Source organism: Hathewaya proteolytica DSM 3090 (genome assembly GCF_900142225.1).
Classification (GTDB): Bacteria; Bacillota; Clostridia; order Clostridiales; family Clostridiaceae; genus Hathewaya; species Hathewaya proteolytica.
In genome coordinates, this window is the sequence record NZ_FRAD01000009.1 from 1 (window position 1) to 57,671 (window position 57,671).

Genomic DNA, 57,671 nt, shown 5'->3' on the forward strand with positions numbered 1-57,671 from the left:
TTTAACGGCGTCAGATGTAAATAAGAAGGTAAAGAAAAGTAAGTATTATCCTATACAACAAGCAAGAATACCATTTACAGGCTACGCCATAACTAATGGACGAAAAGCTATACAAGATTTTTTTAAGGAAAGAAGTTTTAGTGAGCTTATTTATAGATAGTATGAGAATTTTAGCTAAAAATTGACGGGATAAGTGTTCCCCTTTTAGACTTCAATCGAAACTCTTCGGGGGTAAAAATTTAACTGAACTTATAATGGGAAAATTAGGAATACAAAATTGCCCACTTTAACTTGACACAAACAACTTTGTTCATGGGTGTTGACTGTAGTATTTACTGCAGGGTATAATATAAAAGTAAGAGATGCGAATAGGATGAAATCTAACTATTTCACATCTGAGAAATTCGGCACACCTATGGTATATTATTAGGTTGGCGGTCGGACGGTGGTGGTTTCTTTAACGAGAGTTAAAGATTATAAATAATGATACTATAATTGGATATTGCCCTTAGGGGTTTATTGATGTGCCTTTACATTTTGTGCTGGCACATTTTTTTGTGCCTTGATATAGATAAAAAATTTTAGGAGGCATTTATTATGTTAAAGTATTTTCCAATTGATGATTTTGTAAAGCCCGTTTGTAGTACGGATTTGCAAAAGGTTATGAAAAAAAGTTGTATGAATTTATTTAGTTATGCTTTTGAGTTGTTCAAAGAAGTTGAGAAGGTTTGTGACAATAAAAGATTCACTATTCTTCAAGATGATTTTCGTAGAGGATTTATTTCTGTAGCTGATAATAGATTTGAAGCTCCATTTGTGATTTTTGTTAAACAGGCTGATGATTTAAGCTATAACACAATGATTTATGAAAGAAAGGCTAAAGGTTGTGGGAAAAGCAAAAAAGCCAAAGAGTTAGTTGAAAAAATAAATTTTGCTCTTATTGCCGGCGAGTGTAGTTTAAAAACAGATGGTATTTATTTCAGTTACACAAAACCCTGTGCCATTAATTTTGACCAACAAGACAAAATTAAAATTGTTTCAGCATTTTTTAGAAGTGTGATGGATAGTGAAAATAAAATATTAGATATTATTGATAAATAATAAGTGGGGGTATTTGATATGGTAAATAGCAATAGATTTAATAAAATTGTTAATAACAATATGGTAATTGGTGATTTGACTTGTAAGAGTGCAACAGCTCTTGTATATCTTCGTAAAGTTTTAGATGAAAAAAAGTTATTTAGTGGTTCTGATGCTGAAAAATTTTCTATTGATGTAAATAAAAATTCAGGATTTTGTGAGTTTTCAATTGTGGTTGATAAAGCTAAAAGAAAAATCATGCTTGAAGCAAACATTTTATCATTTAAAGATACTTATGTTGATGAGATTGTGGATATTGTAAATGAAGCTAATAATGAGTTAGAAAATGGTTTTTGCTCTGTGATAAATAACAATGTAATATATAATCTTCGTGACAGTTTTGGCTCATCAATTGATAACTCTGATATTGCAGAAACTGCTTATTGCTTTTTTGATGCATTTGAAAATGATTATATAATCTTGATGCAAGGGGCGTTTTGCGATATGGCAATGGTTGTTGAGAAGGAATTTTTGTTTCCTATATTTTAACTTTTTAAATATAAAGTAGTGGCTAAAAATAGCGTCAATTTTTAATCTGACTATTTTTAACCACTATGTTTTTGTCTGGTATAAATAATTACTATAAAAAGATTTGTAACGGGTTTTAATATAAAATGGCCAAAGTGTCGATTTTTTCAATGTACTTTAAATTGTGGAGTATAAAAGTCGTTAAATATTCCACAATTTATGTGATGAGATTACAAATACATGCTTTATAAAAACAAAATACAGTGTTTATAAAATATATGGACACAGGATATAAGAGAATTAGGGGTGATTAAGGTGCTATATGCTTATGTGCTTGAAAATAAAAGTCGTATTTATGAAGTGGATAATAAACCATTATTTAAACTAATTCGGGATTGTGATTTACCGGAAGATAATATTTTTATTGATGATATGGGTAGTATTGATAGAATTGAATTGTATTCACTTAAAAATAAGGCTGTTTCAGGTGATACCGTTATGGTCCGTAGTTTATTGGATATAGCAGATGCGCCTTCACTTCTTATTGATACACTAAAACACTTCGGAGATATTGGTGTTGATGTGGTATCTGTTAAAGAGCCGTACTATGATTATAAGCAAAATTTTAATATTATTGAGGATGTTTTGGTAATTAGCCTGGAACTTGCAGAGAAGAAAAGAAAGATGGGTATTGATAAAGCAAGAATTGATGGAAAGATGGGCAGAAAGGCTAATTTAGAGATAAAGAATAAGGTTTTGAAGCTGAAAAATGCGAGGTTTTCAATTTCTGAAATTATTGATATGTGCGATATTAGTCGTAGTACCTATTATCGCATCATAAAGAGTGAGAAAAATGCGTAGAAATCCTATCTTAATCTTTCTTGATGATTAAAGTGTGGTAGCGAAAATTTTAGATAAATAAAATATGAAAATATTTTATTATGATATGGTGAATATGTTGCAACTATAAGGCTTTTAAATTTAAAAATTAATAACCTATTTTAATGTTGATATAGCTGAAAATCGTAGAGTTTTACATAAATTTAGTTTTTAAAAGCAAGTTTAGGTATTCAAATATTTTAATTTATGAATACCAATTTGTAGATATGTAGTTAAAAGGGATAAGGAGTGTTCAAAATATTTATTCAAAAGTGGGTGATAAAATGATATATGGATATGCAAGAGTGAGTACAAAAATCCAAGCAAAAGATGGAAACTCACTTGAGGCTCAAATAAAGATGCTTGAAGAAAATGGAGCAGCAAAAATATTTAAAGATTCTATTACGGGTACAAGAATGCAAAGACCAGAATTTGATGAACTCTTAAAGGTGATTAGTCAAGGAGATACATTAATTGTTTGCAAACTTGATAGAGTTGCAAGGTCATTATCTCAGGGAAGTGAACTTATCAACGAACTTATTAAAAATGGTATTAAAGTAAATATTTTGAATATAGGGATAATGGATAATACTCCGTCATCTAAACTGACAAGAAATATATTCTTTGCTTTTGCAGAATATGAAAGGGATATGATAGTTGAAAGAACTTCTGAAGGCAGAGAAATAGCAAAACAAAAGGTCGGGTATCGGGAGGGCAGACCAAAAAAGTTTTCAAAAAGTCAAATTGACTTAGCAATGGAGCTTCTGTCTCATCATTCATATAAACAAGTTTCCGAGATGACTGGTTTATCAAAAAGTACACTCCAAAGAGAAAAAAGAAAATATAGTAATTAACATAAATCCAAACATCTACACAGTTGAGTGTGGTGGAGACATAAACAGGATAACGTGGACATAAATTGAAACTGTTTGCCCTATAAGAATTGAAGTTCAATTTTTATAAGAGGTTTTCGTAATGAAAAAAGATGTTAGTAATTTAAAAGTAGTTAGAGTATTTGAGGAGGATGCAGTATCTTTTGACAATATGTTTGAAAGTGTAATAGATGGCGTTGTTGAAGATGCTATTTATAATAGTCTTGTTGTGCCACACGATTTGGAGGTGGCATAATGAGAGCTGCTGTATATGTAAGGGTTTCTACTGATAAAGATGAGCAAAAGGATTCTTTAGTATACCAACAAGAGTTTTTTCAGAATTATATTAAGGATAATGGATTGGAATTATATAAATTTTATATTGATATAAAGTCTGGAACTACTGAAAAAAGGGTAGGTCTTCAAGAGATGATAAAAGATGCTCAAAACAATAAATTTGACATTATTTTGACTAAAGAATTAAGTAGGCTTGCAAGAAATCAAAAATTTGCAATGACTTTAAAGGAATTATTAGAAAATAAGAAGATAGATTTAATTACAATGGACGGAGCAATAGATACTACAAAAGGAAATACAAATATGTTTGGATTATATGCCTGGGTTTATGAACAAGAAGCTCAAACAACCTCAAGGCGAGTAAAAGATACTTTAAGTACTCGTGCAAAAGAAGGTAAGCACCATGCTCAAGCTCCATATGGATATAGAAAAGTTGAGGGTAAATTGATTGTAGCAGATGATGAAACTCCGGGTAATGTAAAGCGCATTTTTAGAGAATACATATCTGGCAAAGGGTTTGATGCTATTGCAAGGGGGTTATATGAAGAAGGTTATAGAACTCCATCACAAGTCATAGGCAAGAAAAATGCTAGTGAACTTTGGCATGGGTCATCGGTAAGGGGAATTTTAGAAAATCCTCATTATTTGGGTAAAATGGCACAAGGTAGAGAGGAAACAATCAGTGTAGTAAACAAGAGAAGGAAAGTTATAGATGTAGATAAGTATATTGTTGTTGAAAATACGCATGAACCATTAATTTCTGAAGAAGATTTTAAGACAGTTCAATCACTTTTAGAAAGTAGAAGACAAAAGGCCTTCAGCAGTAAGAATGGTGAAAATCAGCCGAGTAGACCACATCAAAATATACATCTTTTTACCGGGTTGATTTACTGTGCTGACTGTGGTAGCGGATTTCATTTTAAACGTAATAGAAAAGGTTATGTATGCGGAAGATATGATAAGCATGGACGCAAAGCATGTAGCGACCATATTGTTAGAGAAAAAGATTTGATAGATATAATACGGGAAGATTTAAAAACTCTATCTAAAAATGTTAGTTCTAAAAATAGATATGAAACAATTAAAAATAAATTGTCTAAGAATAAAATAAAAATAGAAAAAGAATTAAAAACTGTTGAGGGTAAAATTGCTGCTATAACTACATTTAAAACTAAGGCATTAGAAAAGTTAATTGCTGAAGAAATTACAAAACCCGATTATGATTTGATAACTAATTCAAAAAATCAAGAATTAGAAAAACTACTTGTTTTACAAAATACTTTGAAAAAAAGAGTAAATAATGAAGTAGATGAGGTATTATTTCAAAAGATAAAGCAAACGGTTGATGAGAAATTAGAACTAAATGAAATAACTCGTGAAATTTTAAATAGGTTTGTTGATAGAATTGTTGTGACTGAAGATAGTACAGTTACAATTTATTATAAATTTAATGGTTCTGACAAGATTATAAATGAATTGATGGAATGATACAATGAAAATAACTAGCCTTGAGAAATCGAGGCTTTTTTGATATAATAAGAAATATAAAAAGATAACGTTGAATGAAGTTTCCTGCACATAGCAACCAACACATATTGAGGCGGTTGTTCTGCTGACACGTTGTGGTCAAAACGATAAATAAGCCACTCTGACCACAAGATGTTGTGGTTTTTAAGTAAAAAATGGGCAAAAATTAGGCTAAAAAGTGCCCGATTTTTGCCCTGATTTTTAGAGGAAAATATAGATGACATAGGTGATTTTAACTGATGGCAGGTTAAAAAGTTGATGTTAGAAGCAGTTGGTTAAGAAAAAAAATCATACTATGCCGTATTGTTAAGGACTACAAACAATGATAAGAAAGAGAGGATAACCATGAATAAAAAAGAAATAGAACAAGCAATTTATGTGGAAATATCTGAGTGTCTTAAAAAAGTAGGTACGATGCCATTTGATAAAGCACTTCCATTGCTTCAAAAAGATGCGTGGAGACTTGCTGATAAATACAATACTGATGGTGGTAATGTTATTAACATATTGCTTACATACATGAATAAGGGGGATACTAAATGAACGTAAGCAGAGGGCTTGCTATTGTCATTGCAAATGAGCAATACCAAAATTGTAATCCCCTGCCGTCTTGTTCAAAGGATGGTGTTGATATGAGTACTATTCTCAAGAGGCTTGGATTTGATGTGCTTGAAGCATATGACTATTCTCGAAATGACTTATTTCAACAGATTAGCAATTTCTTAAATGTAGCGGAATCATATTCAACAGTACTCTTATATTATTCAGGTCACGGTGTTCAGATTGATGGAGAAAATTACTTGGTTCCTGTTGATTGCACTCCTATTGATAATAAAACAATTATGATAAGTACAGGATTAGTCCCTATTAGGGTTGTTACTGAATATATGAGTGCTCATCCGCAAAAAACCAACATTATGGTTCTAGATGCATGCAGAACATCGCCTGCTTTTACAAAAAACATTTTTTCTGGTGGATTAGCAGAAATGAAATCAGGTAGTGGTACATTTATAGCTTTTGCAACTTCACCTAATACTGTTGCTATCGGATCTTCATCGCCGACAAAGAATAGTATTTTTACGGAATGCCTTTTAGAGCATATTGAAAAGCCTAATATTAAAATAGAAGACTTATTTAAACTGGTTCGTAATGATGTTGATAAGCGAACAAATGGAACGCAAGTACCTTGGGAAAGCACATCATTAATGTCAGATTTTTGTTTCAATATTATGAATGAAGATGAGATTAATGAACGCATTTATCAATCATTAAGGAATTTATATATGGCTGAAACTCTGATTGGTCTTTCAAAATATTTTACAATGTCCATATCAGATATTATTCGTACCTACTTACATCAAAAAAGCGAAAAACCTGGGGGAATATATTTTAGCGATAAGGAAGAACTAGAAGAATATATATTGCATATACTTTTAGAGTTTGGGTTTGAATTTAACCATTATCGCTGGATGTATAAAGACAATCCAGTAATAATGGGAGAACTTTATCATAATCCTGCTCGGATAGCATTACAGCCAGTACGAGGGTGCGAAGTCCATGCTACCTTTAATTTATACCAACCAATTATCGATAATATAGGATGTGTCATTAGCGGCTCAACTTCACTTCCACAATATACCAACTTAATGATAAATTTAGTTAATACAGACCTACCATATTCAGCACAATCGAAGGCAAGTGTAAATGAGGATGGTGAGTTTTCCAGCCAGCCTTTTAGCAGAAAAGGACTCAATATTCCGAAGGGTGAATATACAGTAATAATTTCTATGCCGATTGCAAGTGTACAGCCTACAAGTGTTCAATTAAAAATTGGCGAACGTGGAAAAAACTTGGCGGGATTGTATGTGAAACTTGATGTTTTGAGTGGTAAAAGTATTGAATACAAACAAATGATAACAGTTCAATATTAGAATGTCAGTCTCACATCATGATTTACTTATTTCATCTTGATAGATTATTTTTATAATTTATACTTATATGTACGAAAATCCAGAGGCATTGAGAAGAAAATTCTTGATGTCTCTGTTTTCATATAAACCTAAAATACAATTTAATAAATCTGCCATCGGGCAAAACAACCATGAGGTTATGTTCTTCGTTACTGAAAAACATAGCCTCTTTTTTTATTTTCCGATTTGCAGAAAAGAAAGGACTGATTAAAGTGATTACAAAATTTATGAGAGATACGCCTCTTGCTGCTATAGAAATAGAAATGCAACTTATTCCTGGATTTACTCCTCGTGCTTGCGGAACATTCCGAAGCCAGCAAAGATATGTGAATCCAAACAATCCGAACCCTATTTTATATGAAGAATCGCTAGGGTTGTTTTTGAAAGAGATAGAGATTCAGGCATTTGCTCTGCGAGTGCAAAGAATCATAGAGGCTGCGAGCAACCTCGGAGAAAGCGAGGTGAACCAAATGCTTTTTAGAAATGCAGAGCATAAAAAAAGATTTCAAAGTATCTGTAAAAGCGGTCTGTTTCCGAAGTTAGAAGAAAGCTACGGATATGCAGCCGCTATTTTTTTACTCTCTGAAGATGCGTTTGTTTGGAGTAAGACAAAAAGTTGTTTAGACAGCCAACTTATTCATTTTGAAGCTATCTGCATTCATGGTGTGGATTTAGATGGATACGCCATCTTTCATATGGCAAAGGAGCTTTACTCTGGGAAGCCGCATATCACTGTTTCGGAATTAAGCGATCCGGAACTGATTAATGATAGGCTCCTGCGGCTTATCGTCAATGCCTTTTTAGTGAGGCGATATGGAATCAATGTAATCAAAGGAGGGCGATAGCAATGGAAAAACAAGAGCTTCAAACCTTGCGGCTGTGGAATCCCCTGTTCCCAAAGATTTATCGTAAAAACGAATGGGGTGACACCGAAAATGAACCAGAGGATATGGATGCTAATGAAATAGTGGAATATAAAGAAGAAGTCCTAGTTGCTATTGAACGAGAGAAACTCTCAAATGAAGGCGAGCGTGGTTTGGCTGTTTACCTTGATAACGATGTTCTAAGAGGAAAAGTGTACAGTATTAATCTGGCTGTTGAGGAATGGGATGGCAAACTGTGGGGTGTTACAGAAGTACAGTCGCATGGCGAACTGACACAGGCTGAACTTGACGATGTTATATCAGAGCTGACAGGGCAGTTTTCAGACGGTTGGGGTGAGGGCTTCGAGCAGCGACCAATTGATACTTCCGATGGAGAATTGTATCTCAGCTTTTTGGATGCAGGAAATGTATTTTTTATTAAACCAGAAGAACAATTGAAAACCAACAGTCACAAGGCTTTGGCATGATAATGACATAATTATTTGTTGCGTTTAAGGGAGGTGATGCAATATCAATAGTTTTATTAGTTGGGTGGGCGGTAAAAAAGCCCTCCGAAAAATCATTTACAAGCTGTTCCCAAAGGACTTCGGAAGATACATTGAAATCTTTGGCGGTGGAGGCTGGGTGTCGTTTGGCAGGCCGCCTGATCCAAAGGCAATGGAGGTATATAACGATTATAACGCTAACCTTGCCAACATGTTCTACTGTGTCAAGAACCGGACTTGGGAGTTTTTAAGACATCTTGGCTTTTTGCCTATTAACTCAAGGGATGAATTTATAGTCATCCGCAAATTCATGGAAAAGGAGGAATTCGACACCGAGTATTTGAAACAGGAACTGGAGCTTGCACAGCATAATCTGCCGCCTCCTGAGTTTGAGGACATCAAGGAGATTATGCAGGAGAATGCAAAAACCAGTGATGTACGCAGAGCAGCAGCTTTTTTCAAGCTCATTCGTTACAGCTATGGAAGCGGCTGTACTTCCTATGCTTGCCAGCCATTCGATGTGCGGAAAGCATTTTTTCTCATTTGGGAAGCATCGCGAAGGCTTGCAAATACAGTGGTGGAAAATAAAGATTTTGAGGCGTTGATCCGGCAGTACGACCGTGACAATGCCTTTTTTTATTGCGATCCGCCGTATTATGAAACCGAGGGTCACTACGCTGTGGTGTTCCGAAAGGAAGATCATGCACGGCTCCGGGATACTTTGGCATCCAGCAAAGGTAAATGGATGGTTTCTTACAATGACTGTGAATATATCCGGGAGTTGTACAAAGACTTCCACATTTTATCCTTTACCCGTATCAATAACCTAGCCCAGCGGTATGACGGAGGTTGCGAGTATCCGGAGGTTATTATAACCAACTATGATCCGAGAGAGCGTCAGCAGGCAGAATCAAGGCAGATGAATCTTTTTGATTATCAAAATGAAGGAGAGGAAGAAGATGAATTCTATCGAACAAATGAGATGGGCTAAAGACCTTATCTCAGAAAAGACAAACGGTTTTATGGAGCTTACAGTCGGAAATATGCATGATGATTGTGCGCCACGAAAGCGTATCTAAGTAGCCTGAAAAGGTTGCCTAGAAGATAGCTATGCTATACAAATGATGGTGGAGGGCCCACCCAAATCGCCGTACAGGCGGAGATTTTAAACTACCTTAAGGTGCTGTAGACAAAAGCTATGGTATTGAGCATTAAGTAAAAGGCAGTACTAAACTGTCATGTGTGTGCTAAAAAGATGAATGAACATATGAGCCACTTACGAAAGTGTCGAAAGCGTATAGATCCCATCAAAACTAGGGGGTAGTCATTAAACTAGGATAAGTCTAGAGGAAACCTGTTTACTGATTAGGCGGTGGGCGGCATAAAGGTGGCATGACTTTAGCATAGGCGTTTGTATGGAACGTGGGAACCCACGGCTTGATGTTAAGAGAGTATTTCAAGCGGAAGAAACGTAAGAAAAGAGTATCAATGCAAGCATGGGGGCAGAGTGAGTCATAGTAGTAATGAAGCTTCTGTAATGGAAGTGGAGCGAAGGACTTCAAGTTATTCAGTTTCAAGGATAAGTCAACTTTGAAAGGAGGAGGAACTTATGCAAGAAACAAAGCCGTTTAATATCTCTAAAATGGTTGTAGCTACAGCCTATGAGAAAGTGAAAGCAAACAAAGGAACATACGGAGTTGATAAGCAACCTATAGAAGATTTTGAAAAGAATCTAAAGAATAATCTATATAAAATATGGAACAGAATGTCATCAGGAAGCTATTTCCCTAAACCTGTGAAAGCTGTAGCAATTCCAAAGAAAAATGGAGGAATAAGAATACTTGGTATTCCTACTGTTGAGGATAGAATTGCACAGATGGTAGCTAAACTATATTTTGAACCACAAGTAGAGCCTATATTCTATGAAGATTCTTATGGATATAGACCAAACAAATCAGCAATACAGGCACTAGAGATAACTAGAAGAAGGTGCTGGAGAAAAGACTGGGTTCTCGAATTTGATATTAAAGGTCTATTTGATAACATCAGACATGACATATTATTAGAAATGGTAAAGAAGCACACTCAAGAAGAATGGATTATCTTATACATTCAGAGGTGGTTAACTACACCATTTCAGATGGAAGATGGAACGATAGTATCAAGAACCTCAGGTACACCGCAAGGTGGCGTTATAAGCCAAGTACTTGCAAATCTTTTCTTACACTATGTATTTGATGATTTTATGGTCAAAGAATTCAAAACCATTCCTTGGGCGAGATATGCAGATGATAGAATAGCACATTGCGTGTCTTTAAAACAAGCGAGGTATCTACAGAAAAGATTGCAAGAAAGATTTGAGCAATACGGATTGCAGCTAAACCTTGAGAAAACAAGAATTGTATATTGCAAAGATGATGATAGAAAAGGAAATTATCATAATATATCCTTTGATTTTCTTGGATATACGTTTAAACCGAGAGGTGCAAAGAGTAAGTATGGTAAGTACTTTACCAGCTTCCTCCCTGCGATAGCAGAAAAGGCTAAGAAGGCAATTCGTAAAGAAGTAAGAGGTTGGAAATTGCAACTTAAAGTAGATAAAGATTTGTGGGACATATCAAATATGTTTAATAAACAGATACAGGGATGGATTAACTATTATACTCACTTCTATAAGTCAGAGATGTATAAGGTACTTCGATATATCAACGGCTGTTTAATTAAATGGGTTCGCAGAAAATATAAGAAGCGAAAACATAGAAGAAGAGCAGAGTATTGGTTAGGAAGTGTTGCATTAAGGGATAGAAAATTGTTTGCTCAGTGGAAATTAGGGATACTACCAACGGCTGAATAATGGGAGCCGTATGAGCTGAGAGGTTCACGTACGGTTCTGAGAGAAACTAAGGGGGAAGTTCCCTTGGTTTACTTACTTTGTATGCTGTTTTAGATATGAAAGCGAAGCTAAAAAGTTTTTAGCAAAGCTAAAAGAAAGGTTATCAAAATTTGGGTTAGAAGTAGCAGAAGATAAAACCAAGATAATCAAGTTTGGAAGATTTCAAAAATCCAAAGAAACTTTTGACTTTCTAGGATTTACGCATATAAATGGTGTAAATAGAAGAGGTAACTATAAACTTGTTCATAATACATCAAGTAAAAAGCTTAAATCTAAAATGCAAGCGGCAAAGCAGTGGCTATATGAACATTTTCATGATAAACCTTCAGAGATAATTGAAAAGTTGAATGTGAAATTAGTTGGTCATTATAGATATTATGGAATTTCAGACAATCACAATAAGCTAAGGAGATTCCAAAATTACTGCCGAAGGCAATTGTATATAGCACTTAATAGAAGGAGTCAAAAGAAATTAACTTGGGAGAAATATCTAAATATATTAAAATACAACCCAATAGTAGAGCCTAAAATATATGTTTCTACCTGGCAATAAATGATTTTTATGAAGAGCCGTATGCGGGAAAACTGCACGTACGGTTCTGTGAGGGGCGGCAGTAATAGAAATATTATGGAAGCCGTCTACTCGACCTGTAGACTCCCTACAAAACATCAGAAAACTTAAGGAAAAGAATATCGGTGTTATTTTTGAGAAAGAGGGTGTCAATACACTGGATGGTACAGGCGAGCTGGTCATTGTACCAGAGGAAGCGGAACTGGTCAGACGAATTTTCAGGCTTTATTTAGATGGTAACAGCAGCATCAAGATTGCAAAAATATTGAAAGCGGAGGGTATCAAAACAGTAACCGGAATGGATACTTGGCAGCCTAGTGTACTAGATCAAATGCTACGAAATGAAAAATATATGGGCGATGCATTACTGCAAAAGACCTATACCGTAGATTTTCTTAGCAAGAAACGAGTGAAAAATCAAGGAATTGTTCCACAGTATTATATTGAGGATAACCATGAAGCAATTATCCCAAGAGAGCTTTTTTATAGGGCGCAGGAAGAAAAAGCAAGGCGGGCTGCCATATACAGGCCATCTGCCGAAAAGAAATCCAAGACAGAAAAAAGCAAATACAGTTTAAAATACTCTTTATCGGATATTATGGTATGCGGAGAATGCGGTCAGCCTTACAGCAGGCAGACCTGGTCAAAGTACGGACAGAAAAGCGCCGTGTGACGCTGTGACAACCGCTTAAAGAACGGAACAAAGAACTGCAGGCATCCCCCCACTTTAAAAGAACAGCCTCTTTATGAGGCAATTATGACCGACATAAACAGCGTGGTAGAAAACCAAGGTGAATTTGTAGGAGCCTTTCGAGAAAATGTAATAAGAGTCATCGGAAGTTACTTCACCAGACATATTCCCTCTGAATATGATGAACAAATAGAAAAACTGCAGGGTTAGATGCTTACCCTTATCGAAGAAAATGCAAAGCAGGGTTCTATCAATGAAAATTTTGACGAACAGTACCATAATATCGCCGAACGGATAAGAGGATTAAAACTAAAAAAGCTTAAGCTGACACAGGAAAATAGGCTGGCAGAAACCTTTAGTCAGAGGATTGATGATGTGGATCATTGCCTCAAGGATAGCACTTGTACGGTAGGAGGATATGACGATGAACTGGTCAGACGGCTGCTGCAAAGTGCTAAAGTAATCGGCAAAGATAAGATAGAAATACAATTCAAGTCTGGAATTGTAATGCAGCAAAGGGTAGCATATTATGAGTAAAGAATGAGCAGGAACAGGTAGTATTCCCAGTTTATGCTTATATGAAGCTGTTAAGACTAAAATCCTCAGTACGCTGAGGGTTTTAGTGTTGGCAGATTGGGACGCAAGACAAGTATTTATATATAATTAATTTACACTAAATGGTGTCAAAACATATACAAAGTTGCTCTAATATAGTATAATTACTAAAATGATTATGCATGGAGGTGCTTTGATGATAGAAAATAAATTTGTTTCAGAACCTTGTGTAGGAACTAAAGAGATTGCTGAACACTTAGGTGTTACTATAGAAACAGTTAGAAAATGGATCAAAGCTGAGACTATACCTTGCAGTCGGGTAGGTAAGTTATGGAAATTTAAAAAATCAGAAGTTGATATATGGATTAAAACTGGCGGAGCAAAAGATGAGAAATAAGTGAAGGTAGACCATACTTCAAATGATAAATCTAATAAGCAATTATACCGCGTCATCGCCGATGAGATTAAGGAATTAAAGAAGAAAAAAGCCAAGGCCATCCGGGAACGCCAGCTTGCAGAGTCCTATGACCAGCGGTTGCAGGATATGGAGGGCTATATGAAGAAAATCGGTTATCTAAAGCGGGAATTTGACGATGACCTTGTCCGCAGGCTGCTCCAGACAGTCAGAGTCATCAATGAAAGCAAAGTAGAAATCCAATTTAAGTCCGGCATCGTCATGAGCCAGCCGATTGACTTTGAGGATTGAATCAGCGGCGGGAGCCCAGAATGAGAGAAAACGCCTGCCACGTACATAAACACTGCTAAGAACAAAATTCTCAGATATAGGAGCTGAGAGTTTTGTTGTTGGCAGTGTTCGCAGAATGAACAAAGCAAACCAGAAATTACTTTGTTCATTAGTGCATCAGTGATATAATAATTTTATTAATGATTTTACAATAGCTTAGGTAGAGGTGGCGGGATGACAAGCAAAATATTAAATCAACAACAGTTGAAAGCTTTATGCGACATTCTCGGTCATACGAATGAGGGTTTTACAAAAACTGAGTTGAAACGGTTATTGCAACAAAGTCAAATTGTTTTAGTGGATGATGGAAATTCTAACAACGGTTACAGTTATACAATTGGGTTAAATAAGCGCGATTGGTTATACAACTGTTTAGCCAATGAAGTAAACACCAGTAAATCTTTGAAAAGAGTCTATCAATTTCTTATAAATGCGTTAGATCCTGTTTCTTTTACAGGACAGGCTGACAGAGAAAAATACCATCATCTTTTAGAAGAAACCAATAGGGTGCTATTATTGGCTGGTTTGTCAGTCAACAATGAAGGAAAGCTTATTGAGGTTGTTCAGGCAAAAACACTAGATGAAGTTGATTGGCGTGTAAACCATTTGAAACGTGAACTTTATAACAGAACTATTCATAGTGAAGTGCAAAAGTATTGCATTAAGAATTACTTGCGCAAAGATTATTATGATGCCGTATTTGAGGCGGCCAAAGGCCTAGCCGAGCGGGTGCGGCAGATAACCGGCTTGACTTCTGATGGTGGAGAATTATTTCAAAAGGCTTTTGCCAAAGGTGATCCGTATCTATTTTTTAATTCCATGCAAACGGACAGTGAAAAAAGCGAGTTTACTGGGGTAAAAGAATTGCTTGAAGCTATATATCATTTGGTGAGAAACCCGGCAGCCCATACTCCTAAAGTTAACTGGAATGTAGAAGAAACAAAGGCATTAGATATTTTGACGTTGATCTCATTCGCACATAAATATTTGGATGAATGTCACAGGATGCCTAACAAATAGGAGAATTGCATATGAGACCTCAATATTTAGACTGGCTTATTCAGGGAAAACCAGTGATTACTTCTGAAGGAAAGTATATTGTTATATATGAACTCGTCATTCAAGATGACGAGAGCGTTCTTAATTCATGGGCAAAGCATTTGCGGGAGCATTATTGTGCAGATTCAGAAATAGATGTCTTACGAGCAGGATATGGTTTTGAAAGAGATGAATATCTAAAAAAAATAAAGTTTCCGGACGCAAACACCAATCCAGGCCCTTCTGTGCGTTCAGGAGATTTTACAGAAATATTAATTGCCGATTACGTTCAATATGTGCTGGAGTATATTGTCCCAAGAACACGTTACGACCGCAAAGTAAATAAGAACTCATCAACTATGGGCAGTGATCTTGTAGGATACAAGTGTGGCAAAAAAATAAGTGGTAACGATGAACTTATAGTTTTTGAAGTGAAGGCCACAGCCAGTGAAGTTCGTCCATCATCGAAAGCCCGGCTACAAAAAGCAGTCGACGATTCCAATAAAGATGTTGTTAGACTTGCAGAAACATTGAATGCAGTTGTTCAGCGATTAATTGATCGAAACGATTTGGAAGAAGCAAAACGAGTACAACGCTTCCAAAATTCTTCGGATACCCCTTATCGAAAGACATTTGCTGCGGCTACGGTACATTCTAATATGTCTTATTCCGAGAACATACTTAAAACGGTTTCTACCATACATCATGCCGACCCGGATTTGAAACTTATAGTTATGCACTGTGATAAGTTAATGGAGTTCATCCATGAAATGTACGGGAGGGCGTGTAGATGTTAATAGGGAGAGATTCAAAATATCTGCTAAAGCAGACACGCTCAAAAGCGAAAATGTATGAATATAGCGTTCCAGATGAATTGCACATCGCAGTAGACGATAATGCAAATGAACTATTATTGATTGCAATTGCGGCAATTGGAAATATTTCAGCACAGGTACTTCATGAAAATAATCCCTACAGGATAATTCCGGCAGATAAAAAAGAGGAGCTTGAATTTGCATCACATTATTTTGATGCTTTTTTAAAATCAAAATTAGATCCAAACTATCCTCAATATTACTTAATTTTAGGAGCAATCGCATATTATTTATGTGATTACGCTGGTAGTGCAAAAGTTATGGCAAATATGATTGACACCGATGAGCTGGAACTAGGGTGTGGTGGAATTGAAACAATACTGGCGTTGTTGCTTCAAGATCAATTGAATGTAAATACGTTGGGGGCTGCTGTTCAAGAAACCTCGTACACGCGATATTTGCATCAAGTGACCACAGCTTATGACACCTGCTTTCACCAGCATAAAACTGCTGAATTAGACTTTATAGTGGAGTTTCGTTCTCTAATATATTCACAAGGCTCCCCGCGAGAATTGTTATTGACCGATGCCATGCTTGCGGTTTTGCTTATAAAAATAGAACGCTCGGCGTTAAATCTGCTTCCAATATATTCAGGGTTGTCGGCAGATAAGTGGAAAGGAATGTTGCAGAACAAAAAGAGTATTTATGAACTTTGGCCAGCTCAAATTCGGCTTGGTGAGGCTGGCGTCTTTTCCGGGAAATCAGCGATTATCCAAATGCCTACTAGCTCTGGTAAAACGACATCCATGTCAATCACTATAAGAGCTTCTTTTCTATCGGGAAGAACCTCGATGGCTGTTATTGTTGCACCCTTTAGATCATTGTGCCGAGAAATAAGTGTTGATATTTCCAACGATTTTTTTGATGATTCCCATGTTCATGTCAACGCACTTTCTGATGTTCCAGAAATGGAAGATCTGCTTGAATTATTAGAATCTGGCGGAGAAAACAGCAAGAACATTTTGGTTTTAACTCCAGAAAAGTTGCTTTATTTACTAAGGCAGGACAATGAACTAATTGTAGATACAGGATTAATCATATTTGACGAGGCACACATGTTTGATGATGCTTCGAGAGGCGCTCAATATGAGCTCTTAATTTCGTCCATTATGATGTATTTGAGAGCCGGTACCCAAAGGCTCCTTCTCTCCGCTGTCATTCCAAACGCAGGGCAAATTAATGACTGGTTCACCGGCGGCGAAGGGGTTGTGATTGCTGATAACTCAATACGTGCAACAGAAAAAACGGTTGCAATTACTGACTGGGAAATGTCTCGTAAGGAGCCATATGGATACCTGTATTTTCTCGATCCGGAGAATCCTAATGAACTCGAATTTTTTGTACCGCGTATTATAGAAATTAAATCATTAAACAAACTGAAAAAGAACGAAAAAGCTCGTTTTTTCCCAGCTGTAAATTTCCAAACGACCAAGGTTGAGCATAATGATATAGCAATTTATCTTGCCGTAAAGCTGAATCATAATGGTGGGGTGGCGATATTTTGTGGAAGAAAAGATACTGCAGACAGTGTTTTGCGAAGAATTCTTGAAATCAATACCAGAGGCATAGATGTCTCGTCATTTATCGAGCATATTGTTGATAATGAACATGAGAAAATAGCACAATTGATAAAAGAAAACTATGGACAAAGCAATATTTATTATGATGCTGCCTTGAAAGGGGTTTTCACTCACCATAGGGGCATATCTAATGGAATAAGAATTGCCACAGAATATGCAATGAAGAAAAATTTAATTAGATGCATTGTTTGCACATCAACCCTAGCGCAAGGTGTTAATTTGCCTATTCGATATTTAATTATTTCAAGTCTATATCAAGCTCAAGAGAAAATCAAAGTGCGAGATTTTCATAATCTTATTGGACGAGCTGGGCGCGCAGGACTATATACAGAAGGAACTATTTTGTTTTCGCAAACTTTTGTATATTCCAGAAGAAATATATTTAAAGACAGATGGCGCTGGAGAGGATATTTAGAAATGCTGGATACCAGTAACGCTGAGTCTTGCCTCAGCCAGTTCCTGTTGCTAGTGCGCCCGGAAACTTTTGAGATATCATATGACGCCTCTGTAGAGTATGACTTTTATAAATTGGCATTGGCTCGTTATACACACGCTGAACGCTACGGAAAAGCTGTGATAACATTAGTATCACAATTTGAAGAAAACTATCCCTTAAAGATATCCACCTTTAAGTCTGCTATTTACAGAGTCAATCTTAGCTTGGATGCAATTGAGAGTTACCTTCTATCATTTCTTAAAGAAGATAATATACAGGATATTAATTTGCTTGTTTCCAGTACATTCGGTTACTTCCTCTCTGACAAAGAGGAAAAAGAACGAATGATGACTCTATTTACAACTGTCAGAAAGTATTTGCTTGATACTGTAAATAGCACAAATAAGCGGGCTGTTTTTAGCCGCACTCTTCTTGGAATTAATCAATTGCTTCAAATAGAACAGTGGGTGGACGTGAATTCTAGTGCACTCATAAGTTGCGAGACAACTTATGAAATTCTTGAGTTGCTTATGCCACAACTTATAGAATATAGTGAAAACAAGTGTATTAAAGCTGTCAGCGTAAAAAATGAACTTCTTGGAATCGCCAATATGTGGATTGCTGGATTGTCCTATAAGCAGATTTTTGATTACGCACTCGAACATAATGTTAAGATCATTCGAAGAAATAAAGAGGTAGACATACAACTTGGTGAAATCATAGATATTTGTGACGAGGGATTTGGGTATGCATCAACACTTATCATCAATGCCATTTCTGATCTGTTACAGTTTAATCATCAGGAAAGCGAAAATGCTTGTAAGCTGATGACTGAGTTGAGCAAACAGATGCGGTATGGACTTCCAACAAGAAGGAGCATAATTATTTATGAATCCGGATTTGCTGATCGGGTGATATCTTTAAAAATTTCAACTGAACTGCTGGGAATTCGCATAAAGACTAAAAAGCAATTTCAAGCAGCCGCAAGGAAAAGGAAAGGCGCCTTGATGGAAGTTTTGTCTGAGTTTCCTAGAGTGTTTTCCGATAGACTGTCTGAACTATAAAAGTTGAAATGCCTCTTCGAAGAGGGATAATTAACACAAGTTCAAATCTATTATATAATCTTATAAGACAAAGTTTTTAATTGATGGCTTAAAAGGTGATTGGTTATTGTAAAGTGACGGTAAAGGAGAAACGCTAAAGTAATATATGTTTATAGAAGGCGGTGAGTTTTTAATGGATAAAAAGAATAATGCAGGTGCTATAGCTTCAAATGCTGGAGATGATTTTCATCTTATTTGGGCATGTAAGAAATTATTAGATACACTTAAACCTAATAGTGAATTGACTGCAATATCGGTTGAAGGCCCCGCTTGGGCAGACTCAATCGAAATTGTGGATGAACAAAAATTATATTCTATTGACTTGGCTGAGTACCATGGGGGAATTAATTTTGAACGAGCTGAGCATGTAATTTTCTCACAGTTAAAATATAGTGCCTACCAAATGGATAAACCATGGACGGCAGCGGGCTTATGCACTAAAACGAGCACAACAACGGACAATTCCATCATTCGTCGCTTGGCAGATACTTATGCTGGATTCGACGCTAAGTTTGACAATACTTCAGGGAAGTTAACATTAAAATTGGTTAGTAATCGTAAATTACATGTCGATTTTTCAGCAAATATTGCAGAGGCTGTGCTTAAACTTAAAGAAAAAAAGTATAAACGAACTGGAGATTTGCTGAAAAGCGTATCCCCTAAATGCAAAGATGATATTGAAAAACTGTATAAGACGTCGAGTCTTACTTCTGTTGTATTCACAAAATTCTTGTTAGCCTTAAATTTTGACGATTGTGGTACGGATATTCGAAGTATTCATAGAGCTGAAATTATAAAGCAGTTAGGAAAATGGGGAGCAGGTAATTTGCGTGGCAGATATGATGCATTAATTAAGCATATTAAGGAAATGATGCTGCCCGAAAGCCCGATTGGATTTCCTATGGACAAGGAGTATGTATTAGCTGCATTAGATACAAGTAGTAGTGAGGTGTTTCCTGCACCAGCTATAATAGAAGCTGCATCAAATGGTTATATCAAGCGCAATATAAAGAATGCGATCCTCGACTGCATTAAAGAAAATAGGAAAAAAATTATCTGCATTCAAGCCACTGCCGGTATTGGTAAGACTACATTTGTAAGTCACCTTGAAGACATTTTACCAAAAGAATCGGTGGCAATTTTATATGATTGTTATGGTGGAGGAGCATTTTTGCAAGAGAGCGAACGCAGACATTTGATTGAGGTTGCTATTCCGCAAATTTGCAACACGTTAGCAACGGAATGTGGAACAGAATGGATTATTGGTAAGCCAACACATGAATATGAGTATTGGCGATTGCTTGAGCAACGATTAAAAGATGCAGTATTTTATGTAAAAGAACAAAATCCTCAAGCTGTAGTAACAATCATTATTGATGCAGCAGATAATAGTGTGATTGCATCAGATTTATTTAAAGAAGAGTGCTTTCTAAAAGGACTGTTAAGAGAATTACTCCCTGATGGTGTATTTCTAATCATTACTACAAGAACGGAAAGGGTTCACCTTATTCCGTTTGGCGGTGAAACCCTTCCAATTAGTTTACCTGCATTTAACCTCGGCGAGAGTTCGCAACACATCCATTCTGTCTTTATGAATGCAACTGATAAGCAATGTAAAGAATTTCATTTGCTTACTGATGGAAACCCTCGTTTGCAGACATATCTATTATCAGGAGCTACATCAATAAATGAAATGCTGTTGCAGATAAAACCAAATGGTAAGACCATGGAATCTTTGTTTAAAGAGTTTATTGATGTGGTTAGAGCAGAATATGATAAGTTAGTAGACACAGACATGCTGTTTTCGGCCTTAATTAATCTACCTAGACCAACTCCAATTAAAGTTCTATGCGAGTTGCTCTCTTTAAAGCAGGATGCCCTTCTAAGCATCAGTGTGGAGTGCCATAATGGATTTTATATGGATAATGCAAATATTTTCCTTAAAGATGAAGATTTTGAAACATACTTACGTATTCGTTATGGTAATAATGAAAAAACGATGAAGGTTATTGCTGACTACATGTATGATAAAAGAACGGCCTGCTCGTATTGTGCTAGATATTTACACATTTTTATTGACAAAGCAAATGAATTTGACCGATTAGTTCAAATTGCTTTAGACGAAAAAATAGACCATGATGCTATTGGGCTAGTGCAAGCAAACAAGGTAATGAAGTATCGCATACAGTTCGCTTTAAAGCGGCATGAGATGACTTTAGCTCAAAATCATCTATTAGCATGCAAATTGGTATATCGACTAATTGATTATAACGCCAAAGAAGATGCACTAAATGAATTTCTAACAAATGCACCAGATGAAGCGGTTGTATATTGTGATGAAATGTCTGTTTATAATATTTTCCATACTGAATCTAATGATTTCGATAGCTTGGGAAGATCAGCACTTGTATTTTCACATTTATCCAGTTACCATGCTGATGCTCGGCAATATATAAAAAGCTATTTAGCGGCAATCAAACTATATTACAATAAAACTGAAGATGTCAGAGGGTACCATTCCAGACCGAGCACATCTAATATTGTCGATATAGCTGAAGCAATGCTAAGGCTGGGAGAAAGTGAAAAAGCTGTAAATTGGCTATGTAACTGGAACCCGAAAAAAATTGAAACAAAATATATTTATAGAATAGTGCATAAACTTCTAAAATATAAATATACGGATCTATGCGGCGTACTATTTTCTCAAAGATGGACAAGCCCTAACAAGTTGGCGATTGTCTCCGCATACATTTCGTTAGGAAAAGAGCCGCCAAAGGCATATGTTGCCTATCTCCTAAGATTATTTAAGAAAATAAATAGTATACCAGCAAGTCGGTTTAGTTATAAGCAGGTACTATTGTTTGCAGAATATAGTTTACACATTAAAAACACTGAATTAGTAGGAGAGCTAGTAGATAAATTTTCTATAAACACTAGGTTTTCTAGAGTTCCATCTTTATATATGGAAGAAGAAAAACAAGGTTTTTTTGATACACTACGATATTATGCAATAAGGTATGTATGCACACGAGAGGCTGTAAAACCGATTGATTTGTGGGATGATAAAGGAAAATCAGCATCAAAACAAGAAGCAGAAAATAAACAATCATTTACGCGAATGGTCGATTTTCTTTTTCCTATTTACTTATTGCGTCTAAATTGCATCCAGAACAGCCCTAATTTACTTTATATATGCAACGAGACTCTTTCCAAGATGGTGAGGTCATCCTGGAATTTTCACACATACGATAAACATCAATTGTTGGAAGCCGGGTTACTCATATTTGTTGAGTCAATCTCTTGGGCTAATTTTACACAAAATGAATTTAAGGAGTTAATAAGTAAGTTAATAAATGTATGTAATACTGCTCCCCAATTTAAGTTAAAGCTATTAGATAAACTTATAAGCAATAAATATGCATCTAAGGCTGCATTTATAATCCTGGAATCGATCGATAGTAGCTATGAGAAATATCCTGCTTCGGCCAAGGAAATGTCCGAGGGCTATTTAAGTTGCGCTCAAATGGGGCGGAGAATTCAAGCTGAATTGGGTTTAAAGTACTTTAGAAAGGCAATCGAATGCACAAAGGGGCTGGATTATGAGTCTTATCGAAAACTTTACCTGTATAAGTGCCTTGCGAATAAGATTAGTGAGACAAAGGGAGACAATTTAGAACTGGCTTACAGAATAATAAGGTTAAGCGAAGATTTTTGCAGGAAGATGGGCGATGAAAAGAATTTTCCTTATCAAGAGTCAATAGGAGCAGCAGCTGTGCTTTCGCCTCAAAGCATTTGGGGATCATTGTCTCGCTTAGATGATAGAGATGATCATAATGGATTTTCGCTACAAGATACCGTTTCTATTGTACTAACTACATTATTGAATGCAGAGAAAATTTCTCTTGAAGATACAGTAGCCTTAATGGGCCTTTTACTTCCTGACTTATCTTCACAATATAACGAGTTGGTAGATACTATCTTGAAAAAAATGACCAAAGGAATACCTTCTCGTCAAAAGGCAATGCTTGAAATTTTAATACATGATGTCTTGTACAATATTCCTATGGATGAAAAACAATATAGGAGCAAATGTATAGTAGAATATTTAGATACAAATGTATTATCTCCGGAATTAAACACAGATAAAATTAAGTCTATGCAAAGCTTTTTGAAACAGATTCAAATAGAAAAACAATACCAATTTGCTCCTACAAAAGAGCCGGAAAAGGATATTGATATAAAACAATATCTGTCCGAAAGCGATATTTCGTCCCAGAAAATACTTCAAGATAGACTTAATCTACGAACCACCGCTGACAGAGAATTGTTTGTCACAGAATGGTTGGAAAGCCTTCTGCCAGATCAATATGTACTTTCACTAACATGGCTGTTGGAAATTATCGCAAATGATTTTTATCATTATGGAAGCAATCAAATATTAAAAAACATTGCAGCTTTTGTAGACAGCATAAAAGAATGGCCATCAATTGAAAAATGGCGTAACGACACCGCCATACAACAACACTTCATGAAATTATTTGCAATAGAATTATTGCATTTATATGATGTCTATGAGGATGTCTACAATACATTACTTGCTATATTTCCTGCCAATGGTCAGGTGCAATATGAAGCCTTCTTATATTACGTGGCAAATCATATTGAAATTTATGACGAACAGCTTGTAAAGACGATTTGCCGAATGTCTGTTGTACTTTCTTCAAAGGAAGCTTTAGAGATGCTGCATTGGGCAACGGACAATGAAATGGTTCATGTACATCCGGCTTCTGGAGACGGAGCAGACTATAATATCAAGGTATCAGAAATCAAAAATGATAAGCATGGTGTTGAGTATTTCATATGGCGTCTATTGGGGCATAAAGATAAAGGCGTGCGCTGTAAAGCAGCACATGTTTTGTTGCGTACTGCTGTTCTTGGAGACTTTGATATAATAAAAAGTATCGTGCAATTCTATAATAATCCATTACCTATATGGTATATGGATGAAAAGAACTATTTTTTCATAGAATCAGCGAGAATCTGGTACTTAGCTACTTGCTTGCGCATTGCAAAGACATATTCGAAATCGCTAGTTTCAATATACCCTTTTTTCAAATCTATTGCATGTGCCGAAAATATAGTACATGCTTTACAGAGAAGGTTGGCAAGAGATATTTGCCTACTTCTTGCACCATATTGTGATGCTGATTCCATAGATAAACTCTCAATATGCGATAAATGTATAGAGGATGATCATGTTGGTGGAATGAGAAAATACCAACGTGAAAGCACAAAAAGTTCTGAAAGTTGGAAATTCAGTTTCGATACTACTGATACATTGCGATATTGGTATGATGATGTAGCTGAAATATTTGGCTGTACACAAAATGAAGTGGCGAATGAATGTGATTTCTTTGTTGCTCAGTTTGGAGTTACAAATGAGCAGTGTATCAAATGGAATAAAAATTTTTTAAGGCAAGAAGAATATCAAAAAACATACAATGATCATGGGCATATTCCAACTGTAGAGACTCTTGAAAAGTATGTAGAATGGCATTCAATGTTTTATGTTGCAGACAGATATCGCCAGACTAAAGCACAAATTGCAGATGACTACCGATCTTATGAATCGTGGCTAAATGGATATCTGTTTGGAGTGAATGGATTATGGTGTTTTGAATTTCGTAACCATGTACCATTTTTGCCTTTTTTGTGGGACTTTACAAAGACGATAGAGACAAAACCGAATTGGCACTATTTTATTCCTGAACATCTGCCGAACACGATGATAGATAATCCATTGGGAATTTCATTAGATATGATATATTCCGCTCACTTTCAGCAAAGCAATAGATATATTCAGATAGAGAGTGCTTTCGTCAAGAAAGATTGCATTAATCAATTAGTAACTGAACTGGAAAAGCCCAATGTTGCACTTTTTGACTTTTATCAGAAGAACTATGAGTATGGATACAGAGAGAAGCCTAAGTTTTTCGCTTATCCAACTTGCGATGTGATTACTACATTCCCAGATGATGCCCTTGATAAAAAAGATTTGCTGTTAAAAGATTATATTACTGCATCAAATTATTTAATGGGGGTATCCGATAAACTCAGGAAATATTTGAATGTATCACAAGAAGATCAACTTTTGTATACGAGAGTTGATAGCAATACCGATTTCCCTATTCAGATGTATCATTGGAGCGAACCGGAAAATGAAAGCGGTTACGAAAAACATAGTACTTATGGGAATATGGTTATAATCGAAAAAGAATGCTTGTTAGAAATATTGAAAAAGCAAAATCAGGCAATTGTATTTGAGGTATCGATATCTTTTGAAGATGATAGCTATAGGTTTCATGGAACTCCTAGTAAGCCCGCAAAAGCAAAAACCATATTATCTTTGAAAATTGATGAACAGAACAATGAGTTTGTTTGGGGAGAACACATACTTCCAATAAATGATAATTAATATATGTTTGGTACTAAGGCCTAACCATGCCTTTTGGGAATGTTTAGTACATAATCAATACATGTAGAGACGGTGATACAAATAACGCAGCCAGGGCGGTAAACTGGAATATGCAACCCCGCGCATGAGAAGTAAGATTGCATTATCTCCACTGAGAAAGAAGGAATAAAATGTTAGAAAGTATAGCTTGGCTGAACGAGTGCGGAATTATAGACTTGATTGGAATTATAGTCAGCCCTATTATCTCAATCATTATTTTGTGGTTAACCTTGAAGCATGACAAAAAGCAATTTAGGATACAAATTCAAAAACAAGAGAAAGAGCATAGAGAAAATATAGAAAAAACAGAACAACAGCACAAACAGCTCTTAAAACAACAGAAAGAGGAGAACCGAATCGCCGCAATGCCTTATTTTGTAATGGACAAAAAAATAGATACATATTTTGAGAACGAGACACTTTATTTTACAATTTCGTTTACAAACGAAGGAAATGGAACTGCCATTGAATTAACAGGGAAATATATAGCAGGTATGTCAAAAGATTATCTATGCCCCATGTGTGAAACTATTTCTGCTATCTACGGATGTGGCTGTCCATTTGACTATGAGACAAATGTGGCAAATCCGAAAGGAACTTGCCGTTTTGATATGTATCAAAAGCGAAATGCAGAAAATCAGGGGGATATGAATATTGATGAGGTCACTTTTAGCATTTTGTTTAAGGATATGTATTTGAATTTATATGAGCAACAGTTTATGTTCATTTTTGGGCAGAGTGCAGAAGACCGGAGCATAAGGATTATGCGCGTGTCTGTTGGGACTCCAGCATTAACAGAAACTGCTGCAGAAGAAAATTAATGCTTCCTCCAAGGCCCAACCACACCTTGCGGGAATCTTTTTCACACGCTCAACACATTGCGAAATCTGCTGCCTTTTGTCGAAACTGGATGGATAAATTAATTAGGAGAGGGAAGTTGTTATGAAAGTCATTGCTGTGAATGGAAGTCCAAGAAAAGGTGGAAACACTGCCGTATGGCTCCAAAACGCACTTAAGGGCGCGGAAACAAAGGGGGCTGAAACAGAGCTAATAAATCTTTATGAATTACATTTTAAAGGCTGTGTCAGTTGTTTTTCCTGCAAAAGAAAAGGAAATCATTGTAATGGAATCTGTGCAATCAAGGATGATCTTAGAGGAGTTCTTGAGAATATATTGACTTGTGACGTTCTTTTGCTGGGTTCTCCCATATATTTCGCAAACATTACCGGTGAAATGCGTTGTTTCCTTGAACGTCTGATATTTCCTAGTCTGCCTTATAATATAGGTGACAGATCTATTTTCCACGGAAAAATTGTATCGGCATTTATTTACACTATGAATGTTACGAAAGAACAAATGAAACAGATGAATTATGAAGCGATCTTTAAGCAAAATCAGATGCTGCTGGAGCTGTTTCGTGGACATTCAGAGATATTTATTTGCAATGATACCTATCAGTTCAAAGATTATTCCATGTATGAATCATCTAAATATGACGAGGCGCACAAAGCCCGAGTAAAGGCAGAACAGTTTCCAATCGACTTCCAGAAAGCTTTTAATCTGGGCATTCGGCTGGCAACGGGTTGATTGCTGCTTTAGACTGGATTTCTGAATTGAAAATGATAGTTTCCTCCAAGGCCCCACCAGCGTCAAGCGGCATCATTATCACCGCCACAAGGCATATTGAGGCGGTTGTTCTGCTGTCACGAGTGTAGCGAAGTGAGAGCAGATATACAACCACCCATGCAAGGTTTGCCCAAGAGGCATTGAAAGCTTAGTGAATTCGAGGATACGAAGAATGAACTTAGCGAGAAAGCCCATCTTACGAAGAGAAACGGAGTAAGATGTTCCTATCTCATAAGGAGTGCAGCGACAAATAAGTTTTCTACAATCACCATGCAAGGGCTTCCAAGAGGCATTGAATGACGGATGATATTCAATGCCTTTTCTGTTCTCGGGAACATATCCATATAATTATCCATATTAAAATGTTCTCTAAGAATCGTTAATCAATGGAAACGTGAAGATGAATATTTTTATGGATTGGATATTAAATGAGAGTTTTGAAGGCCGAACTAACTATGTTACGGAGCCCTATAGAATGGCTTATGCAATAGAAATGGTGGCAAAACTTTATTTAAAGGATAAAGGAATGAATTGGCATCATGCAATGAAGAAGTTGTTGTCGATGTTTATTTCACACATACAATTCTATAAGCGGTTACCTTTACATAACATATAATATGAAAACATTAAATAAATATATGGTAAATCGATTAGAAGGAATTTTGCTTGCAGTTTACGAGAAAAAATGGTTACAATTAGAATTACTGCATGAGTTTCTAACAGGATTTGGTGATGAATGGGATCCAGCTGAACCAGATATGAAAGACTTAGATTTAATTTGGGAAAGAAATTTAAAGTTGATAAAAAGCAATCTTAATATTAAATAGAAATTTATGATTAGATTTTATAGACAGGTGAATTATATGTATTAAATAAATTTGGTTTAAAAATTGAAATTCTTGAATCATTATCATATAAATCTAAACTAGGAATTAGTTTTAAGAGATCTTTAGGAAGATTTAATAAAGATAATGTCATAGAAGAAATAAAAAAGGTTAGGCTGTGGTATAACCAACAAAACATAATTGATAGTTTGCCAATAGATTCGAGGATAAAGAGTATTGGTTCGGCAATAATAAAATTTGATAAATATTATCCAGATGTAAATTTTTCCAGCGTATTTAATGATATATTGGGATTTAGAGCAGTTTGTTCTGATTATAGTGAGGTACTTGAATTAGAACTTGAAAAGAATATCAGAATTGTTGATATGTCAAAAGGAAAATCAAATGATGACGGGTATCGTGGAATTCATGTGTATTATCAAAAAACTAATTACCATTATCCTATAGAGATACAGTTAAATGCATATTATGATAGACAATTTAATGATTGGATGCATGATAAATTTTATAAAAGAGGATTTGATAAGAGTATTGGACAAATCTTGCGTAAACAATACGAAGATGGTAAAATAAAAACAAGAAAAGAATTTGAGGAGGTGCTAAAGTATGTGTTATCTAATTGCAAAAAAGTTTAATGAATCAGGTAGTATTGCACTTAAAACTGTTAGGGGCAAAGAACTAGCCTATTTTGTTGATGAATTTCAGGAAAAGATAGGATATGATATTCAATTAGTTACCATAACTAGGCCTTCAGCATATGGTGAATATGAGCCATATCAATTTGTAGATAGTTATGAGGAGTTTGAGAAGAAAGTAAATTTAATGTAATATTATAAACAGTAAAATTAGGTAAGGAGATAAGACTATAGGTTTTGTCTCTTTTTTATAAAGATAAAAAATCTAAGTACAAAGGGTTATACTGTGTACCTTTTGTCTAGGGTGAGCACAAAATAGTGAACCCTGAGATTCTTATTATACAAAAGGAGGGCCCTATTTTGAATATAGATTATAACGGGTTATGTATTAGAAATGCTGAGGAAAATGATTGCGAACAATTGGCAATGTGGTGGAATGACGGAAAGGTAATGGCGCATGCAGGATTCCCTAAAGGACTTGGAATATCTGCTGCTGAAATAGAGAGCCAGCTTGCTAATGATAGTGATGAGACCAAAAGGAGGTTAATTATAGAATATCAGGATAAGTTAATAGGAGAAATGAGTTTTTATTCCTATGAAAATGCTAAATATGAGATAGGTATAAAGATATGTGAGCCTGCTTATCAGGAAAAAGGACTTGGACGAATTGCGTTAAGTATGCTGATTGAAAAATTATTTCATATGGGAGCAAAACTTATTTTTTTAGATACTAACCTCAATAATACTAGGGCTCAACATGTATATGAAAAATTAGGTTTCAAAAAAGTAGCAATAAATAAGAATTCGTGGAAAGATCAGTTGGGGGATTTTCAGTCATCTGTTGACTATGAATTGACTAAAGATGATTTTTGTAATTTAAAATAAACCAAGTAAATTATTTTAATAATAATCAAATAACTAGTTAGGTATTTAGTTAACAAAATTCATTTATATAATACGGTGCGAAGGGGTAGAGTATATGAAAAAATATGAATATGTAAGTTTAGAAATTGGTAAAGTCTTCAGCTCTGGTAATGAAAACCATAGAGAAATTATTGATAAATATGCTTGCGAAGGTTATAGGTATGTAGGATTCATGCCTACAAAAATAGAATATCATGGGAAAATAGATATGGTAGATCTAATCTTTGAAAAAGAGATTGAATAGCCAATTTTTATCTAGAAATGCTAAGAAGAACTTAGAGAAATCTAGGTTTTTTTTGCTAACATAAAGGTATAGTCTAACAACTTTTCGTTGACATATATCCTATTAGTAAAATCAAATGAAATAACTTTGAAAATTAGATATAATATAAATGAAAATATAGTAAGGGAGAGGTGCATTATGAAGCTTATTATTTCTTTCTCAGGTAGGGAAAATGGCAATTGTAAAGCTTTGGCTGAGTATATTAGTAAAACTAACGATAAAATTATTGATTTCAAGAGTTTAGATATTCACGGTTGCAGTAACTGTGAATATGAATGTTTTACTAATAAATGCAAGTATAGGGATGATGATATTTATTCATTATATAATGGAATGGTTAATTATGATAAAGTGATTTTAATTGTGCCAATCTATTGTGGAAATCCATCGTCTCTCTATTATATTTTCAATGAACGTAGTCAGAATTATTTTATGCACAATGAAGAGAAATATAATGATATTGTGAATCGTTTGTTTTTCATTGGTGTATACGGAAGTTGTGAAGAAGCCCCAGATTTTTTAGATGTATTTGAAAAATGGTTTGATTGCGCGGATTCAAAAAAACATATTCTCGGAATAGAACGACATAAATACAATGAAAAGATAAATGATTGTATAGTTGATGCAACAGGTGTTAAAGAAATAGTAGATGAATTTCTAAAGTAATAATGGGGGCGTTTTTTGAGCTACATTGGTTGTATTGATATAATGGGTGGAGATATAAAGGATATAATGGTAAACTAAAAAAGTAGGCTACTCGTCATTAGATATAATTGCACTTTGTTACACTTTGGGGTTGCAAAATACAATTTATTTTATAGGAGAGGTGAAGATATGATAAATATTACCCAAATAATAGGTATTTCAAATAGTTATCCAGAAGAAATTGAGGGAACAAATGAATGGTATTCCTCTAGAGAAGAGTCAGTTGAAGTTTGTGACTTATACGAAGCACAAGAGATATTTAATAAAAATGGATTTTTTAAAGGAATAAATTATCACTTAATTCATTACCCTGATGGGAAGGTACATTCACCATTCCAAATCCAAGCAAATATATATGTTGAAAAACCAATATGGAATAATGGAGTATTAAATTTTTTAGTTATTGATTTTGTTGAAAATTTAATTAGGATTACAGAATATATGCCAGCCGAAGAAAAATTAGAAGTAATTACTGAGTTGCATTTATCAGAAGTTGAAGATTGCTATAACTTAATGCTTGAAACAACACCACTTACTCTTGGAAGAAGTGGACATGATGGATTCTACGAAATTGTTTGGCCAGAAAAAAAGAAAATTGCTATTGGAGAAACAGAAACGGTATTATTTCGGGATGAGGATAAGTTATATCTATCGGAATGGTACGAGGATCCGGACTATCATGAAAATGTAATAGTTAGAGATATTCAAACAGGGAATATAATTGAAAAAAGTGAAGGTTATTTACGTAGACTACCTAATAACGTGTACTGGAAAATATAAATACAATATTGTTTAGCCATAAAGTGAAGGTTGCATTGTTGATTCAATAGTTGTTAATGAAATAGTGGATGAATTTCTAAAGTAATAATGGGGTTCATTTTGAACTACGTTAAAGGGTTTGTGAACTAGTTCCCACAAATAAACAGTAGTATATGACAGCTTTCTGTGGTGTGTATGCTATATAAAAGGTAAACACATTGGCGTGACACGATTTCCAGATTAAAAAAATATTTCCGTAAACAGAAAATGGATTCACCTTTGAAACAGTGATATAAGAAATATACAAAACTTAGAAGTATAAGGAGCATTCATTAAAATTGGATGCTCTTACTTTTTATAAATTCAAGTTTATTGCAAATGTATATTAGGTGAAATTTTGTTTATAATAATAATGTCAAGTAAAAATCAAAAAAACTTGACGAATAAGAGTTATAAATCATATAATTTAATTAGAGAGAAGGTGATATTTTGAATTATCAACTTGAAGTAAGAAAAAAGATAGAAGAATATCCAGTTAAGGAGTTAATTATTGCCAATAGATTTTTAAAGCAAAACCTACCATATATTCCGGCAGATGCTTATTATAAAAGCATAGAAAGAATGTTAAGAAATGGCGAATTAGAAAGGGTGGCTAAAGGGGTTTATTGTAGACCTAAAATCACTAAGTTTGGAAAAGTATCAGCCAGTGAAGAAAATATATTAAATTATTTTATTGGAAAAGAAAATTATACAGGGGTTGTTGTAGGTTATAGATTATATAATAAATATGGGATTACAACTCAAGTATCTAAGACAGTTAATATTTATTCAAATATTTTAGAGGAAGAAACAAAAGTCATTAAAAATGTCCAAATAAAGAAAATAAATATATCAATTAATTCAAAAACTAAGAGAGCAATAGAACAGTTGGAAATATTAGAAAATCATAATCAAATTGAAGAGATTGATAGAAAGAAAATGGTATACGTTCATGGGATTATTGCAGAAGAATATTCAGATGAAGTTTTTACAAGTGTTTTAAGAAATATGAAGTATAAAAAAAGAACTATTGCTTTTTTAGAAAGTATTTTAAAGGGTAAAAGAGTAGAAAATACTCTTTCACAGTTTTTAAATAAGACGTCAAAATATAAAATACCAACAATGGAGGAATCTTATGAATCTGCATACTAATAAAGAAGATTTTGAAGATTTATGTGTACTCACAAGCGAATATATAGGAATTCCTCAAGATGCTGTAAAAAGAGATTATTATCTTGTAATGTTACTTAAAAACTTACAAGATAGCAATTTTGCTAGTGAATGTGTATTTAAAGGTGGAACATCATTAAGTAAATGTTATCCAGGATCAATAAATAGGTTTTCAGAAGATATTGGTTTAACATTTATACCAAAAGAACAATTAAGTAACAACCAATACAGTAAAACATTAAAAAAGATAGAAAAAATAATAATTGCAGATGCAAAAAGCGAAAAGATAGAAGATGAACGTAGTGATAGAAGTAAAAGCTCATATGTATGGTTTGAAGAAGAAGGTAGAGTTAAAATGGAGATAGGTTCAAGTGTTATGCCAGATCCTTATGAAGCAAGAGTTCTAAAAACTTATATTCAAGGATTTTTAGAGCATAAAAATATGTGTGATGAAATAAGATAATATGAATTAGAAGAAGTTAATATTAATGTGTTAAGCATTCAAAGAACCTTTCTTGATAAAATTTTTTCAGTTAAAAGGCACACAATAGATGGAAATATAACCGAAAAAGTAAGACATATATATGATGTGACACAATTGTATAAGATGAAAAAAATAAAAGATTTTATTAATAATAAGAATGATTTGAAGAATCTAGTAAAAAAAATCAAAGAAACTGATTCTTTTTATTTAGAAAAACGTAATAAACCATCTAAATACAATCCTCTTGAAAAATATAATTTTAATTTATGGAAGATATATTTTAAAGATGATGTTAAAAAAAGCTATGAATCTTTGCATGAAAACCTAGTATATGGAAACAAAAAGCAGGATTTTAAAGAGGCCATGGAAACTTTTAAATCTATAGGTTTTTTATTTGAGGATATAGATGAGTAAAATATATTGGAGTATTAGTCAAAGCATCATGTTTTAGATATTTAACCTGTCTACTTGACAGGTGGCATATCAGTTAATAATCGGGTGCTTTTCTATATAAATAATTATAAAAAATAGAAGGAATATTTAAATTTATAAAGAAATATATACGTAAGGGTAAATTTATGCTATTTACTATTATAAATTTTATAAATAATGAGTAATTAACTCAATAAGATTTTAAAGGGGATGTTTTAATTGTCAAGAAATGTATACCATGTTGTGCATAATAGTGATAAAGAAGTTTGGCAGGTAAAAAAAGAGGGAAGTTCAACAGCAATTAAGAATTGTGATACAAAGAATGAAGCAATTGATTATGCTGTAGAATTAGCAAAAAATAACAAACCAAGTCAAGTAAAAATTCATAAAAAAGATGGAACTATCGAAAGTGAAAGAACTTATGGAGATGATCCTTGTCCTCCAAGAGGATAATATTATAATTATTTTTTAGTAAATTACTCATTATTTTAAAACATCAGCTACAAATAGTATCTGGTGTTTTATTTTGACTAAAAATATTTAATAAGGTTGTTTTTGAGAGCATAGTTTTAAGCGTCAAAATTAAGTACCTAGAAAACCAACCTTCTATTGATAAACTTAAGTAAAAGATTATCAAGGGAGGATTGCTTATGTGTAAAAAATTAGATAATAAGGCTTGGGAGGAATATTTAAATAACTTTGACGCTGTTAAAAAGAGACAATAACAGTAAGAGGTTTCTGCGAAGAAAACAACCTTAGTAAGAGTTAATTTTATTATCATAAAAAAAGACTAGGAAATGTAGCCGGAGGTAAAGAACCTGTTTTTCAAGGTATCTCTTTGAATTGTAAGGTTCATAGTATGGAAGAAGACACATGTACATCAAAAGAAGTAAAAATTACCATAGTGCCATTTTTACATAACCTTTTGCATAGTACTTTTGCTATCTGCATATAAAGCAGTAAAATGATATGCAGATAGTAGCGAAATATTATTGATTTTCTGCATATAAACAGAGATGCGTTGAATGAAATCCATTTAGGATATGACCGTATTGATATTGGTGAGAGCGACATTCTCCGATTGCACGAAATGTTGATGTCTATTGCAGGCTATGAATTTGGCGGCAAGTACAAAACGGATGACAATGTTATTTTAGAGGTTGATGCTGATGGCACACGGAAAGTTCGTTTCAGACCAACCCTTGCCGCTGAAACAAAAAAGGCTATGGAGCAGCTGGAACTTGCCTATATGGAGGCACGGGATAATGCTAATATCAATCAGCTGCTTTTGATCCCTTGTGTTATCCTTGACTTTCTATGCATTCACCCGTTCCGTGATGGTAACGGCAGAATGTCACGGTTACTGTCCTTATTGTTGCTTTATAAGAATGGTTATGATGCAGGCAAATATATTTCCTTTGAGGAACAGATCAACAATTCTAAGGCTTACTATTATGAAGCGTTGAAACAATCCTCTACCGGATGGGACACAAATGAAAACACCTACTTCCCATTCATTGAAAATTTTCTGTCCACACTATATATGTGTTATAAGGAATTGGACAAACGCTTTGCTGTTGTCCATGGGAAAAAGATTACAAAAAAAGCACGTATTGAAGCTACTGTGATGAACAGCTTGACACCGCTTTCCAAATCTGAGATTTGTAGAATTCTTCCGGATGTTAGCCCAACCACGGTAGAAGCTGTGCTCGGTGCTATGGTTAAAGATGGAACAGTCAAGCGGATTGGTTCATCCCGGTCATCAAGATATATCAAAGTGTAAATATAAGTAGAGTAATGATGAATGCTTGGTAATTAAAGCATGAAATCAATTAGCTTATATCGTTATTAACTTTCCTACCAAAGACAAGTGGAGAGCAAAAAATATGGAATGAATATTGTTCATTTATAAGTGAATAATATTCATTTATAATTCTTAATATGGATGGTGATTTGCTTGAGAACAATTAAATCAATTGATGAAAGGCAACAGGAAATATTAGATGGAGCTATGAAGCTTTTTAGTGAAAAAGGGTATGATAGAACATCTATTTCGGATATTGCCAGATATTTAGGAATATCACAAGGATTGTGATATAGGTATTTTAAATCAAAGGAAGAAATATTTAAAAATGCAATTGATGAGTATTCAAATAATATAGCTGATGAAATGATAATGGTTATAAAATCTCCGCATATGTCTCTTGAAGAGAAAATTTTAGGAGAAAAAAGAGGATTTATACTATAAGGTTTTTCATGGAGAAAATTCAAGACCTTTACATGAACGTATGTCTATTAATATTTGTAGAAAAATTATTCCATATATTCAAGAAGAAATAGAAAAGGAAATTGTTAATGGAAAATTAAAAGCTAATGATCCAATTTATTTAAACAAGGTTATACAACGAAATTAGGGAAAAATCGTGGTATTGGCTTATATTCAGTAAAACAAATATTAGATCAATATGAAAATACTATATATAACACTTATATAAAAAATGAAAGATTTGTGCAGGAAATTATAATAAATAAATAAGGGATTATTGGTTAGTTCCTCAAATATTACATATTTAATAGTTTGTGATGCTGACTTGTAAATTGGAATTTATGATGAATTCTTAATTAATTATAGAAATACTCTATGCTTGACAATGATTTTATTCCTAATTGTTTTTTTACAATAAATTTGTGCTATAATTTTAAAAGTAAGAAAAATGTAAATGTAAGGGTGGAGATTACTATGAAACGAAGAATTTCAGCAATAATATTTGGGGCAGTGGTATCTTTGTCACTTCTTGTAGGCTGTACAAAAGCTACACCTTCCACAAGCACTGGAGATGGTCAGAAAACAACAGAGGCAGAAAAGAAGGTAGTCAATGGAATCGTAACTTACAATGTGGATTTAACTAAATACGAAAAAGGTAAAAAAGTCCGCTTGTGGTTGCCTGTAGCTCAGACTAATGAAGAACAAACAGTGAAAGACCTTAAGTATGATGCATCTGGGGCAAAGGCTTCCTTAGAAAAAGATAAGGAAGGAAACCAAATTCTTTATGTTGAATGGGATGAAAATGCAGAGCCTACTACTCGTAAAGTAACTTGTTCCTTCGTAGCTAACAGACCAGAAGTTTTAAGGCCTGAACTTAAAGAATCAGGAACAATTCCTGAAGAGATGGGTGAATTCTTGAAGCCAACTAAAATGGTAGTTACTGATGGTAATATGAAGATATTAGCTGATGAGATTACCAAGGATAAGAAGACTGTATTGGAAAAGTCTAGAGCCATCTATGATTGGGTTATCGCTAATATGAACCGTGATGAATCCGTCATCGGTTGTGGTGTTGGCGATGTAGAAAAACTATTAATAAGTAAGGGCGGTAAGTGTACAGACATTAACTCAGTATTTGTCGGATTATGTCGTGCAGCTGGTATACCAGCACGTGAAATGTTCGGTGTTCGTATGAATGCAGATGACATTACTAAGAATCAGCACTGTTGGTCTCAATTCTATCTTCCAGGAACTGGTTGGGTTTATGCAGATCCAGCTGATGTTCTTAAGGCTGTATTAAAGAACAAGTGGACTAAGGATTCTAAGGAAACTAAAGATCTACAAGAATACTTCTGGGGAGGTATGGATGAAAAAAGAGTTGAGTTATCCAGAGGTCGTGATATAGTCCTTGCACCTACACAAGCTGGTGAGCCACTAAATAATTTTGGCTATCCTTATGCGGAAATTGATGGCCAGGATATTGATTACTATGCACCTAGTAACTTTGTTTACACTATTTCCTTTGTTAAGAAGTAGCATATCAAAGTGCATAACTGTATTACTAGGTTATTTTAATGCTAATTGTGGAAATTGTTTTATAAAAAAAGGTGCTCTGATGGGCACCTTTTTAAATTAATAGATGTGAAGCTATTGAAATTAAAAGCAGAAAGGATAGGTTCCTGTGTATTTTAAGCCAACTACCCTTAAAATTTTTATTGATGAATGCACCATATGCACCTAATGCAATTATGACCAGCATTATTATTGCTGCAGCTAAGCCGGTAATAGATAAGCCCTCTATGTTATACATTATAAAGAAATGAGTTATAAGTGCAATGGCTGCTGCATACCCGGCCAACTTATGATATCTAATAACATATCTCATTACAATTCGATAGTAGTCCACATATTTCTTATAGGACTTTGGTACTTTTACAATATATTTCCTATTAATGTACTTTAAAAGGAAATTTGCAAAAGCAATACCATACCCAATAGCTATAATCCAACCTAATAATTCAGCAAAATCTTTCATAATTAACCTAACCCCCATATAAGTGTTTTATTATAATATTGAATATACAAAAGTAAATAAGGGAAATTGAATTCATGATAATAACAAACTTTCATGTTATTTGTGTTTAGCGATTTAATTATAGCACAAAAAAGATGTAATTATGTGTATTTTAAAAAAATAATGTCACACTTAATATATGAGAATAAAGTAGGAAATATAGTGTAAAAACTTTACACTAACAAGTTTACTTATTGATGATAAAGAAGAAAAGATACTAAATATATAATTTTATCAAAATTATTGAAAAAAGAAAAATAAACTATATAATTAGGAGTGGAGTATATGTAATAAAATATTATTTTATATAACATGAAGTACAAGGAAGAAAAAAGATATATTGAAATGAAAAAATGAATAGTGCATGGAATCATTGATGGCATTGAGGATCCGCGCAATTTACAAACGCTGTTATGAATTTTATATAAATGAACAAACATAAAGTTTGTGGAGGAGAACTACTATGGTAAAAGAAAGTGAACAAGCATCAGTGAACGAAGCTACAACTGATGGGAAGAAAAAAATATTTGGTATGGCACAGGCGGCTGGTAAAGGATTTGCAAAGATGGCAAATGGTATAGGTAAAACTACTACAGCTGTGGCCAAGAAGACAACGGAATCAGTTGTAAAGTCGAAAGAAGCAGTATTTCAAGCTATTGACCAAAATGGAGATGGTCAAATTGGTATTGAAGATGTAATCATCATGGGTCTAAATGTTCCAGGAGTAAAAATTAATCGTGAGGCCTTTTTGAGAAAAGAGTTATTCAAGTATTACCCTCAAGATGTTATCGACGATGCAGTGCAGTTTAATCCCCTTCATGCGAAGATTAAGTTAGAAGATATCGACAAGATTGCAAATGAAGTTATTAAATTTGAGCGTAATTGTGTATCCGGCATATCAGCGGCATTGGGGGCTCCAGGCGGAGTGGCTATGGTAGCAACAATACCGGCAGATATCGCACAATACTATGGTTACATGATTCGTGTGGTTCAGAAGCTGTTGTATTTATATGGTTTCCCAGAGATTGACTCAAAAGAACAAGGTAATGTCATTGATACAGAAACAATGAATACGATTATTATTTGCATGGGTGTTATGTACGGTGTTGCTGGTGCCAATAAGGCAATTAAGGTAATGGCTAAAGCATTAGGGACAGGTGTGGAGAAGCAATTAATGAAAAAGGCACTGACCAAAGGATCTATTTATCCTATTGTAAAAAAAGTAAGTAACTTTTTTAGTGTTAATTTAACAAAGAAAATGTTTTCGGGATTTTTTAAGAAGTCCATACCTGTTATTGGCGGCGTTATTGGTGGCGGAATTACTTTCTTTTCCTTCAAGCCATGCTGTGACAAATTTAAGCTATCTTTGCAGGATACTATGCTCAGCAATCCTAACTACAATAGTGATAATTGTGAATTAGATATCACCACGGATGATGCTGAAATTATCGATGTGGAAGTAGTAGAAATATAAAAATAATTAGGAATAAACTAGGATGATTCATTGTAAGATTTAAAAATTAAACACTCAGAAAACTAATCCTCTCATTGATAAACTTAATTAAAAGATAAGCGGTGGGAGGATTACTTCAATAAACTTTATTAATGTAAAGAAAAATATAATCAAAGTTATATAAGTTATGGGGAGGTTTACAATGGACGCAATTATTTATAAATCCAATACGGGGACAACTGCAAAATATGCAGAATTATTAGGCGTAGAAACTGGGCTGCCAGTTCACGAGATAAGCAAAGCTAATGGGGTTGAACCTAATGCTGAAATCATTTACCTTGGGTGGCTTATGGCAGGGGAAATCAAAGGCTATAAACAAGCTGATAAAAAGTGGACAATTCGTGCAGCTTGTGGAGTTGGAATGAGCGCAACTGGTACACAAATTCAGGATGTTAGAAAAAGAAACAAGATTTCAGAAAAGGTTCCTGTCTTTACTTTACAGGGCGGTTTTTATATCAATAAACTTCATGGTTTGTATAAATTTATGATGAAGGTAATGATAAAAATTGTGGGGAAAAAGCTGGCTGCTAAAACAGATAGAACACAGGATGAGGATGTGATGTATGACATGATTATCCATGGTGGAGATTATGTTAGCATTGAAAATCTGAAAGATGTGTTGGCATGGTATTCAATAAGTCATGAATAAATATAATGAATATTTTAAAAGGAAAATCATTTATAATGTTTGTTTTTTAAAGAGGGAGTTGCTAGAATATGAATGCAAAGGTTAAAGAAGTTATGGTAGAAAAACACAGAAGAATAATTGCTATAAGTGATATTCACGGAAGTTTGAATCGGTTTAAAAAGCTATTAGCCCAAATTTCATATAATAAAAATGATATTTTAATATTAGTTGGGGATTTAATTGAAAAAGGGGAGCAAAGTCTGGAAACTCTAAGATACATAATGAAGCTATCCTTGGAACAGCAGGTATATACAGTCAGTGGAAACTGTGATACCCTGTGGGAAGATATTAAAAGTGAAGAAGATGGTGAAGGACTTTTACGGTATATGTTATTTAGGGAAAATAGCATATTAAATGAAATGTGCAGAGAACTTTCAATAGATGTTAATGAGAAATCTGATATAAATCATATTAAAATAAAGATAAGAGAAAATTTCATTTCAGAATTAAATTGGTTGGAGAATTTACCACACATTATAACCTTAGGGGATTTTATATTTGCCCATGCTGGAATTACCTCAGAAGAAAAATTAGAGCATAATAATGCAGATGAAGTAATGAAACGTGACGCTTTTATCAGTGAAGGTTTGGTGTTTTCAAAATATGTTATAGTAGGTCATTGGCCAACTGCTAATTATGGAAAAGAAAGAGGTTGTTGCAATCCAATTATCAATGAGCAGCAAAAGATTATTAGCATAGATGGTGGAAATAATATTAAGTCAGAAGGGCAGCTCAATGCGCTGATAATCCAAGAAAATAGTATTACTTTTCATTGTGTAGACGGTTTTCCTAAGGGTAAGGTAATAAAAAATCAGGAAGCCAAGGCAGATACTATTCAAATTACATGGATGGACAATAATATTCAGGTACTTGAGCAAGGTGAAGAGTTTACTTATTGTAGGCATGTATCCTCTAACCATGAGCTTTGGGTCAAGAATGATAGAATTTTTCAAGCTGAGGATGGTATCTATAGGTGCTACGATGCTACAGATTATTTTATAGAGGCCCATACAGGAGATATGGTTTCCATAGTGGAACAATGCAGTGATAAAACATTGGTGAAAAGGCATGGAGTCATTGGTTGGTTAAGAAATGACTGTTTGGAGGGTGGAACATGCGAATTATAATTTCACCAGCAAAGAAAATGAAAGTAGATGATGATTCCTTGGAATTTAAAAATCTGCCGGTTTTCTTGGAGGATACTAGACAAACCATGGAGTGGATGAAATCTCTCTCCATGAATGAAGCCAAGGAATTATGGGGGTGCAATGAAAAGATTGCAAAGCAAAATTATGAAAGGTTTCAGAATATGAATCTTACAGAGGGGTTAACACCAGCTATTCTTGCCTATGAAGGAATCCAGTATCAATACATGGCGCCGGCAGTGTTTGAGGAGAAAATGTTAGCCTATGTGCAGGAGCACCTTAGAATTCTTTCGGGATTTTATGGTGTTCTAAAACCAATGGATGGTGTTACTCCATACCGTTTGGAGATGCAAGCAAAAACGCAAATTGGAGATGTAGAGGGTTTGTATGATTTTTGGAAAGAAAAACTATATGATGAGCTGGTGGATGATTCCCATATCATTATCAATCTTGCATCAAAGGAATACTCTAGGTGTATAGAAAGCTATTTACAGCCGGATGATAGATTTATAACTTGTATTTTCGGTGAGATGGCAAATGGGAAAGTAGTTCAAAAGGGTACATACGCTAAGATGGCCAGAGGTGAAATGGTTCGGTTTATGGCCTCTAGGAATATTAATGAAGCAGATGGAATAAAGGAATTTAATATGATGGGATATAAGTATAAAGAGGAGTTGTCCACGGATACGGAATATGTATTTTTAAAATAAATGTGGTCTTTGGGAAACCACCCCAAAATTTGACTTATAACAATATACATGATACACTTATATATAAGAGAACCGTCTAATTTAAAGAAGGGCTTTTGTTGGTTTCATTTTAAAATGAAGCAAATGGAAGTCCTTCTTTTAGTTTTAGGCGAAAAATATTTAATAAAACTACGAGGAGGGTAATTATGGATATTATTACTGTACAAAATCGTAATGAAAATTTAAAAGCAAAACAGTTGAGGAGACAGGGTATTGTGCCTGGCTGTGTTTATGGAGGCAACCTTAAGGAGTCTATTTCCATTCAAATGGGACAGACGACTGCTGATAAATTGCTTAGAGAACTAAGGTTGGGAAGTAAAATCCAGCTTAAGTTAAATGATCAGGTTATTACAACACAAATAAAAGAAAGCACACGATGCTTTGAAAATAACAAATTGGAGCACATCAGCTTTGAAGCTCTAAACCCAGAAACTAAGGTTAACAGTGTAGCACATGTAATCTTGAAAAATGATAGCAAAACTAAGGGAATACTGGATAGACGTCTATTAGAAATCCCATACGCTTCCTTACCTAAGGATATGATTGATACTGTTTCTATAGACTTGGAAGATAAAGAGGTGGGAACGGTTGTAACCGTTGGTGATATTCCCGAATTCGTAAATGATAATATTGAATTACAGGTTGAAAAAGATAGTATTATTTACAAAATTGATGAAAGAAGAAGTTTAGCTTCACAGGATACTGAAGAAGCAGATGAATAACTAGTATAGCAATTAGAGCATGCCAATAGGGCCTTGATTATCAATTTGTTGTAGAATAATCAAGGCTCTGGTTTTATTAATTATAAATTTAGGAGGAATAAATGTTAAAGTCAGATATAGATGATCCTATAAAAATGTATTTGTTGCAAGCTGGCGAAGCTCCTCTTTTAAGTGAGGAGGAAGAATATCAACTTGCAAAGCTAACAGCACAAGGAGATGAGAACGCAAAAAATAAATTAATTTGTTCTAATTTAAGACTGGTAATATGTATAGCAAAAAAGCATGCATCCTATGTACAGTCATTAACATTGCTAGATTTAATACAAGAGGGAAATATGGGTCTTATGAAGGCTGTTGAACGATATGACTATACTTTGGGATATCGTTTTGCTACTTATGCTACATGGTGGATTCGTCAAGCCATCACCAGAGGAATAGCTGACCAGGACCGTACCATACGATTGCCAGTGCATTATAGAGATGATGTGAGGCTTGTTCATAAGGCTTTGCGTAAACTTGATCAAGAGAAAGATGAATTTACAAGTCAAGATGTATCTCGTATTACGGGATTTTCCGTGGAAAAGGTAGATAAGCTTATAATGGACTCTGAAACCGTTGTATCCCTTGAAACACCTATTGGGGATGATAATTCTAGTTTTTTAGGTGAATTTATTGAGGATGAAACCGTGCCATCTCCAGAAGATCAGGTAACGGATATTATGTTAAAAGAGGAAATAAAAAAGCAGTTATCTTTTCTAAACCCTAGAGAAGAAATTGTGGTGAGCATGAGGTTTGGGCTCAATGGATACATACCACATACCTTAGAAGAGGTAGGAAATGAAATAGGCGTTACTAGGGAGAGAATAAGACAAATTGAATCTCGAGCACTGCGCAGACTCCGTACACCAAGTCGCAGAAAATTTCTAGTTGATTTTACATAAACAGAATTCTTAGTTTCACGCGGAGTTTTAAACCCATGTGAAGGTTAGAAGTCGTTACCTAGGGGTTGCCCCTATAGATTCCTGGAATGATTACCCAATATATCCTTTAAAATAATTTGTTTCCTTTAATCTCATATGGAGTTTCAATAACCATCTTTGGTAAAATGGAAACAATACTATTATGAGGAGGATATTTATGAGGAATTCAAAAAACATAAGGGTTTTATTTAGCGCTATGGTAAGTACTTTAATGGTTACTTCATTTCTAAGTATCAATGTACAAGCTTTGGATTACACGGTTCAACAAGGTGATTCTCTTTACAAAATTGGACAAAGATATAACATATCTTATGAGAACATTATGAAAGATAATAACCTTAAATCTACCCTAATATATCCTGGTCAAAAGCTTTATGTCAATGACAATGTAAAAGTTACGTATACTGTGGTGAAAGGCGACTCACTGTACAAAATAGCAAAAAAATACGGAACAACTGTACAAGCTATAAAAAGTCTAAATAATTTAAAAAGTGACATGATATATCCTGGACAAGTTTTTGTTATAAAAGGAAGTAATACACCTTCCACCACTGAAAAGCCAGAAAACAATGTGGTAACTCCTAAACCAGTGGATCCAAATGAAAAATTCACTTCAAAATCAGGTGTAAGCTATACGCAATCGGAGTTAGATCTGCTATCAAGATTAATTAAGGCAGAAGCAGGTGGAGAATCATATAATACTCAATTAGCTGTGGGAGCGGTTGTAATAAACAGGGTAAAAAATGCAGGATTCCCTAATACAATTAAGGATGTAATTTATGAAGTAAGCTACGGTTATTATCAATTTACACCAGTTTTAAATGGTGAAATAAATAAGCCGGGCAATGAGCAATCCTTAAATGCTGCAAAGGAAGCTCTAAATGGAACTGACCCTACTAATGGAGCCTTGTATTTTTTCGATAATACAGTGACAAACAATTGGCTGTTGTCCAAGCCTCGTGCATTAGTAGAGAAAAACATGATATTTGCTTACTAAATATGAAAAGATAAGGTGGCTTATGCTACCTTATTTTTTGCAATTCACTTGATTTTTTAAAACTGTCCTAAAAGTATACCGTTTACTTTTATGAAAGAAGTATATATAATAAAACAATACGAAAGCAAATATGGTCTGCAAGATGACTTTAAATATAGGAGGCAAGAATGAAGATATCAAAAAAGGATGCACTGATGTGGCTAGAATTCTTTGCTATGCTACCAGAGGATGAAGAGCTTATGGTAAAACAGCAAGAAATTGTTTATGCTACCCTTGCACAAATTGAAGAGGCAGTGGAGCGTAGGAATAATGAGTTAATGGCTGAAATAAAAGGTTTGAAGAACTTACAAAATAGAACATTTTTTGTGGGTGAGGATAGCAAATTCTCAAAAGGATGTCGTTCTTGCCTATTGGGAACTGGTTTAGGAGCTATTAGAAAAACCAACAAATGCAATATACAGTGTAAGTTTTGCTATAATTACGGAGAATTAGATGATCTTCCACCCATCGGTGAAGGAATGTGGGAAATCGGTGGCACAAAGTTCTACGAAAGAGATATTGATTTACTGCTTTCCATACACAATAAACCTACTGGAGTTGCCTACGTTTATTTGGAACCATTTATGGAAATTGAAAAATACTATTCTGTAATAAAGAAATTTAAGGATGCAGGTATATACCAGCATATGTACACCAATGGCACCTTAGCTACAGAGGAAAATCTTAAAGCTTTAGGTGAGGCAGGACTTGATGAAATAAGATTTAACCTTGGAGCCAGCAATTGTGCGGACAAGGTTATCGAAAATATAAAAATAGCTAAAAAGTATATTCAAAATGTAGGTATTGAAACTCCAATGACACCGGAGTTTTTTGAAGAGTTTTTCAAGAAAAAACAATTGGTTTTAGATACAAAGTTGGATTTCATTAATTGTGCAGAGCTACATTTGAATGAAAATAACATATACAATTATGAAGGAGAAAAAATGTATATGTCTAGGCAAGGGTATATATCTCCAATTTGGAGCAGGGAACTAACATTGAAATTTATGAAAGTAGCAGACGATGAAAAGTGGGACATAGTAGTTCACGATTGCTCAAATCACACGAAGTTTGCTAGAGATTTAAATTTGAGCAGTAAAGAGGGCAAATGGTTTGGTGCTAGTAATTATGCTTGTGAGTTCTCAAGGATACCATATGAAGCATTTTTGCCAATATTGCGTGATGAAAACTTCAAATTTCTAAGTGAAGAAGATTTACCTAACGGATACAGGCCAGGAGAGATGATTTTTTAGATTAATATAAATTCTGTAACTTATTTACTATATTATGATATAATGTGGTCTAATACTATGAAGCATTTTGGAGGGGAAAATGATAATTATGTGTTCAAATAAAATCTATTTTATGGGTAAACTGGCTTTACACAAAAAACTCTATGCAGAATCAGTCTTATAGACATTGGTGGTAGCTGCATAGAGAATAAGTATAGTTGCCAAAATTCATTCTAATTTAAAGTTCTATTAAGTCTGATTTTGCATCCTTATTTAGTATTTTAATGAGGGAGCGAGTTAGGATGAAATATGTAAATGCTAAGGAAGTATTACCAAGGAAACTGTTAAATGAAATTCAAAAATATATTTCTGGAGAAATGTTATATGTACCTCAGCCAGAGGGTAAGAAAAATACCTGGGGTAGCAAGAGTGGTACACGACAGGAAATTTTTGATAGAAATAAAAAAATTAAATTTGAAAAGAAAAATGGAAAATCTATTGAAGAACTTATGTGTACCTACAATCTTTCCTATGATACTATTAAAAAGATTGTATATACGAAAGAATAAAACTAATGGGAAAGGTAGATTAAAGATAAAGCCTCGCAAATTTTATTTTGCAGAGGCTTTTTTGTGCATAAAAAATATATAGTCATTGTGTACGTTTTATTGTGGTGTATCATGAAGTACAATATGATTGAAAGCAAAACAGAGCTTAATAGGGGAGGATTCATTATGGGAAATAACAGAAATATTATCAGTCCAAGAATAGAACGTTTATGTAATGAGGTAAAAAATAATGGTACTGCAGCATTAGAAAGGTTTTGGAATGAAGTAAGTAAAACTGGTACTCCGCTTATAGAAAGCATAGAAAATGACAAGGAAAATTACTTGGTTACACTACTATGGAGAGAAGAGGAACCCATAGAGAGAATTGCAGCGTTTGGTGAGATGTTTGGATTTGAAAGTTGCAATGCTGAACTTGAAAAGTTGCAAGATACAGATTTATGGTATAGAACTTGGGTGGCAAAAGGTGATACAAAATCATTATATATGTTTATAGTTAATGAAAAGGAAGAGCAAGAATGGGATGAGTTAGATTTTAGGTTAGATCCTTTGAACACTAGTAAATACGTATGTGTAGAAGATGAGAAGAGGGTGGGTGAATATTATATTGTTAAAAAAGAGGAATCTTGTTTTTGTTTACCCAATTACAAAGAAAAAAGTTGGACAATGGAAAGAGAAGATATACCTAAGGGAAATTTAGAATTAATTGATAACTTTCAAAGTAATATCTTGAATAACAAGAGAAGGATATGGGTCTATACACCAGATAGTTACAGCCAAAATTCAGAGCCATTACCATTGGCAGTATTCACTGATGGATGGGAATACCTTCATGTTACAAAAATTATTACTACATTAAATAATCTTATAGCAGATCATGAGATTCCAGCTATATGTGTTGTATTTATTGAAACAAGTGATAATAGGGATAAAGAACTTACTTGTTCAGAGGAATTCCAAAGTTTTGTTATGGGTGAATTATTGCCATGGATGAATCAAAATTACAACATAAGGCAATCAAACAACTTGTTTGCAGGGTTTAGTTATGGTGGGATTACAGCGGCCTTTATAGCTTATAATCATCCGGAGGTATTTTCAAAAGTGTTATGTCAATCCGGTGCTATGTATTGGAATAGTGAAGATGATGAAAGTAAAAAGGGTTGTATATTGGAAACATATAAAAATGGTATAAAAAAACTGATAGATTTTTATATGACCCTTGGAGAATTTGAAAAGAGTTTTGAGGTTCATTATAGTGCTAATAGGGATTTTTATGATATACTAAATAATAAAGGATATAATGCTCAGTATCATGAGTTTTGTGGTGGTCACACTTATACAGATATTGATATGGAATTGGGGACTGGACTCATATATCTTCTTAAGAATAAGTAAATGTATTTTCAAATTATCAGTGAAAATAGTATGTTTATTGCAGTGAAATAAAAAGGGAGTTTGCCAATGTGTGAAGAAAGAGAAATGTATTATTCAACTGTTTATTTATCACCTATTGGAATGTTAACTTTAGTAAGTCATAAGGAAAAACTTATTGGTTTATGGATAGAAGGACAAAAACATTCTGCTATTACTGTATTGGGTAAAATCATGCATAAGGATGATGTGCCAGTGTTAGAAAAATCAAAAGCTTGGCTAAAACGGTACTTTCTTGGAGAAAATCCAAAAATCTCGGAACTTTCACTATCACCTATAGGAAGCAAGTTCCGTCAAGAAGTGTGGCAAATTTTGTGTGAAATTCCCTATGGAGAAGTAACTACCTACGGAGCCATTGCAAAAATAATGGCTTTTCGTATGGGAAAAGAAAAAATGTCAGCACAGGCTATTGGCGGTGCTGTAGCACATAACCCCATCCCCATTATCATACCATGTCATCGAGTTATAGGGGCTAATGGAAGTCTCACAGGTTATTCAGGGGGAATAGATAAGAAAGTAAGTTTATTAAAACTGGAGGGATATGATGTATAGAATAGAGAAAATAAACATAAGCAATTTGACAAACCATGAAGTTGATGAATTATATGGAACTTATGAGTATATAGTAAATAAGTACAAGCTACTACGTCGATTTAGGAATAGTAAAGAATATACAGAATCATTTTTACAAACATTTTGTGACCATGACAAAGTATTGTACATTACTAGGAATGAATCTTTAATATGTGGTATGTTGCAATGGGTTAAATCTGCTGATTGGAACGGAAAAGAGTTGTACAAATTGACTATATATTTATGTGATTCAGTAATTAGCCGAGCTTTATTATTGTGCTTAGATGAATTTATTCAGAAAAAGACAAAGCAGTATGGAAAATTTGCTATAGTTACTTACAATGATGAGTTGAAAAATATTATGGAGGATATGACAGATGCACGAGAAGAGGGTTATGTAAAATACATTATAACGCCTGATAAACAAAGAAAGTTTAACGAATCAAACAAGAAGACTAATATTACCCATCATTGTTATATGATTTTTAATGATTGTAGTGAAATGGTAGCAAAATCAAATGTGTCGGTAAATAACAATGATCCTAGGTTCCCATATCAATTTATGATTGGGGTTAAAAAAACGATAGAGGTAGAAACTTGGGAAAATGGCTTTATGCATCTATGTATAAAAAGTTAGTGGAGGATGTAGAGTTTGAGAAAACCATAGTATATCATCATGTAGAGAATCATCATGCTATAAATATTAGCAAATGGATTGGATATAAATTTAATTATCTAGAGACAACATATATAGTAACGAATGACCATGGGAGAATAGAATGAAAAAAATAGATGAAATGTTAATAGAGGCTTTCTTATTATTTGATGAAGGAAAGAAGGAAGCGTCATTAGATGAATTTAACAAAATAAAAGCTTTAATAACTGATAAACAATCAGAGGAATACTCAAAATATCTAATGAATGTGGGTTATGTGTATACAGGGTTAAATATGTTTAAGGAAGCAATAGATGCCTATGAAGAGTTGCTAGGACTATCTCAAAATAGAGAGGACGAGCATATAGCATTACACCAACTAGGTATGGTTCAACGTGAGGCTGAAAACTATGAGACGGCTTTAGTGTATTTTGATAAAGAAAAAGATATTATTGAAAAGGAATTTTCTCGTGATTATTTAAAATTATCTATTAATACTTATGAGCAAGGATATGTACGATTTAAGTTAGGAAAGTTTCAAGAGGCATTACAGTGGTTAGAAATGTCTTTAAAAAATGCACTACAGTGTGATGATTTCATTGCAAGGGCTTGTGCCTACAGAGGAATAGGAGAAGTATATGCGGCCCAAGGACAGCAGGAAAAAGCTTTGGACAATTTTAGACAATCAAAAGAAAACTTTATAAATGCAGAAGATAATATAGGCGCAGAGGAAGTTCATGAGTTAATTAGTCAATTATAGTTTGAAATTAATCAATATATGTCGAAAGTAGGTGAAGAAAATGGACTATGTAAAATATATCCGAGAGAAAGTGGGGCATGAACCCATAAATCTCACAGGAGTAAATGTTTTGATCATCAATGAAAATAATGAACTTCTTTTACAAAACAGAGGTACTTTTCCAAAAGTATGGGGATTAGTGGGAGGCGTTACGGAGCTAGGTGAATCGCTTGAGGAAACAGCCAAGAGGGAGGCAAAAGAGGAGACAGGCCTCCATATAGAAGAAGTAAGTTTGTTAGGAACGACTTCAGGTAAAAAATGTTTTATGAAATTTCCACATGGAGATGAAGCATATTTTATTACCATTGGATATATTGTAAAAAAATATAGCGGTGAGTTATTAGTGGATGGGGTAGAAACAAAAGAATTGAGGTTTTTTTCTTACGAAAACTTGCCCAATAACATCCCCAAAAGCCATATGGAATTTATTGAGAAGTATTACAAGAGTTAATGTACAAATATAAAAAAGTTGATATTATTCAATAAAGGGGAAATGTAGAATGAAGTACCAATGGATTGATGAATATTGCCTTTCAAAAAAAGGTGTGGAGAAAGATTTTAAAGTAGAGTGGAATGTAACAAGGTATCGTATTGGAGAAAAAATGTTTGCTATGCAAGGTGGAGATAAATATAATAAAAGTATTATTACTTTGAAGTGTGAGCCATCTTTTGGGCGAGCTTTAAGAGAACAGAATGAAAATATTGTACCAGGTTATTATATGAATAAAGAGCATTGGAACTCTGTATATTTAGATGGAGATGTACCGGATGATATTTTAAAACAAATGATAGACATGTCATACGAATTGGTATTAAATTCTTTAAGTAAAAAATGTAGAGAGAATTTATTGAATAGTAAATAATTACAAGGAACATAGTCATGACAAGTTAATAGCTTGTCTTTTTTATGCACTTTTCAAAAAACACAAGTAATATATGGTTAAAAACAGCATGAAAAATAAAATAATACTTAAAAATACAAAAAAACACTTAAGAAATAAGAAAATAGTACGAAAAATTGATATAGCCATTATACACAATTAAGGGTTGACCACGAACAATGAAATTAGTAGTATTATTTAGAAAATTTATAAAACTGGAGGGGTAAAAGTGATAACAGGGAATATGAGTTTATTAGACATTGTAGCCAAATATCCCAAAACAGAAGAAGTTTTTCATGAATACGATGCTATTCTAGGTAAATGTTTATTATGCACAAATCTTTTTGATTCAATAGAGGACATAGTAAAAGAGTACAAACTGAATTCGGATGAATTATTACAGAATTTAAATAAAAATATATCATAGCTGAAGGAGAATTAAAATGAAGATTAAGTGGAAAATTGTATTGTCATCAGTTGGCATAATTTTATTGTTAACATCAACTATTCTTATATTTACCAGTTCAAGGGTAGAAAATCTTTTTTTCACAAAAGGTAATGAAGAGTTGCAGAATTATTCTAATATGGGTTTACAGTTGTTAAATAATGTTTATGATGGAGAATGGTCCAGTAGTGATGGTAAGTTATATAAAGGAAAGATAGAAATCAATGAAAACTACGATTTAATAGATGAGTTTACAAAGGGAACTGACGTATTGGTAACAGTATTTCGGGATGATACTAGAGTTGCAACTAACGTGAAGGACAAAAGTGGAAAGAGAATGATTGGAACTCGTGCTTCAGATGAAGTGGTTGAAAAAGTTCTTAAAAAAGGTGATACCTACTCTGGGACGGCAGATATTTTAGGAAAGTCAGCTCAGACGTATTACATACCCATAAAAGATAAATCTGGCACAATTATTGGTATGTGGTTTGTAGGGATATATACGGATGTGGTTTCACAAAAAATTAATGGTACTATGCTAATGATTTTAATATTGGCGGGTGTACTATTGGCTGTTAGCATTGTTGTTTCATTCTTTATTGGACATGCTATTGCGAAGGGAATTAAACTGATTCAAGAGAGGCTACTACTCATGGAGGAGGGGAAGTTTAACTTTGACTTTGAAGAGAAGCTTTTAAAGCGAAGGGATGAGGTTGGAATTATTGCTCGTTCCGCGCAAAATATGCAGAAGAAGATTTCAGATATCATGAAAGGTATTCAATTAGAAGCGGAAAACGTAAAAGACATTGCAAATATGACTTTTAAAAGCGTAGAAGAAGTTCATAGCAGCATGGAAGATATTTCTGCAACCACAGAGGAGTTATCAGCGGGAATGGAAGAGACTTCGGCTTCTACAGAAGAACTGAATGCTTCCACCTATGAAATAGAATCAGAAGTTTCAAATATGAAAGAGAGAACAGTACATGGAGAGAATATTGTTGTTGAAATAAAGCAACGTGCAGGAAAATTGAAAAGTGAAACTTCTATATCTCACCAAAATGCCATAGAGCTATATGATAAAACTAATATTCAATTAAGAGAATCCATAAAACGTACAGAGGCCATTGAAGAGATTAAAGAGCTGTCACAGACAATACTGCAAATTACTTCTCAAACTAATCTTCTAGCACTTAACGCTGCCATTGAAGCGGCTAGAGCTGGTGAGGCAGGCAGGGGATTTGCTGTGGTAGCAGATGAAATTAGGGTACTGGCTGAGAACTCTAAAAATGCAGTGTCTAGAATTAACGAAATAACTTATAATGTATCAGATGCCGTAGAAAGTGTGGTAAAGGATTCTAAATCTTTATTAGAGTTTGTGGACAATCAAGTCCTTACTGATTACAATGCATTTGTCAACACAATTAAGCAATATGATCAAGATGCAGATATGGTTCGTGAAGTTGTTACAGAGATTAATTCCATTGCAGAGCAGTTGTATCACACAATACAACAGATGAGACAAGCTATAAATGAAATAACAACAGCATCTTCAGAGGGAGCAGAAGGCACCACAGACATAGCCACAAAGACAACAGATATTGCATCTAAAACTGATGATGTGTTAAATCAAACAAAGGAAAATGAAAAAAGTGCAGTAAAACTAGATGAAATGGTTGGATTCTTCCAATTGTAGAATTGAGATAAATAAAAGTAAAGTCAAATTAGAGTAAAAATAAAGGGAGTGCCACTAATTTAGGTAACTCCCTTTTTATTTAAGCTAGTCCTGCTTGTTGTAATACTTGTAACACTATATCGTTTTTATCTGGAGTAGCTTCTGGACTTCCATAGCGTTTAGTGAGGTATGTTGATTTAATATCTTCCGTTTTTGTGATGGTTTTTGAGTCTTCCTTCTTTTTCTTGTCATCATCCTCAAAGATATAATCAAGAAGTGTTTTTTGACATCCACGTTTAAGTCGTTTTTCTTCTGGGCTCAATTCGCATTCAAAACGTTGTCCATCTATGACAACCCATCGTTTATCCATATCAACTCCGAATTCTGAGGGTTTATTTGGTCCATTAACAGCAGCATATAGTATTTGATTGTAGTTATTCCTATCAATGTGTATGGTGGTGGCAATGGCCGTTCCTTTATCCAATGGAAGATTATTCATACCAATACTATATTTTGGATTTGAAGGTATATATGTGTCAGATTTTAAGTCCCTATCAGTTGAAAGCTTAGAGTCATTTTTTTGTGAGGTATGTAATAAATGTGATTGAGAGTATCCATGGTTTAATGAGCTAATTTTCATACGAAGGTCTCCTTTCTATAACTTGTATCTATACATATATATCGAAGAATGTATAAAGAAATAAAGATGGTTTTAATAATTACATAAAAATATCATGAATAAGAGGTAAGCTTTATCTGTTGTCAACTTTTTCTGGGTAGATATCGTGATTGGCCAACCTATTGAAAGCAATAGATTCCCATGGAGTTCCTGGCTTGCCGTAATTGCAGTAAGGATCTATGGAAATTCCGCCTCTAGGTGTAAATTTACCCCATACTTCTATATATTTTGGATCCATAAGTTTAATAAGATCCTTCATTATAATATTCATGCAATCTTCATGGAAATCCCCATGATTTCTAAAGCTAAATAAGTATAACTTTAAAGATTTGCTTTCCACCATTTTAAGATCTGGAACGTATGATATGTAAATAGTTGCGAAATCCGGTTGTGATGTGATGGGGCATAAACTTGTGAATTCAGGGCAGTTGAATTTAACAAAGTAATCATTATGTGGGTGCTTATTATCGAAGGTCTCCAAAACTTCTGGAGTGTATCCAAAACTGTATTTAATGTCTTCATTTCCAAGTAGGTTTAAATTTAAATCTTTTCTCACCTTAATTCTCTCCTATCTTATTTTTTAGTAGATTGACAAGAAGTACTCCCAATATTCCGGGAATCACTTGTCCTAAACAAAGGCTGAAGGCTAAAGTCCAATAGGGAACATTTAGTATGGATGATAACCAAAGGGGTACCATAAGCCCAGGAATAAAAGTAATTGGCAAAGCTATTAACAATGTGGATAACTTGTACCTTCTTATTCCATAGACAAGTAGTGAGGTTAAAAATCCTGCAGCAAATCCGCCGAATATGTCGAAGAAACCTAAACTCCCTAAAATCATATTAGACAATAAATTCGAAAGTCCCAAAGGTAAAACTAGGAATGGAAATAGATAGGCTAGTGCATAGATTGATGTTGCTACGCGAACTTGAACAGCTCCAAATGCAAAGCTTTGTGTAAGAGTCATGACTACCACATATAAAGCAATTACTATGGCAGATATAGTGATTTTTTTTGTTTTTGATGTTGCACTCTTAATTTCCATAATATCACCTCCAAAATAAAAAAAGGCGGAATGAATCCACCTTATTAAAACATAGAATATTACCTTCTATTTTTTCCTAGTTTTATTTATAGACAGGATGGTTACGAACTGTCTTTTATGAAGTTTTCAGTAAAAGTATACAGTATAAAGTTAGATAAATCAACAAAAATGATTTTTACATCTCCTGTGCAAATTTGATTTTCCAAGAACCCCGGACAAAACGTATGAAAAGGACAGTAAATCTAAACATGTTGTCTGCCACCATGCATGCCCACACAGCATTAAGTCCTAAGTGGAATACATTTATACATATTAATGTAGATAATATTCTAACTCCCCACATAGATACTATTGATAATATTACTGGAGTTCTTGTGTCGCCTATGCCATTGAAAATGCCCTCTAAAATAATAAGTGCTCCAAACATTGGTTCTGAAATTGCTACAATGCGAAGTACAGTGGAACCCATTCTAATAACTTCAGGGTCATTTATGAAAATAGACATCATGGTATCAGGGAACATGAATAAAAGAGCACCTGTAATGGTCATAATTGTAACAGCAATGATCATGATGGTTACCGATACATCGTGGAGTTTTTTCTCATCCTTTTCACCAAGCGCATTTCCAGCCAAGGTTGAAGCTGCTGTTTGTATACCGTATCCCGGAATATAAAAGGCTTCCTCAGCAGTTAATGCTATGGAGTGAGCAGCAAAAGCTAATGTGCCAAGTTTTGTAACGAGGGAGGCGAAAACTACGTGCCCTAGGCAAGTAACAACACGCTCTATTGTAATAGGGAATCCTACCTTAATACATCTTTTCATAATTGGCTTATTCAGCCTTATTTTTTCACCCCTTGGTGAAACTAGTTTATTCTTATACAGTGCAAAAAACATTAGTGAGCCACTGACACAATAGGAAATTGCTGCAGCTATGGCAGAACCAGCTACACCAAGGCCTGCCCCGTGTGTAGTGATTTTTAATGGACCTATGTTTATTGTCTGATTTCCGTATATTAAGAAGAAGTTTAGGGCTATGTTGACAATATTCATTACCAAGTTAACCACCATAGGTGTCTTCATATCACCAGTGGCCCTAAGAACGGCTCCGAAGATTATTGTTGCGGTACGGAATATCATTGGTAAGCATATTATAGCAAAATAAACTGAAGCATCTCTCTGAATTTCAGGATCAGCTCCTAGCCATTTAGGTAAAAATGGGCTTATAGCCAATGTGATGATACCCATAACTACACCTAAAATTGTAGCTATTATTATGGACTGACTTGCTGCAGCCTTTGCCTTATTTATTTCTTTTGAACCAATAAAAAAGGAAATACAAGCTAGTACACCAACTCCCATGGCAAAGGAAGGGCTATTTATAAGCCAGTTTACTGTGGTGGTTAGCCCTACTGAGGCGGAGGCATTTGCTCCTAACTGACCTACCATGGCAGAACTTACATATATTACGGCAGTTTGAAGTGCTTGTTCCACTATTGAGGGCCATGCTAAGGCACAGATGAGCTTTATCATCTCTGTTCGTTGTTTTAGATTAGTTTTAGTGTTTAACATATTTATCTCCGTTTATTTATATTATATATTATTTCTCTAAATGATATAATAAGGTGTATAGTAACTATATAGTCAAGAGGAGGGATGAGAAATGAACAATAAAATTTATTTAACTACCGGTGAGCTAGCAAATATGTTAGGTATTAAAAAACAAACTTTGGTTTATTATGATAATATAGGATTAATTTCTCCAGCAAAGCGAGATGAGAAAAATTACAGGTATTATACTTTAGAACAAGCTGATGAATTAGATTCAATTTTAACATTTAGAAATTTAGGTGTTCCCATAGATACATTAAAGGAATACTTAACGGTGAGGAATGTTCAAGGCTGCATTGAAATGCTGAAAAAACAAAAGGAACAATACGACATAGAAATACAAAGACTGGACAAGATAAGAAAAAAGATTGAGAAGCGTTCCAGTTTGTTAGAAGAGGTACTTAGGGTGGAAAATTTTGAAAAGGTAGATTTCATAGAAGAATTTAGCGAGATGTACATGGTAGAACCTTATGTAAATAAGGACGAAAAAACTTGCATGAATAGCTTCATATCAATATGTAATCGTTCAAAGGAACTTCAAATAGACTTTGAAAATCCTATCTGTGAGATAATATCCAAAGAGTCACTTAAAAATGGGGACTATAAGAGTACAAGCTTTTTGGGAATAAAGGTACCCGAAGGTTTTCACGGTATAGTTGATAAAAGTTTTGAAAAGCCCAGGGGAACTTATGCTTCTACATACCATAAGGGACCCTACGATACAATAAAATCATCCTATGAAAGGTTGATAAAAACTATTAAAAATAATGGTTACGAGGTATGTGGACATGCGTATGAAACTGATTTACTGAGTATACTTACTAGCTCTAATAGTGAAGAGTATGTAAGGCGTATATCCATACAGGTATGCAAAGCACAGTAAATTTCAAAGTGTGGACAAGGTTACGAATTTAAGGCTATAATAGTAAATATAGCAATGAAATTAATTGCTGAAAAGAATGATTTATAAAAAACGGAGGAGAGAAATATGGCTTTCATATGGAGTAAAGAACTTGAGACAGGAAACACACAAATTGATGGAGAACACAAGCAACTGATCCAAGCAATAAATGATCTTTTAGCTGCATGTTCTTCTGGAAAAGGAAGAAGTGAGATTGAACATACTGTAGATTTTTTAAATCAATATACAAAAACACACTTTGCTCATGAACAGGTATTGCAGATAAAATCTAAATATCCAGACTTCGTAAATCATAAAAGGTACCATGATGAATTTATTAAAGTTGTGGACAACATCACTGGGCGTCTTAAAACAGAGGGTGCAACAGTTCAATTAGTGGCAGAAATCAATAAGCAATTAGGTAATTGGCTAGTAAACCATATAAAGCGTGAAGATACTAAAGTTGCTAAGCATATTAAGGAACAAAATAAATAGTAATTTTAAAGTAATTTATGAACAATGGGAAAATTTATAGAATGTAAACGATTTTTAATTGTTTTTAAATAAAACCTGCACTAAAATAT

The 57,671-nt window shown here is 34.1% G+C and carries 60 protein-coding genes and 2 pseudogenes; 57 read left to right on the forward strand and 5 right to left on the reverse strand.

The features are described 5' to 3' along the window. The first annotated feature begins 597 nt into the window (after positions 1-597). The 38 genes and pseudogenes from BUA73_RS05950 to BUA73_RS06125 all read left to right on the forward strand — a co-directional run bounded on the left by BUA73_RS05950 (position 598) and on the right by BUA73_RS06125 (position 37,227). The gene (locus BUA73_RS05950; protein WP_072903241.1) at positions 598-1,101 is read left to right on the forward strand and encodes a hypothetical protein; all 504 of its coding nucleotides are present in this window, start codon (positions 598-600) and stop codon (positions 1,099-1,101) included. Between the two features lie 18 nt (positions 1,102-1,119). Further along, entirely contained in the window at positions 1,120-1,629 is a 510-nt protein-coding gene (locus BUA73_RS05955; RefSeq protein ID WP_072903242.1) for a hypothetical protein, read from the forward strand. Between the two features lie 294 nt (positions 1,630-1,923). Then, positions 1,924-2,469 carry a serine integrase family protein gene (locus BUA73_RS05960; protein ID WP_072903243.1) on the forward strand — a complete coding sequence of 182 codons (546 nt, stop codon included), beginning with the start codon at positions 1,924-1,926 and terminating at the stop codon, positions 2,467-2,469. Positions 2,470-2,771: 302 nt separating this feature from the next. Next, on the forward strand, positions 2,772-3,341 hold the full coding sequence (locus BUA73_RS05965; RefSeq protein WP_072903244.1) for a recombinase family protein: 570 nt from the start codon (positions 2,772-2,774) through the stop codon (positions 3,339-3,341). 121 nt (positions 3,342-3,462) lie between these two features. After that, positions 3,463-3,615, forward strand: a complete 153-nt coding sequence (locus BUA73_RS14065) for a hypothetical protein (RefSeq protein WP_178139230.1) — start codon at positions 3,463-3,465, stop codon at positions 3,613-3,615. After that, positions 3,615-5,144, forward strand: a complete 1,530-nt coding sequence (locus tag BUA73_RS05970; protein WP_072903245.1) for a recombinase family protein — start codon at positions 3,615-3,617, stop codon at positions 5,142-5,144. The genes BUA73_RS14065 and BUA73_RS05970 overlap by 1 nt, the downstream gene beginning before the upstream one ends. A 384-nt stretch (positions 5,145-5,528) precedes the next feature. After that, entirely contained in the window at positions 5,529-5,726 is a 198-nt protein-coding gene (locus tag BUA73_RS05975) for a hypothetical protein (protein WP_072903246.1), read from the forward strand. Continuing rightward, a complete protein-coding gene (locus BUA73_RS05980) occupies positions 5,723-7,114 on the forward strand; it encodes a caspase family protein (RefSeq protein WP_072903247.1) in 1,392 nt (463 codons plus the stop codon). Before BUA73_RS05975 ends, BUA73_RS05980 begins: the two co-directional genes overlap by 4 nt. Before the next feature lie 251 nt (positions 7,115-7,365). Beyond that, on the forward strand, positions 7,366-7,998 hold the full coding sequence (locus BUA73_RS05985; RefSeq protein ID WP_207649865.1) for a hypothetical protein: 633 nt from the start codon (positions 7,366-7,368) through the stop codon (positions 7,996-7,998). A 2-nt stretch (positions 7,999-8,000) separates the two neighbouring features. Continuing rightward, the gene (locus tag BUA73_RS05990; RefSeq protein ID WP_093426680.1) at positions 8,001-8,504 is read left to right on the forward strand and encodes a hypothetical protein; all 504 of its coding nucleotides are present in this window, start codon (positions 8,001-8,003) and stop codon (positions 8,502-8,504) included. Between the two features lie 43 nt (positions 8,505-8,547). Continuing rightward, on the forward strand, positions 8,548-9,513 hold the full coding sequence (locus BUA73_RS05995) for a DNA adenine methylase (protein ID WP_072903248.1): 966 nt from the start codon (positions 8,548-8,550) through the stop codon (positions 9,511-9,513). A gap of 618 nt (positions 9,514-10,131) precedes the next feature. Beyond that, positions 10,132-11,376, forward strand: coding sequence for a group II intron reverse transcriptase/maturase (gene ltrA, locus BUA73_RS06000; protein WP_072903249.1), 1,245 nt, complete (start codon positions 10,132-10,134; stop codon positions 11,374-11,376). A gap of 316 nt (positions 11,377-11,692) precedes the next feature. Then, positions 11,693-11,968: a group II intron maturase-specific domain-containing protein gene (locus BUA73_RS13885; RefSeq protein WP_143146978.1), complete on the forward strand. Its 276-nt coding sequence runs from the start codon at positions 11,693-11,695 to the stop codon at positions 11,966-11,968. A 199-nt stretch (positions 11,969-12,167) separates the two neighbouring features. Continuing rightward, complete coding sequence (locus tag BUA73_RS14545) at positions 12,168-12,659, forward strand: recombinase family protein (protein WP_341465307.1); 492 nt, start codon at positions 12,168-12,170, stop codon at positions 12,657-12,659. Between the two features lie 84 nt (positions 12,660-12,743). Next, positions 12,744-12,887, forward strand: coding sequence for a hypothetical protein (locus BUA73_RS14550; protein WP_341465304.1), 144 nt, complete (start codon positions 12,744-12,746; stop codon positions 12,885-12,887). Further along, positions 12,888-13,214 carry a hypothetical protein gene (locus BUA73_RS14555; RefSeq protein WP_341465305.1) on the forward strand — a complete coding sequence of 109 codons (327 nt, stop codon included), beginning with the start codon at positions 12,888-12,890 and terminating at the stop codon, positions 13,212-13,214. Positions 13,215-13,428: 214 nt separating this feature from the next. Further along, positions 13,429-13,629, forward strand: coding sequence for a helix-turn-helix domain-containing protein (locus BUA73_RS06010; protein ID WP_072903250.1), 201 nt, complete (start codon positions 13,429-13,431; stop codon positions 13,627-13,629). Further along, positions 13,630-13,938: a hypothetical protein gene (locus tag BUA73_RS06015; RefSeq protein ID WP_072903251.1), complete on the forward strand. Its 309-nt coding sequence runs from the start codon at positions 13,630-13,632 to the stop codon at positions 13,936-13,938. Positions 13,939-14,151: 213 nt separating this feature from the next. Continuing rightward, positions 14,152-14,997, forward strand: a complete 846-nt coding sequence (locus tag BUA73_RS06020; protein WP_072903252.1) for a TIGR02391 family protein — start codon at positions 14,152-14,154, stop codon at positions 14,995-14,997. An 11-nt stretch (positions 14,998-15,008) separates the two neighbouring features. After that, the gene (locus BUA73_RS06025) at positions 15,009-15,812 is read left to right on the forward strand and encodes a Hachiman antiphage defense system protein HamA (protein ID WP_072903253.1); all 804 of its coding nucleotides are present in this window, start codon (positions 15,009-15,011) and stop codon (positions 15,810-15,812) included. Continuing rightward, positions 15,806-18,970: a DEAD/DEAH box helicase gene (locus tag BUA73_RS06030; protein WP_072903254.1), complete on the forward strand. Its 3,165-nt coding sequence runs from the start codon at positions 15,806-15,808 to the stop codon at positions 18,968-18,970. Before BUA73_RS06025 ends, BUA73_RS06030 begins: the two co-directional genes overlap by 7 nt. 172 nt (positions 18,971-19,142) lie before the next feature. After that, positions 19,143-25,484: an NACHT domain-containing protein gene (locus BUA73_RS06035; RefSeq protein WP_178139231.1), complete on the forward strand. Its 6,342-nt coding sequence runs from the start codon at positions 19,143-19,145 to the stop codon at positions 25,482-25,484. 170 nt (positions 25,485-25,654) lie between these two features. Further along, the gene (locus tag BUA73_RS06040) at positions 25,655-26,344 is read left to right on the forward strand and encodes a hypothetical protein (protein ID WP_072903256.1); all 690 of its coding nucleotides are present in this window, start codon (positions 25,655-25,657) and stop codon (positions 26,342-26,344) included. A 121-nt stretch (positions 26,345-26,465) separates the two neighbouring features. Continuing rightward, a complete protein-coding gene (locus BUA73_RS06045; protein WP_072903257.1) occupies positions 26,466-27,110 on the forward strand; it encodes a flavodoxin family protein in 645 nt (214 codons plus the stop codon). Between the two features lie 656 nt (positions 27,111-27,766). After that, on the forward strand, positions 27,767-27,976 hold the full coding sequence (locus BUA73_RS06055) for a hypothetical protein (RefSeq protein ID WP_072903259.1): 210 nt from the start codon (positions 27,767-27,769) through the stop codon (positions 27,974-27,976). A 206-nt stretch (positions 27,977-28,182) separates the two neighbouring features. Continuing rightward, the gene (locus BUA73_RS06060) at positions 28,183-28,629 is read left to right on the forward strand and encodes a nucleotidyltransferase family protein (RefSeq protein WP_242942342.1); all 447 of its coding nucleotides are present in this window, start codon (positions 28,183-28,185) and stop codon (positions 28,627-28,629) included. Continuing rightward, on the forward strand, positions 28,601-28,822 hold the full coding sequence (locus tag BUA73_RS06065) for a DUF6718 family protein (RefSeq protein WP_072903261.1): 222 nt from the start codon (positions 28,601-28,603) through the stop codon (positions 28,820-28,822). The genes BUA73_RS06060 and BUA73_RS06065 overlap by 29 nt, the downstream gene beginning before the upstream one ends. Positions 28,823-28,989: 167 nt before the next feature. Further along, positions 28,990-29,514 (forward strand): GNAT family N-acetyltransferase, encoded by a 525-nt coding sequence (locus BUA73_RS06070; protein ID WP_072903262.1) that lies wholly within the window; start codon positions 28,990-28,992, stop codon positions 29,512-29,514. A gap of 94 nt (positions 29,515-29,608) precedes the next feature. Continuing rightward, positions 29,609-29,797: a DUF4177 domain-containing protein gene (locus BUA73_RS06075; RefSeq protein WP_072903263.1), complete on the forward strand. Its 189-nt coding sequence runs from the start codon at positions 29,609-29,611 to the stop codon at positions 29,795-29,797. A gap of 177 nt (positions 29,798-29,974) precedes the next feature. Continuing rightward, positions 29,975-30,502, forward strand: coding sequence for a flavodoxin family protein (locus tag BUA73_RS06080; protein WP_072903264.1), 528 nt, complete (start codon positions 29,975-29,977; stop codon positions 30,500-30,502). A gap of 168 nt (positions 30,503-30,670) precedes the next feature. Continuing rightward, entirely contained in the window at positions 30,671-31,321 is a 651-nt protein-coding gene (locus tag BUA73_RS06085; RefSeq protein ID WP_072903265.1) for a hypothetical protein, read from the forward strand. Positions 31,322-31,789: 468 nt separating this feature from the next. Next, the gene (locus tag BUA73_RS06090) at positions 31,790-32,491 is read left to right on the forward strand and encodes a DUF6088 family protein (RefSeq protein ID WP_072903266.1); all 702 of its coding nucleotides are present in this window, start codon (positions 31,790-31,792) and stop codon (positions 32,489-32,491) included. An 88-nt stretch (positions 32,492-32,579) separates the two neighbouring features. Further along, positions 32,580-33,407: pseudogene (locus tag BUA73_RS14350) on the forward strand (nucleotidyl transferase AbiEii/AbiGii toxin family protein). A gap of 237 nt (positions 33,408-33,644) precedes the next feature. Beyond that, positions 33,645-33,878 (forward strand): DUF2188 domain-containing protein, encoded by a 234-nt coding sequence (locus BUA73_RS06105; RefSeq protein WP_072903269.1) that lies wholly within the window; start codon positions 33,645-33,647, stop codon positions 33,876-33,878. Positions 33,879-34,446: 568 nt separating this feature from the next. Next, positions 34,447-35,208 carry a Fic family protein gene (locus BUA73_RS06110; RefSeq protein WP_242942343.1) on the forward strand — a complete coding sequence of 254 codons (762 nt, stop codon included), beginning with the start codon at positions 34,447-34,449 and terminating at the stop codon, positions 35,206-35,208. Positions 35,209-35,382: 174 nt separating this feature from the next. After that, positions 35,383-35,520: a helix-turn-helix domain-containing protein gene (locus BUA73_RS13700; RefSeq protein WP_207649866.1), complete on the forward strand. Its 138-nt coding sequence runs from the start codon at positions 35,383-35,385 to the stop codon at positions 35,518-35,520. 306 nt (positions 35,521-35,826) lie between these two features. Next, positions 35,827-35,961 (forward strand): annotated as a pseudogene (locus BUA73_RS14595) (GHKL domain-containing protein); the annotation flags it as partial. A gap of 204 nt (positions 35,962-36,165) precedes the next feature. Further along, positions 36,166-37,227, forward strand: coding sequence for a transglutaminase family protein (locus BUA73_RS06125; RefSeq protein ID WP_072903270.1), 1,062 nt, complete (start codon positions 36,166-36,168; stop codon positions 37,225-37,227). Positions 37,228-37,318: 91 nt separating this feature from the next. Here the strand turns inward: BUA73_RS06125 and BUA73_RS06130 are convergent, their stop codons facing one another. After that, complete coding sequence (locus BUA73_RS06130; RefSeq protein ID WP_072903271.1) at positions 37,319-37,726, reverse strand: hypothetical protein; 408 nt, start codon at positions 37,724-37,726, stop codon at positions 37,319-37,321. A 502-nt stretch (positions 37,727-38,228) separates the two neighbouring features. Here BUA73_RS06130 and BUA73_RS06135 point away from each other — a divergent pair. The 17 genes from BUA73_RS06135 (at position 38,229) to BUA73_RS06215 (ending at position 52,873) form a co-directional block, all read left to right on the forward strand. Further along, a complete protein-coding gene (locus BUA73_RS06135; RefSeq protein ID WP_072903272.1) occupies positions 38,229-39,239 on the forward strand; it encodes an EcsC family protein in 1,011 nt (336 codons plus the stop codon). A 181-nt stretch (positions 39,240-39,420) separates the two neighbouring features. Then, the gene (locus BUA73_RS06140) at positions 39,421-39,927 is read left to right on the forward strand and encodes a hypothetical protein (RefSeq protein WP_072903273.1); all 507 of its coding nucleotides are present in this window, start codon (positions 39,421-39,423) and stop codon (positions 39,925-39,927) included. Positions 39,928-39,995: 68 nt separating this feature from the next. Then, positions 39,996-41,093 (forward strand): metallophosphoesterase, encoded by a 1,098-nt coding sequence (locus BUA73_RS06145; RefSeq protein WP_072903274.1) that lies wholly within the window; start codon positions 39,996-39,998, stop codon positions 41,091-41,093. Next, on the forward strand, positions 41,081-41,821 hold the full coding sequence (yaaA, locus tag BUA73_RS06150; protein ID WP_072903275.1) for a peroxide stress protein YaaA: 741 nt from the start codon (positions 41,081-41,083) through the stop codon (positions 41,819-41,821). Before BUA73_RS06145 ends, yaaA begins: the two co-directional genes overlap by 13 nt. Positions 41,822-42,006: 185 nt before the next feature. Further along, positions 42,007-42,582 carry a 5S rRNA E-loop-binding protein gene (locus BUA73_RS06155; protein ID WP_072903276.1) on the forward strand — a complete coding sequence of 192 codons (576 nt, stop codon included), beginning with the start codon at positions 42,007-42,009 and terminating at the stop codon, positions 42,580-42,582. Positions 42,583-42,683: 101 nt separating this feature from the next. Next, a complete protein-coding gene (locus BUA73_RS06160; RefSeq protein WP_072903277.1) occupies positions 42,684-43,523 on the forward strand; it encodes a sigma-70 family RNA polymerase sigma factor in 840 nt (279 codons plus the stop codon). Positions 43,524-43,719: 196 nt separating this feature from the next. Further along, positions 43,720-44,559, forward strand: coding sequence for a LysM peptidoglycan-binding domain-containing protein (locus BUA73_RS06165; protein WP_072903278.1), 840 nt, complete (start codon positions 43,720-43,722; stop codon positions 44,557-44,559). 167 nt (positions 44,560-44,726) lie between these two features. Further along, entirely contained in the window at positions 44,727-45,851 is a 1,125-nt protein-coding gene (locus BUA73_RS06170; RefSeq protein WP_072903279.1) for a radical SAM protein, read from the forward strand. Between the two features lie 281 nt (positions 45,852-46,132). After that, positions 46,133-46,399: a CD3324 family protein gene (locus tag BUA73_RS06175; protein WP_072903280.1), complete on the forward strand. Its 267-nt coding sequence runs from the start codon at positions 46,133-46,135 to the stop codon at positions 46,397-46,399. A gap of 165 nt (positions 46,400-46,564) precedes the next feature. Continuing rightward, complete coding sequence (locus BUA73_RS06180) at positions 46,565-47,791, forward strand: alpha/beta hydrolase-fold protein (protein WP_072903281.1); 1,227 nt, start codon at positions 46,565-46,567, stop codon at positions 47,789-47,791. An 84-nt stretch (positions 47,792-47,875) separates the two neighbouring features. Continuing rightward, positions 47,876-48,379, forward strand: coding sequence for a methylated-DNA--[protein]-cysteine S-methyltransferase (locus BUA73_RS06185; protein ID WP_072903354.1), 504 nt, complete (start codon positions 47,876-47,878; stop codon positions 48,377-48,379). Then, positions 48,372-49,037: a hypothetical protein gene (locus tag BUA73_RS06190; protein ID WP_072903282.1), complete on the forward strand. Its 666-nt coding sequence runs from the start codon at positions 48,372-48,374 to the stop codon at positions 49,035-49,037. The genes BUA73_RS06185 and BUA73_RS06190 overlap by 8 nt, the downstream gene beginning before the upstream one ends. Before the next feature lie 142 nt (positions 49,038-49,179). After that, positions 49,180-49,815, forward strand: a complete 636-nt coding sequence (locus tag BUA73_RS06195; protein ID WP_084672106.1) for a tetratricopeptide repeat protein — start codon at positions 49,180-49,182, stop codon at positions 49,813-49,815. Between the two features lie 40 nt (positions 49,816-49,855). Next, the gene (locus BUA73_RS06200) at positions 49,856-50,305 is read left to right on the forward strand and encodes an NUDIX hydrolase (protein WP_072903283.1); all 450 of its coding nucleotides are present in this window, start codon (positions 49,856-49,858) and stop codon (positions 50,303-50,305) included. Between the two features lie 49 nt (positions 50,306-50,354). Further along, the gene (locus BUA73_RS06205; RefSeq protein ID WP_072903284.1) at positions 50,355-50,717 is read left to right on the forward strand and encodes an MmcQ/YjbR family DNA-binding protein; all 363 of its coding nucleotides are present in this window, start codon (positions 50,355-50,357) and stop codon (positions 50,715-50,717) included. A gap of 247 nt (positions 50,718-50,964) precedes the next feature. Then, on the forward strand, positions 50,965-51,162 hold the full coding sequence (locus BUA73_RS06210; protein ID WP_084672108.1) for a hypothetical protein: 198 nt from the start codon (positions 50,965-50,967) through the stop codon (positions 51,160-51,162). Positions 51,163-51,178: 16 nt separating this feature from the next. Then, a complete protein-coding gene (locus tag BUA73_RS06215; RefSeq protein WP_072903285.1) occupies positions 51,179-52,873 on the forward strand; it encodes a methyl-accepting chemotaxis protein in 1,695 nt (564 codons plus the stop codon). Between the two features lie 79 nt (positions 52,874-52,952). Here the strand turns inward: BUA73_RS06215 and BUA73_RS06220 are convergent, their stop codons facing one another. The 4 genes from BUA73_RS06220 to BUA73_RS06235 form a co-directional block, all read right to left on the reverse strand. Then, positions 52,953-53,492: a hypothetical protein gene (locus BUA73_RS06220; protein ID WP_072903286.1), complete on the reverse strand. Its 540-nt coding sequence runs from the start codon at positions 53,490-53,492 to the stop codon at positions 52,953-52,955. A 112-nt stretch (positions 53,493-53,604) separates the two neighbouring features. After that, positions 53,605-54,087: a preQ(1) synthase gene (gene queF / locus BUA73_RS06225; RefSeq protein WP_072903287.1), complete on the reverse strand. Its 483-nt coding sequence runs from the start codon at positions 54,085-54,087 to the stop codon at positions 53,605-53,607. A gap of 1 nt (position 54,088) precedes the next feature. Then, a complete protein-coding gene (locus tag BUA73_RS06230) occupies positions 54,089-54,577 on the reverse strand; it encodes a QueT transporter family protein (RefSeq protein ID WP_072903288.1) in 489 nt (162 codons plus the stop codon). A gap of 175 nt (positions 54,578-54,752) precedes the next feature. Then, complete coding sequence (locus tag BUA73_RS06235; RefSeq protein WP_072903289.1) at positions 54,753-56,147, reverse strand: MATE family efflux transporter; 1,395 nt, start codon at positions 56,145-56,147, stop codon at positions 54,753-54,755. A gap of 91 nt (positions 56,148-56,238) precedes the next feature. Here BUA73_RS06235 and BUA73_RS06240 point away from each other — a divergent pair, with 91 nt between their 5' ends. Together BUA73_RS06240 and BUA73_RS06245 are read left to right on the forward strand one after the other, a co-directional pair. Beyond that, positions 56,239-57,069: a MerR family transcriptional regulator gene (locus BUA73_RS06240; protein ID WP_072903290.1), complete on the forward strand. Its 831-nt coding sequence runs from the start codon at positions 56,239-56,241 to the stop codon at positions 57,067-57,069. A gap of 105 nt (positions 57,070-57,174) precedes the next feature. Continuing rightward, positions 57,175-57,582: a bacteriohemerythrin gene (locus BUA73_RS06245; protein ID WP_072903291.1), complete on the forward strand. Its 408-nt coding sequence runs from the start codon at positions 57,175-57,177 to the stop codon at positions 57,580-57,582. The last annotated feature ends 89 nt before the right edge of the window (positions 57,583-57,671 follow it).

Coding starts and splice junctions, on each gene's coding strand:
- BUA73_RS05950 (WP_072903241.1), top strand. CDS start 598: ATGTTAAAGTATTTTCCAATTGATGATTTTGTAAAGCCCGTTTGTAGT.
- BUA73_RS05955 (WP_072903242.1), top strand. CDS start 1,120: ATGGTAAATAGCAATAGATTTAATAAAATTGTTAATAACAATATGGTA.
- BUA73_RS05965 (WP_072903244.1), top strand. CDS start 2,772: ATGATATATGGATATGCAAGAGTGAGTACAAAAATCCAAGCAAAAGAT.
- BUA73_RS14065 (WP_178139230.1), top strand. CDS start 3,463: ATGAAAAAAGATGTTAGTAATTTAAAAGTAGTTAGAGTATTTGAGGAG.
- BUA73_RS05970 (WP_072903245.1), top strand. CDS start 3,615: ATGAGAGCTGCTGTATATGTAAGGGTTTCTACTGATAAAGATGAGCAA.
- BUA73_RS05975 (WP_072903246.1), top strand. CDS start 5,529: ATGAATAAAAAAGAAATAGAACAAGCAATTTATGTGGAAATATCTGAG.
- BUA73_RS05980 (WP_072903247.1), top strand. CDS start 5,723: ATGAACGTAAGCAGAGGGCTTGCTATTGTCATTGCAAATGAGCAATAC.
- BUA73_RS05990 (WP_093426680.1), top strand. CDS start 8,001: ATGGAAAAACAAGAGCTTCAAACCTTGCGGCTGTGGAATCCCCTGTTC.
- ltrA (WP_072903249.1), top strand. CDS start 10,132: ATGCAAGAAACAAAGCCGTTTAATATCTCTAAAATGGTTGTAGCTACA.
- BUA73_RS13885 (WP_143146978.1), top strand. CDS start 11,693: ATGCAAGCGGCAAAGCAGTGGCTATATGAACATTTTCATGATAAACCT.
- BUA73_RS14550 (WP_341465304.1), top strand. CDS start 12,744: ATGACCGACATAAACAGCGTGGTAGAAAACCAAGGTGAATTTGTAGGA.
- BUA73_RS14555 (WP_341465305.1), top strand. CDS start 12,888: ATGCTTACCCTTATCGAAGAAAATGCAAAGCAGGGTTCTATCAATGAA.
- BUA73_RS06010 (WP_072903250.1), top strand. CDS start 13,429: ATGATAGAAAATAAATTTGTTTCAGAACCTTGTGTAGGAACTAAAGAG.
- BUA73_RS06020 (WP_072903252.1), top strand. CDS start 14,152: ATGACAAGCAAAATATTAAATCAACAACAGTTGAAAGCTTTATGCGAC.
- BUA73_RS06025 (WP_072903253.1), top strand. CDS start 15,009: ATGAGACCTCAATATTTAGACTGGCTTATTCAGGGAAAACCAGTGATT.
- BUA73_RS06030 (WP_072903254.1), top strand. CDS start 15,806: ATGTTAATAGGGAGAGATTCAAAATATCTGCTAAAGCAGACACGCTCA.
- BUA73_RS06035 (WP_178139231.1), top strand. CDS start 19,143: ATGGATAAAAAGAATAATGCAGGTGCTATAGCTTCAAATGCTGGAGAT.
- BUA73_RS06040 (WP_072903256.1), top strand. CDS start 25,655: ATGTTAGAAAGTATAGCTTGGCTGAACGAGTGCGGAATTATAGACTTG.
- BUA73_RS06045 (WP_072903257.1), top strand. CDS start 26,466: ATGAAAGTCATTGCTGTGAATGGAAGTCCAAGAAAAGGTGGAAACACT.
- BUA73_RS06055 (WP_072903259.1), top strand. CDS start 27,767: ATGAAAACATTAAATAAATATATGGTAAATCGATTAGAAGGAATTTTG.
- BUA73_RS06065 (WP_072903261.1), top strand. CDS start 28,601: ATGTGTTATCTAATTGCAAAAAAGTTTAATGAATCAGGTAGTATTGCA.
- BUA73_RS06075 (WP_072903263.1), top strand. CDS start 29,609: ATGAAAAAATATGAATATGTAAGTTTAGAAATTGGTAAAGTCTTCAGC.
- BUA73_RS06080 (WP_072903264.1), top strand. CDS start 29,975: ATGAAGCTTATTATTTCTTTCTCAGGTAGGGAAAATGGCAATTGTAAA.
- BUA73_RS06085 (WP_072903265.1), top strand. CDS start 30,671: ATGATAAATATTACCCAAATAATAGGTATTTCAAATAGTTATCCAGAA.
- BUA73_RS06125 (WP_072903270.1), top strand. CDS start 36,166: ATGAAACGAAGAATTTCAGCAATAATATTTGGGGCAGTGGTATCTTTG.
- BUA73_RS06130 (WP_072903271.1), bottom strand. CDS start 37,726: ATGAAAGATTTTGCTGAATTATTAGGTTGGATTATAGCTATTGGGTAT.
- BUA73_RS06135 (WP_072903272.1), top strand. CDS start 38,229: ATGGTAAAAGAAAGTGAACAAGCATCAGTGAACGAAGCTACAACTGAT.
- BUA73_RS06140 (WP_072903273.1), top strand. CDS start 39,421: ATGGACGCAATTATTTATAAATCCAATACGGGGACAACTGCAAAATAT.
- BUA73_RS06145 (WP_072903274.1), top strand. CDS start 39,996: ATGAATGCAAAGGTTAAAGAAGTTATGGTAGAAAAACACAGAAGAATA.
- yaaA (WP_072903275.1), top strand. CDS start 41,081: ATGCGAATTATAATTTCACCAGCAAAGAAAATGAAAGTAGATGATGAT.
- BUA73_RS06155 (WP_072903276.1), top strand. CDS start 42,007: ATGGATATTATTACTGTACAAAATCGTAATGAAAATTTAAAAGCAAAA.
- BUA73_RS06160 (WP_072903277.1), top strand. CDS start 42,684: ATGTTAAAGTCAGATATAGATGATCCTATAAAAATGTATTTGTTGCAA.
- BUA73_RS06165 (WP_072903278.1), top strand. CDS start 43,720: ATGAGGAATTCAAAAAACATAAGGGTTTTATTTAGCGCTATGGTAAGT.
- BUA73_RS06170 (WP_072903279.1), top strand. CDS start 44,727: ATGAAGATATCAAAAAAGGATGCACTGATGTGGCTAGAATTCTTTGCT.
- BUA73_RS06175 (WP_072903280.1), top strand. CDS start 46,133: ATGAAATATGTAAATGCTAAGGAAGTATTACCAAGGAAACTGTTAAAT.
- BUA73_RS06180 (WP_072903281.1), top strand. CDS start 46,565: ATGGGAAATAACAGAAATATTATCAGTCCAAGAATAGAACGTTTATGT.
- BUA73_RS06185 (WP_072903354.1), top strand. CDS start 47,876: ATGTATTATTCAACTGTTTATTTATCACCTATTGGAATGTTAACTTTA.
- BUA73_RS06190 (WP_072903282.1), top strand. CDS start 48,372: ATGTATAGAATAGAGAAAATAAACATAAGCAATTTGACAAACCATGAA.
- BUA73_RS06195 (WP_084672106.1), top strand. CDS start 49,180: ATGAAAAAAATAGATGAAATGTTAATAGAGGCTTTCTTATTATTTGAT.
- BUA73_RS06200 (WP_072903283.1), top strand. CDS start 49,856: ATGGACTATGTAAAATATATCCGAGAGAAAGTGGGGCATGAACCCATA.
- BUA73_RS06205 (WP_072903284.1), top strand. CDS start 50,355: ATGAAGTACCAATGGATTGATGAATATTGCCTTTCAAAAAAAGGTGTG.
- BUA73_RS06215 (WP_072903285.1), top strand. CDS start 51,179: ATGAAGATTAAGTGGAAAATTGTATTGTCATCAGTTGGCATAATTTTA.
- BUA73_RS06220 (WP_072903286.1), bottom strand. CDS start 53,492: ATGAAAATTAGCTCATTAAACCATGGATACTCTCAATCACATTTATTA.
- BUA73_RS06230 (WP_072903288.1), bottom strand. CDS start 54,577: ATGGAAATTAAGAGTGCAACATCAAAAACAAAAAAAATCACTATATCT.
- BUA73_RS06235 (WP_072903289.1), bottom strand. CDS start 56,147: ATGTTAAACACTAAAACTAATCTAAAACAACGAACAGAGATGATAAAG.
- BUA73_RS06240 (WP_072903290.1), top strand. CDS start 56,239: ATGAACAATAAAATTTATTTAACTACCGGTGAGCTAGCAAATATGTTA.
- BUA73_RS06245 (WP_072903291.1), top strand. CDS start 57,175: ATGGCTTTCATATGGAGTAAAGAACTTGAGACAGGAAACACACAAATT.